This is a genomic window from Nocardia sp. CA-145437 (assembly GCF_050956485.1).
In the GTDB taxonomy this organism is placed as follows: domain Bacteria; phylum Actinomycetota; class Actinomycetes; order Mycobacteriales; family Mycobacteriaceae; genus Nocardia.
Map to the genome: position 1 here is coordinate 4,429,764 of NZ_CP191204.1, position 53,864 is coordinate 4,483,627.

60 protein-coding genes (2 of these 60 cut by a window edge) are annotated in these 53,864 nt (G+C 68.8%); 25 read left to right on the top strand and 35 right to left on the bottom strand.

Annotated elements, in window-relative coordinates; translation table 11 throughout:
* On the top strand, window positions 1-112 hold the 3' end of the coding sequence (locus ACQPYY_RS20595) for an alpha-mannosidase (RefSeq protein ID WP_433594692.1). The gene continues 2,897 nt to the left of window position 1, outside the view; the window shows 112 of its 3,009 coding nt (coding positions 2,898-3,009); the start codon falls outside the window, past its left edge; its stop codon occupies window positions 110-112.
* A gap of 21 nt (window positions 113-133) precedes the next feature.
* Here the strand turns inward: ACQPYY_RS20595 and ACQPYY_RS20600 are convergent, their stop codons facing one another.
* On the bottom strand, window positions 134-499 hold the full coding sequence (locus tag ACQPYY_RS20600; RefSeq protein WP_433590615.1) for a hypothetical protein: 366 nt from the start codon (window positions 497-499) through the stop codon (window positions 134-136).
* 326 nt (window positions 500-825) lie between these two features.
* Here ACQPYY_RS20600 and ACQPYY_RS20605 point away from each other — a divergent pair, with 326 nt between their 5' ends.
* Window positions 826-1,056, top strand: a complete 231-nt coding sequence (locus tag ACQPYY_RS20605) for a hypothetical protein (RefSeq protein WP_379104208.1) — start codon at window positions 826-828, stop codon at window positions 1,054-1,056.
* Between the two features lie 103 nt (window positions 1,057-1,159).
* Here ACQPYY_RS20605 and ACQPYY_RS20610 read toward each other — a convergent pair whose 3' ends face one another.
* A complete protein-coding gene (locus ACQPYY_RS20610) occupies window positions 1,160-1,510 on the bottom strand; it encodes a hypothetical protein (RefSeq protein WP_357084789.1) in 351 nt (116 codons plus the stop codon).
* Between the two features lie 145 nt (window positions 1,511-1,655).
* Window positions 1,656-3,023, bottom strand: coding sequence for an ABC1 kinase family protein (locus ACQPYY_RS20615; protein ID WP_433594693.1), 1,368 nt, complete (start codon window positions 3,021-3,023; stop codon window positions 1,656-1,658).
* Between the two features lie 233 nt (window positions 3,024-3,256).
* Between ACQPYY_RS20615 and ACQPYY_RS20620 the strand changes: the two genes are divergently transcribed.
* The gene (locus tag ACQPYY_RS20620; protein WP_379104211.1) at window positions 3,257-4,807 is read left to right on the top strand and encodes an acyl-CoA carboxylase subunit beta; all 1,551 of its coding nucleotides are present in this window, start codon (window positions 3,257-3,259) and stop codon (window positions 4,805-4,807) included.
* A gap of 16 nt (window positions 4,808-4,823) precedes the next feature.
* On the opposite strand, the gene ACQPYY_RS20625 is transcribed toward ACQPYY_RS20620, so the two are convergent.
* Window positions 4,824-6,173, bottom strand: coding sequence for a lipase family protein (locus ACQPYY_RS20625; RefSeq protein WP_433590616.1), 1,350 nt, complete (start codon window positions 6,171-6,173; stop codon window positions 4,824-4,826).
* 236 nt (window positions 6,174-6,409) lie between these two features.
* Complete coding sequence (locus tag ACQPYY_RS20630) at window positions 6,410-7,243, bottom strand: acyl-CoA thioesterase domain-containing protein (protein WP_379104215.1); 834 nt, start codon at window positions 7,241-7,243, stop codon at window positions 6,410-6,412.
* A gap of 191 nt (window positions 7,244-7,434) precedes the next feature.
* Between ACQPYY_RS20630 and ACQPYY_RS20635 the strand changes: the two genes are divergently transcribed.
* The 3 genes from ACQPYY_RS20635 to ACQPYY_RS20645 all read left to right on the top strand — a co-directional run bounded on the left by ACQPYY_RS20635 (window position 7,435) and on the right by ACQPYY_RS20645 (window position 9,048).
* Window positions 7,435-8,019: a hypothetical protein gene (locus ACQPYY_RS20635; RefSeq protein ID WP_433590617.1), complete on the top strand. Its 585-nt coding sequence runs from the start codon at window positions 7,435-7,437 to the stop codon at window positions 8,017-8,019.
* Window positions 8,020-8,134: 115 nt separating this feature from the next.
* Entirely contained in the window at window positions 8,135-8,488 is a 354-nt protein-coding gene (locus ACQPYY_RS20640; protein WP_433590618.1) for a hypothetical protein, read from the top strand.
* 311 nt (window positions 8,489-8,799) lie between these two features.
* Window positions 8,800-9,048: a hypothetical protein gene (locus ACQPYY_RS20645; RefSeq protein ID WP_213554958.1), complete on the top strand. Its 249-nt coding sequence runs from the start codon at window positions 8,800-8,802 to the stop codon at window positions 9,046-9,048.
* A 130-nt stretch (window positions 9,049-9,178) separates the two neighbouring features.
* Here ACQPYY_RS20645 and ACQPYY_RS20650 read toward each other — a convergent pair whose 3' ends face one another.
* Together ACQPYY_RS20650 and ACQPYY_RS20655 are read right to left on the bottom strand one after the other, a co-directional pair.
* Window positions 9,179-10,066 carry a helix-turn-helix domain-containing protein gene (locus ACQPYY_RS20650; protein ID WP_357084772.1) on the bottom strand — a complete coding sequence of 296 codons (888 nt, stop codon included), beginning with the start codon at window positions 10,064-10,066 and terminating at the stop codon, window positions 9,179-9,181.
* Window positions 10,067-10,152: 86 nt separating this feature from the next.
* Window positions 10,153-10,383, bottom strand: a complete 231-nt coding sequence (locus ACQPYY_RS20655; RefSeq protein ID WP_379104222.1) for a DUF397 domain-containing protein — start codon at window positions 10,381-10,383, stop codon at window positions 10,153-10,155.
* 386 nt (window positions 10,384-10,769) lie between these two features.
* On the opposite strand from ACQPYY_RS20655, the gene ACQPYY_RS20660 reads away from it, so the two are divergent.
* Window positions 10,770-10,961 (top strand): hypothetical protein, encoded by a 192-nt coding sequence (locus ACQPYY_RS20660; RefSeq protein ID WP_379104224.1) that lies wholly within the window; start codon window positions 10,770-10,772, stop codon window positions 10,959-10,961.
* 133 nt (window positions 10,962-11,094) lie between these two features.
* The gene (locus ACQPYY_RS20665) at window positions 11,095-11,388 is read left to right on the top strand and encodes a hypothetical protein (protein ID WP_357278156.1); all 294 of its coding nucleotides are present in this window, start codon (window positions 11,095-11,097) and stop codon (window positions 11,386-11,388) included.
* Window positions 11,389-11,469: 81 nt separating this feature from the next.
* Here ACQPYY_RS20665 and ACQPYY_RS20670 read toward each other — a convergent pair whose 3' ends face one another.
* Complete coding sequence (locus ACQPYY_RS20670) at window positions 11,470-12,246, bottom strand: GntR family transcriptional regulator (protein ID WP_433590619.1); 777 nt, start codon at window positions 12,244-12,246, stop codon at window positions 11,470-11,472.
* A gap of 174 nt (window positions 12,247-12,420) precedes the next feature.
* Between ACQPYY_RS20670 and ACQPYY_RS20675 the strand changes: the two genes are divergently transcribed.
* The gene (locus ACQPYY_RS20675; RefSeq protein ID WP_433590620.1) at window positions 12,421-14,427 is read left to right on the top strand and encodes an APC family permease; all 2,007 of its coding nucleotides are present in this window, start codon (window positions 12,421-12,423) and stop codon (window positions 14,425-14,427) included.
* 36 nt (window positions 14,428-14,463) lie between these two features.
* Here ACQPYY_RS20675 and ACQPYY_RS20680 read toward each other — a convergent pair whose 3' ends face one another.
* Window positions 14,464-14,823 (bottom strand): winged helix-turn-helix transcriptional regulator, encoded by a 360-nt coding sequence (locus ACQPYY_RS20680; protein WP_433590621.1) that lies wholly within the window; start codon window positions 14,821-14,823, stop codon window positions 14,464-14,466.
* 59 nt (window positions 14,824-14,882) lie between these two features.
* On the opposite strand from ACQPYY_RS20680, the gene ACQPYY_RS20685 reads away from it, so the two are divergent.
* Entirely contained in the window at window positions 14,883-15,653 is a 771-nt protein-coding gene (locus tag ACQPYY_RS20685) for an SDR family oxidoreductase (RefSeq protein ID WP_433590622.1), read from the top strand.
* 306 nt (window positions 15,654-15,959) lie between these two features.
* Here the strand turns inward: ACQPYY_RS20685 and ACQPYY_RS20690 are convergent, their stop codons facing one another.
* A complete protein-coding gene (locus tag ACQPYY_RS20690) occupies window positions 15,960-16,619 on the bottom strand; it encodes a LysE family translocator (RefSeq protein WP_433590623.1) in 660 nt (219 codons plus the stop codon).
* A 170-nt stretch (window positions 16,620-16,789) separates the two neighbouring features.
* On the opposite strand from ACQPYY_RS20690, the gene ACQPYY_RS20695 reads away from it, so the two are divergent.
* Window positions 16,790-17,140, top strand: a complete 351-nt coding sequence (locus ACQPYY_RS20695; protein WP_379104236.1) for a hypothetical protein — start codon at window positions 16,790-16,792, stop codon at window positions 17,138-17,140.
* Between the two features lie 4 nt (window positions 17,141-17,144).
* Here the strand turns inward: ACQPYY_RS20695 and ACQPYY_RS20700 are convergent, their stop codons facing one another.
* Window positions 17,145-18,461, bottom strand: coding sequence for an oxygenase MpaB family protein (locus ACQPYY_RS20700; RefSeq protein ID WP_433590624.1), 1,317 nt, complete (start codon window positions 18,459-18,461; stop codon window positions 17,145-17,147).
* Between the two features lie 4 nt (window positions 18,462-18,465).
* Window positions 18,466-19,497: an oxygenase MpaB family protein gene (locus tag ACQPYY_RS20705; protein WP_433590625.1), complete on the bottom strand. Its 1,032-nt coding sequence runs from the start codon at window positions 19,495-19,497 to the stop codon at window positions 18,466-18,468.
* A 66-nt stretch (window positions 19,498-19,563) separates the two neighbouring features.
* On the opposite strand from ACQPYY_RS20705, the gene ACQPYY_RS20710 reads away from it, so the two are divergent.
* Complete coding sequence (locus ACQPYY_RS20710) at window positions 19,564-20,223, top strand: TetR/AcrR family transcriptional regulator (RefSeq protein ID WP_379104242.1); 660 nt, start codon at window positions 19,564-19,566, stop codon at window positions 20,221-20,223.
* A 12-nt stretch (window positions 20,224-20,235) separates the two neighbouring features.
* Here the strand turns inward: ACQPYY_RS20710 and ACQPYY_RS20715 are convergent, their stop codons facing one another.
* The 5 genes from ACQPYY_RS20715 to ACQPYY_RS20735 all read right to left on the bottom strand — a co-directional run bounded on the left by ACQPYY_RS20715 (window position 20,236) and on the right by ACQPYY_RS20735 (window position 25,558).
* A complete protein-coding gene (locus tag ACQPYY_RS20715) occupies window positions 20,236-21,627 on the bottom strand; it encodes a hydroxysqualene dehydroxylase (RefSeq protein ID WP_433590626.1) in 1,392 nt (463 codons plus the stop codon).
* Between the two features lie 165 nt (window positions 21,628-21,792).
* A complete protein-coding gene (locus ACQPYY_RS20720; protein WP_433590627.1) occupies window positions 21,793-23,199 on the bottom strand; it encodes an amino acid permease in 1,407 nt (468 codons plus the stop codon).
* Window positions 23,200-23,452: 253 nt separating this feature from the next.
* Window positions 23,453-23,896 (bottom strand): pyridoxamine 5'-phosphate oxidase family protein, encoded by a 444-nt coding sequence (locus ACQPYY_RS20725; protein WP_379104248.1) that lies wholly within the window; start codon window positions 23,894-23,896, stop codon window positions 23,453-23,455.
* A 71-nt stretch (window positions 23,897-23,967) separates the two neighbouring features.
* Window positions 23,968-24,939 (bottom strand): non-homologous end-joining DNA ligase, encoded by a 972-nt coding sequence (ligD, locus tag ACQPYY_RS20730; RefSeq protein ID WP_433590628.1) that lies wholly within the window; start codon window positions 24,937-24,939, stop codon window positions 23,968-23,970.
* Between the two features lie 133 nt (window positions 24,940-25,072).
* Window positions 25,073-25,558: a PaaI family thioesterase gene (locus ACQPYY_RS20735; protein WP_433590629.1), complete on the bottom strand. Its 486-nt coding sequence runs from the start codon at window positions 25,556-25,558 to the stop codon at window positions 25,073-25,075.
* A gap of 63 nt (window positions 25,559-25,621) precedes the next feature.
* Here ACQPYY_RS20735 and ACQPYY_RS20740 point away from each other — a divergent pair, with 63 nt between their 5' ends.
* Window positions 25,622-26,953 carry a PLP-dependent aminotransferase family protein gene (locus ACQPYY_RS20740; RefSeq protein ID WP_433590630.1) on the top strand — a complete coding sequence of 444 codons (1,332 nt, stop codon included), beginning with the start codon at window positions 25,622-25,624 and terminating at the stop codon, window positions 26,951-26,953.
* A 202-nt stretch (window positions 26,954-27,155) separates the two neighbouring features.
* On the opposite strand, the gene ACQPYY_RS20745 is transcribed toward ACQPYY_RS20740, so the two are convergent.
* Window positions 27,156-27,737, bottom strand: a complete 582-nt coding sequence (locus ACQPYY_RS20745; RefSeq protein WP_433590631.1) for a TetR/AcrR family transcriptional regulator — start codon at window positions 27,735-27,737, stop codon at window positions 27,156-27,158.
* Between the two features lie 54 nt (window positions 27,738-27,791).
* On the opposite strand from ACQPYY_RS20745, the gene ACQPYY_RS20750 reads away from it, so the two are divergent.
* The gene (locus ACQPYY_RS20750; protein WP_433590632.1) at window positions 27,792-28,811 is read left to right on the top strand and encodes a zinc-dependent alcohol dehydrogenase; all 1,020 of its coding nucleotides are present in this window, start codon (window positions 27,792-27,794) and stop codon (window positions 28,809-28,811) included.
* 15 nt (window positions 28,812-28,826) lie between these two features.
* Here ACQPYY_RS20750 and ACQPYY_RS20755 read toward each other — a convergent pair whose 3' ends face one another.
* Window positions 28,827-29,018 (bottom strand): hypothetical protein, encoded by a 192-nt coding sequence (locus ACQPYY_RS20755; protein ID WP_379104260.1) that lies wholly within the window; start codon window positions 29,016-29,018, stop codon window positions 28,827-28,829.
* A 134-nt stretch (window positions 29,019-29,152) separates the two neighbouring features.
* On the opposite strand from ACQPYY_RS20755, the gene ACQPYY_RS20760 reads away from it, so the two are divergent.
* The 3 genes from ACQPYY_RS20760 (at window position 29,153) to ACQPYY_RS20770 (ending at window position 30,816) form a co-directional block, all read left to right on the top strand.
* Window positions 29,153-29,626, top strand: coding sequence for a hypothetical protein (locus ACQPYY_RS20760; protein ID WP_433590633.1), 474 nt, complete (start codon window positions 29,153-29,155; stop codon window positions 29,624-29,626).
* Between the two features lie 11 nt (window positions 29,627-29,637).
* The gene (locus tag ACQPYY_RS20765; RefSeq protein WP_357277651.1) at window positions 29,638-29,790 is read left to right on the top strand and encodes a hypothetical protein; all 153 of its coding nucleotides are present in this window, start codon (window positions 29,638-29,640) and stop codon (window positions 29,788-29,790) included.
* Window positions 29,791-29,898: 108 nt separating this feature from the next.
* Window positions 29,899-30,816, top strand: coding sequence for a 2-hydroxyacid dehydrogenase (locus ACQPYY_RS20770; RefSeq protein ID WP_379104264.1), 918 nt, complete (start codon window positions 29,899-29,901; stop codon window positions 30,814-30,816).
* Between the two features lie 48 nt (window positions 30,817-30,864).
* Here ACQPYY_RS20770 and ACQPYY_RS20775 read toward each other — a convergent pair whose 3' ends face one another.
* Window positions 30,865-31,533, bottom strand: coding sequence for an Rv1733c family protein (locus ACQPYY_RS20775; RefSeq protein WP_433590634.1), 669 nt, complete (start codon window positions 31,531-31,533; stop codon window positions 30,865-30,867).
* 164 nt (window positions 31,534-31,697) lie between these two features.
* On the opposite strand from ACQPYY_RS20775, the gene ACQPYY_RS20780 reads away from it, so the two are divergent.
* Window positions 31,698-32,876 (top strand): MFS transporter, encoded by a 1,179-nt coding sequence (locus ACQPYY_RS20780; RefSeq protein WP_433590635.1) that lies wholly within the window; start codon window positions 31,698-31,700, stop codon window positions 32,874-32,876.
* A 17-nt stretch (window positions 32,877-32,893) separates the two neighbouring features.
* Here ACQPYY_RS20780 and ACQPYY_RS20785 read toward each other — a convergent pair whose 3' ends face one another.
* The 9 genes from ACQPYY_RS20785 to ACQPYY_RS20825 form a co-directional block, all read right to left on the bottom strand.
* Window positions 32,894-33,187 (bottom strand): DUF1330 domain-containing protein, encoded by a 294-nt coding sequence (locus ACQPYY_RS20785; RefSeq protein WP_433590636.1) that lies wholly within the window; start codon window positions 33,185-33,187, stop codon window positions 32,894-32,896.
* A gap of 82 nt (window positions 33,188-33,269) precedes the next feature.
* The gene (locus tag ACQPYY_RS20790) at window positions 33,270-33,836 is read right to left on the bottom strand and encodes a type 1 glutamine amidotransferase domain-containing protein (protein ID WP_433590637.1); all 567 of its coding nucleotides are present in this window, start codon (window positions 33,834-33,836) and stop codon (window positions 33,270-33,272) included.
* A 113-nt stretch (window positions 33,837-33,949) separates the two neighbouring features.
* A complete protein-coding gene (locus ACQPYY_RS20795) occupies window positions 33,950-34,357 on the bottom strand; it encodes an STAS domain-containing protein (RefSeq protein ID WP_433590638.1) in 408 nt (135 codons plus the stop codon).
* A gap of 176 nt (window positions 34,358-34,533) precedes the next feature.
* Window positions 34,534-35,301 (bottom strand): thioesterase II family protein, encoded by a 768-nt coding sequence (locus ACQPYY_RS20800; protein ID WP_433590639.1) that lies wholly within the window; start codon window positions 35,299-35,301, stop codon window positions 34,534-34,536.
* On the bottom strand, window positions 35,298-39,581 hold the full coding sequence (locus ACQPYY_RS20805; protein WP_433590640.1) for a type I polyketide synthase: 4,284 nt from the start codon (window positions 39,579-39,581) through the stop codon (window positions 35,298-35,300). Before ACQPYY_RS20805 ends, ACQPYY_RS20800 begins: the two co-directional genes overlap by 4 nt.
* Window positions 39,578-39,859 carry an acyl carrier protein gene (locus ACQPYY_RS20810; protein WP_357277669.1) on the bottom strand — a complete coding sequence of 94 codons (282 nt, stop codon included), beginning with the start codon at window positions 39,857-39,859 and terminating at the stop codon, window positions 39,578-39,580. Before ACQPYY_RS20810 ends, ACQPYY_RS20805 begins: the two co-directional genes overlap by 4 nt.
* A gap of 36 nt (window positions 39,860-39,895) precedes the next feature.
* Complete coding sequence (locus ACQPYY_RS20815; protein ID WP_433590641.1) at window positions 39,896-41,635, bottom strand: fatty acyl-AMP ligase; 1,740 nt, start codon at window positions 41,633-41,635, stop codon at window positions 39,896-39,898.
* A 333-nt stretch (window positions 41,636-41,968) separates the two neighbouring features.
* Window positions 41,969-42,835, bottom strand: a complete 867-nt coding sequence (locus ACQPYY_RS20820) for a lysophospholipid acyltransferase family protein (RefSeq protein ID WP_433590642.1) — start codon at window positions 42,833-42,835, stop codon at window positions 41,969-41,971.
* Window positions 42,836-42,983: 148 nt separating this feature from the next.
* Complete coding sequence (locus ACQPYY_RS20825) at window positions 42,984-43,154, bottom strand: hypothetical protein (RefSeq protein ID WP_379104282.1); 171 nt, start codon at window positions 43,152-43,154, stop codon at window positions 42,984-42,986.
* Between the two features lie 449 nt (window positions 43,155-43,603).
* On the opposite strand from ACQPYY_RS20825, the gene ACQPYY_RS20830 reads away from it, so the two are divergent.
* Both ACQPYY_RS20830 and ACQPYY_RS20835 read left to right on the top strand, forming a co-directional pair.
* Window positions 43,604-43,936, top strand: a complete 333-nt coding sequence (locus ACQPYY_RS20830; RefSeq protein ID WP_379104284.1) for an STAS domain-containing protein — start codon at window positions 43,604-43,606, stop codon at window positions 43,934-43,936.
* 220 nt (window positions 43,937-44,156) lie between these two features.
* Complete coding sequence (locus tag ACQPYY_RS20835; protein ID WP_433590643.1) at window positions 44,157-44,597, top strand: flavin reductase family protein; 441 nt, start codon at window positions 44,157-44,159, stop codon at window positions 44,595-44,597.
* Here the strand turns inward: ACQPYY_RS20835 and ACQPYY_RS20840 are convergent.
* Genes ACQPYY_RS20840 through ACQPYY_RS20855 form a run of 4 tightly spaced genes read right to left on the bottom strand, consistent with a single transcriptional unit; the run spans window position 44,594 to window position 47,075 of the window.
* Entirely contained in the window at window positions 44,594-44,803 is a 210-nt protein-coding gene (locus ACQPYY_RS20840; RefSeq protein WP_433590644.1) for a CDGSH iron-sulfur domain-containing protein, read from the bottom strand. The two genes, ACQPYY_RS20835 and ACQPYY_RS20840, sit on opposite strands and share 4 nt — an antisense overlap.
* Window positions 44,781-45,434 carry a HemK2/MTQ2 family protein methyltransferase gene (locus ACQPYY_RS20845; protein WP_433590645.1) on the bottom strand — a complete coding sequence of 218 codons (654 nt, stop codon included), beginning with the start codon at window positions 45,432-45,434 and terminating at the stop codon, window positions 44,781-44,783. The genes ACQPYY_RS20840 and ACQPYY_RS20845 overlap by 23 nt, the downstream gene beginning before the upstream one ends.
* Before the next feature lie 21 nt (window positions 45,435-45,455).
* A complete protein-coding gene (locus ACQPYY_RS20850) occupies window positions 45,456-46,478 on the bottom strand; it encodes an iron-containing redox enzyme family protein (RefSeq protein ID WP_433590646.1) in 1,023 nt (340 codons plus the stop codon).
* A gap of 45 nt (window positions 46,479-46,523) precedes the next feature.
* Window positions 46,524-47,075 (bottom strand): hemerythrin domain-containing protein, encoded by a 552-nt coding sequence (locus ACQPYY_RS20855; RefSeq protein ID WP_433590647.1) that lies wholly within the window; start codon window positions 47,073-47,075, stop codon window positions 46,524-46,526.
* 104 nt (window positions 47,076-47,179) lie between these two features.
* On the opposite strand from ACQPYY_RS20855, the gene ACQPYY_RS20860 reads away from it, so the two are divergent.
* Window positions 47,180-48,376, top strand: a complete 1,197-nt coding sequence (locus ACQPYY_RS20860; RefSeq protein WP_433590648.1) for an AI-2E family transporter — start codon at window positions 47,180-47,182, stop codon at window positions 48,374-48,376.
* A gap of 30 nt (window positions 48,377-48,406) precedes the next feature.
* On the opposite strand, the gene ACQPYY_RS20865 is transcribed toward ACQPYY_RS20860, so the two are convergent.
* Window positions 48,407-48,793 (bottom strand): DJ-1/PfpI family protein, encoded by a 387-nt coding sequence (locus ACQPYY_RS20865; RefSeq protein ID WP_433590649.1) that lies wholly within the window; start codon window positions 48,791-48,793, stop codon window positions 48,407-48,409.
* 161 nt (window positions 48,794-48,954) lie between these two features.
* On the opposite strand from ACQPYY_RS20865, the gene ACQPYY_RS20870 reads away from it, so the two are divergent.
* The 4 genes from ACQPYY_RS20870 (at window position 48,955) to ACQPYY_RS20885 (ending at window position 52,263) form a co-directional block, all read left to right on the top strand.
* On the top strand, window positions 48,955-49,935 hold the full coding sequence (locus ACQPYY_RS20870; RefSeq protein WP_433590650.1) for a TIGR03557 family F420-dependent LLM class oxidoreductase: 981 nt from the start codon (window positions 48,955-48,957) through the stop codon (window positions 49,933-49,935).
* A gap of 39 nt (window positions 49,936-49,974) precedes the next feature.
* Entirely contained in the window at window positions 49,975-51,441 is a 1,467-nt protein-coding gene (locus ACQPYY_RS20875; protein WP_433590651.1) for an aminotransferase class I/II-fold pyridoxal phosphate-dependent enzyme, read from the top strand.
* Window positions 51,442-51,574: 133 nt separating this feature from the next.
* Window positions 51,575-51,730, top strand: a complete 156-nt coding sequence (locus ACQPYY_RS20880) for a hypothetical protein (RefSeq protein ID WP_357277705.1) — start codon at window positions 51,575-51,577, stop codon at window positions 51,728-51,730.
* Window positions 51,731-51,939: 209 nt separating this feature from the next.
* The gene (locus ACQPYY_RS20885; protein ID WP_433590652.1) at window positions 51,940-52,263 is read left to right on the top strand and encodes a hypothetical protein; all 324 of its coding nucleotides are present in this window, start codon (window positions 51,940-51,942) and stop codon (window positions 52,261-52,263) included.
* Window positions 52,264-52,287: 24 nt separating this feature from the next.
* Here the strand turns inward: ACQPYY_RS20885 and ACQPYY_RS20890 are convergent, their stop codons facing one another.
* On the bottom strand, window positions 52,288-53,864 hold the 3' portion of the coding sequence (locus ACQPYY_RS20890) for a catalase (protein WP_433590653.1). 520 nt of this gene lie beyond the right edge of the window; the window shows 1,577 of its 2,097 coding nt (coding positions 521-2,097); its start codon lies beyond the right edge, outside the window; its stop codon occupies window positions 52,288-52,290.

The following is a 53,864-nucleotide window of genomic DNA, read 5'->3' on the forward strand; positions in this document are numbered from 1 at the left end:
CGACCTGCTGGAGCGTCCATTACCCGAAGAAAACGTCACGGAATCCGCCGATGAGGGAATTCGACTGCGCCTGCGGCCTTTCCAGCTCGTCACGCTCCGATTCACTCGGTAAACCATTGCCGCTACCGGCTTTTCAGGCCGACCTCACATAATCGAACCGGCGGCTGCTCTGATCCAGTGAGCGGAAATTCCCGACCTGCGTTCCCTGGGTCGGGCAGAGGAGGGTCGTGCTCTTGACCATCGAGGTCGCATTCTCCGGCCGCGCCGCGTCTTCACCGCTGTCGGCCATGCGCAGGGTGGCGGTGAATCCGCCCGACGAAATGACGGCGTACAGGCCCTCGCCGTTCCCGAGCCGGGCGCTGCGAAAAGTGAGGCCGCCCGCTCCGTCGAAGCTCAGCACGGTCCCGGGTTCACCCTCGACGGCGAATTCCCCGCGGTAATCCCCCAGGCTCGATCCGCACGCGCCCGCGGCCGCGCTGATCGGCGCGTTCGCGGTCATCGCGGCGGAAACCGCCAGCGTGAGCGCCGCCGCGACGGCGATCCTCGAACCAGGTCCAGCAGCCATTGCGCGTCCCTCCCGGTCGGGTCTTTCCGGCAGTCCACAATAGAAGCGGACGAAACACCCCCGGACACGCCGGTTCGTAACCGAAACGTGGTCTGGCACAGTCCATAACACAATAGTCCGAAAACACGCCGTTTCGACCGATTAGTTTGTCTGTGCCACAGTGGAATTCACCCAACCGTGTACACGATCAGCAGGTCGCGACATTCCGGCGATCCGGCAATACCACGAATTTTGTTGAGCTGGTTGTAGCGTCGTACGACATGACGCAAAAGAAAGCGATCGGCCTGCTCGTCAGTGCGTTCGTTTGTGCGGCCGTATTCACCATGAACCCGTCCGCGGCATGGGGATCCGGCGATGTCGGGACGCCCGGGTCGGCGCCCGGAGCGGTGGCGCCCAACGTCCCGGCCGGCAATGGACCCGCCGCGGTCGCGCCGGAGCGGATCGTCCCCGCCCCGCCGCCCGCCGGTGCCTTCCTCTGCCCGACCCCCTGAATTTCCATCCACCACTACCCCCGAAAAGTCCACCCCGACCAGCTCGTGCCGCGCCCGCCGGAAATTGGGTCCGCGGCACGAGCGATTCGGTTTTGACGGGAATTCAGGCCGCCAGGGCCGACGACAGCCGCCGCAACTCCGCAACCGGCTCGGCGACATCCACCACCAGGCGCGTGAAATCCGCGCCCGCCAGTTCGATCAGCACGCCCTGACCGTCGAAACGGGTATCCCAGAACTCCTTGCGGCCCTTCCCGCGGAAGATACCCGCGGCGATCACGCCCGGGAAGAACGTGCCCGGCGTCCGCAGCCACGGCGGGCGCAGATCCACGGGGGCGGGCGCGACGGCGGTGACCTGGGCCAGGTCGAAGCTCACGTGGTCGCGCAGCGCGAGCAGTTTGTGCGCGCCGGTGACCCGCGCCGTCACAGTGGTTCCGGTGACCTCGAATTCGACCATTCCGCACCTCGCACGCTCGCCCGACACTGTCTGCCATCCACAGTGCCGGGCGAATCTGGTCGTAGCCTGAGGGTTTCCTGACGCTTCTCTCAGGCTTGCGCGAGCCGCCGCGGTCAGGCCGCCGACAGCCCGAGCGGGTCCGCTGTCAGTCGGTCGGCAGGGTGATGTTCTCCACGGCGGCCTTGGCGGCCACCTCGGCGGGGAAGATATTGCGGAACAGGTACAGGTCGCGGCCGAGCTTCCAGCCGGGCGCGAGCGCCACCGCGTACCGCTCGAAGTAGCCGAGCTGCTTGCCCATCAGCACCAGCTGCTGCGGGCCGGACGCGCCGCGGCGCTTGCCGAACTCCAGCAGGCGCGCCGAGACCAGGCCCAGATCCAGCTTGTCCAGGCTGCCCGAGAGCACCGGGCCCAGCGCTGTCGCGAGCTGCCGGCCGATGGTGGCGTCGTCGCCGCTGTCGTCGGCGACCAGGTCCAGGGCGCGCAGCGCGCGAGCCACGGGCCGGAAGTCATTGTCGATGGAGCTGGCGTAGAACAGCGCGCGCACGAACTCGCGCCATTCGACCTCCATCCGGCCCACGATGCCGAAGTCGAGCATGGCCACCCGGCCGTCGTCGAGCAGCCACAGATTGCCCGCGTGCACGTCGCCGTGGAAGACCCCGTGCACCGCAACCGATTCCATCCACGCCTTCACCAGGCGGCGGATCAGCAGTTCGGGCTCAGGGTGGGCCTCGCGGATGTCGTCGAAGCGGTCCAACGGCATGCCGCGCATGCGCTCCATGCACAGCACCCGGGGCGCGCAGAAGTCCCAATACACCTCGGGCACGGCCACCTTGGTGTTGTCGCCGAAGGCCGACAGCTGCTCGCGGGCGCGAGCCTGGTTCTCGGCCTCGATCAGGAAGTTCAGTTCCGCGACCGTGGCCTCGTACAGATCCCGCACCACCGCTTGGGTATTGGCGACGCGGGCGTTCTCCGACCGCTTCTCCAGGGTGCGCGCCAGCCGCATGGCCGCGCGCAGGTCCACGATCATGCGCCGGGCGATCTCGGGCCGCTGCACCTTCACCACCGCGGGACGGCCGTCGGGCAGCACGCACGCGTGCACCTGGGCGATGGAGGCGGCCGAGAGCGGTTCGTCGTCGAACTCGAGGAACAGCTCCGAGATCGGCTTGCCCAGATCGGCCTCGATGATGGCGCGCGCGTCCGCGGCCGCGAAGGGCGGGACGTCGTCGAGGCAGCGCAGGCAGGCGTCGGCCAGCTCGCGCGGGAAGGCGCCGGGCGAGGACGCGATGAGCTGGCCCAGCTTCACGAACATCGGGCCGAGCGTCTCGAAACCGTTCACCACGCCCTCGGCCGCGGCGCGCTTGCGCTTGGCCGGGCGCAGGCCCCCGCGCAGCACGCTCGACACCACCGAGCCGCCCAGCACCGCGCCGACGACCGCGGTCCGCCGCCACTCCGAGAATCCGAAGGTGTCCAGGTCGGGCCGGATCACCTCGGGCGTTCCCGATCGCACAGTCATAGGTGAGCTCACGGGCGGCAGTGTATCGCTGACGGCGGCGGACTTCGCGCCACGGGCGGGGCCCGGCGCGGGATGAGACCGAAGCTCGACCGGCGCGAGACCGGGCACATAGCCCGGCGTTCACTGGTTAGGAAGGGGACGCGCACGGTATCGTGGGCGGTCGAGTCGCGATCCGGCTCGACGCGGGCCCCGATCGAGCCCGGCCATTGACGGTGAAAGGCAAGACCTACGTAATGACGGGTACAGCGGAAAAGCTGGCGGAACTGCGCAAGCTTCTGGAGATCGCCGAGGAACCGACCGGTGAGAAGGGTATCCAGAAACGACTTGCCAAAGGCGTCGCCAGCGCCCGAGAACGGGTGAACATACTGCTGGACCCGGGCAGCTTCGTCGAAATGGGCTCGCTCATGCGCTCGCCCGGCCAGCCGCACGCGCTCTACGGCGACGGCGTGGTCACCGGTCGCGGCCTGATCGACGGCCGCCCGGTCGTGGTCATCTCCCACGACTCGATGGTGCAGGGCGGTTCGGTCGGCGAGACCTTCGGCCGCCGCGTCCGCCTGGTCATGGAGTTCGCGTACAAGAACGCCTGCCCGGTCGTGGTGATCAACGACTCCGGCGGCGCCCGCATCCAGGAGGGCGTGACCGCTCTGGCCTGGTACGCCACCATGTGCCGCCTGCAGGAGGACCTGTCGGGCTTCGTGCCGATGGTCGCCGTCATGTTCGGCAAGTGCGCGGCCGGCTCGGTGTACGGCCCGGTCAATATGGACGTGCTGGTCGCCACCGACGACTCGTACATGTTCGTCACCGGCCCCGAGGTCATCAAGGGCATCACCGGCGAGGACATCAGCGCGGAGGAGCTGGGCGGCGCGGCCGTGCAGGCCCGCAACGGCCTGCTGCACCACGTGGCCCGCACCGAGGTCGACGCGCTCAACTGGGCCCGCGAGTACCTCAGCTACCTGCCCAGCAGCTGCATCGAGGAGCCGCCGGTCATCAACCCGGGCCTGGAGCCGGAGATCACCGACTCCGATCGCGAACTGGACCGGATCATCCCGGACTCCGATCGCCAGGGCTACGACATGCACGAGGTGCTGCTGCGCATCTTCGACGACGGCGCCTTCCTCGAGGTCGGCGAGGCGGCCGCGCAGAACCTGATCACCGGATTCGCCCGCGTGGACGGCCGCCCGGTCGGCGTCATCGCCAACCAGCCCATGGTGCTGGGCGGCGCGCTCGACGCGGCCTGCTCGGACAAGGGCGCGTACTTCATCCGCCTGTGCGACGCGTTCAACATTCCGCTCGTCTACGTCGTCGACACCCCGGGCGTGCTGCCCGGTGTCGAGGAGGAGCGCAACGGCGTCATCAAGCGCGGTGGCCGCATGTTCCGCGCGCTGATCGAGGCGACGGTCCCGATCGTCACCATCGTGACCCGCAAGGCGTACGGCGGCGGTTACGCGGTCATGGGCTGCAAGCAGCTCGGCGTGGACGTCAACCTGGCGTGGCCGACCGCCCGCATCGCGGTCATCGGCGCCGACGGCATGGTGACCGTCACCGGCAAGAAGACCCTCGCGGCCACCCCGCCCGAGCAGCGCGAGACCGTCCGCCGGCAGATGGTCGACTTCTACAACGCGCTCATCGACAACCCGTGGGTGGCGGCCGAGCGCGGCTACATCGACGCGGTCATCGAGCCCTCGGCCACCCGCCTCGAGATCCGCAAGGCCCTGCGTCTGCTGCGTGACAAGAACGCGGTCCGCAAGCCCAACCCGCGCAAGCACAACCTCTTCCCGATGTAGAAAGCGCTGCCCGCGTTCAACACTCGTTGGGCGCGGGTATGCCTTGCAATCGCTGGTCGAGCCAGGTGAGGGATTCGGGGTAGCCGGTGGCGGCGGCAATGAAGTGTTCGCCGAGGACGCTGCGGTAGACGGCGGGCACGCCCAGGTCGCATTGCTCGCGGTAGAGGTTCTTCGCGCCTTCGGCGGGGACCCAGAATTCCTGTTCGCCGTTGAAGATGAACAGCGGCACGGGCGACTTCTTGCCGTCCATGCGGGTGACGGCGTAGATCTCGTGCGCCAGATCGCTGTCGAGCGGATCGGGGATATTGGCGGCGACGTCGATGGGCAGCTGCAGCACGCCCGGGAGCGCGAACACCTCGCTGCACTGACTGTTGATCAGCGGCGAAGTCGCCACCCACTGCGCCAGGTGGTTCATCCGGGCCAGGATCTCGGGCCGCTCCCGGCCGATGCCGAACACCGCGCCCAGGAACACCCCCGAGGCGAGGTTGGCGTTCATCGAGCGCGCCAGGATGCTGAAGTCCGCGGGCACCCCGCCCAGCGCCGCGCCGACCACCACCTCCGACAGTTCGGGGGCGTACTCGGCCATCACCTTCACCGCGCCGTTGGTGGCGATGGCCCCGCCGGAGTACCCGATCATCCCGAACTTGCTCTCGCCCAACTCATCCGGCAGGTAGCCGCGGGTCGCGCGGATGGCGTCGAGGATGGCGTGCCCGGCCACGGTCGGCTCGGCGTAGGCCATGCGCGGGCCCTCGTGGTCGGTGATGAGCACGGCGTAGCCGCGCAGCAGCGCCAGCTGGGTGGTGGGGAGGACGTAGCCGGTCAAGTTGGCGGCCCGGGTGAACCCGTGCGCGAGCGTGTATCCCGGGTTGCAGTCGCGGCCCAGCGCGTCGATGGGCAGATTGTTGACCACCACCGGCCGCTGTCCCGGCCCGGTCCACTGCCCGATCGGCAGCACCAGACTGGCGATCCCGTAGGACGGCTCGTTGTGAGAGTCGTTGGTGCGGTACTTGAACTGGAGCACCTGCCGCACCGGCACGATCAGAGTCGGTGCGGCCGTAGCGGTTACGTCGCGCACCGCGACCATGCCCCCCGGATCCAGGGTGTCGAGCCCGGCGGGCCAGTCGTCGATGAACGGATCGCCGATCGGCGCGGGCATGGTGGCGGCCCGCAGCGCCGCCAGATCCGGTGCCAGCTCCGGTGTGTCGACCAACGGGGACTCGGCGGGGGCCGGGGCGAGGGCGGGCGCCGGGAGCAGCTGGTCGATCCAGTGCTGGATATCGGGCAGGGAGAGGCCGGGCGGGTTCGGCGCGGCTCCGGGCTCGGGTGGCTGCGCGAAACCCGGTGCGGCGCAGTACGTGAGGATCACGCAGCAGCCGATCGTCAAGGCACCGGCCAGTCTTCGCAAGCGACTCAGCACAACTCCCCCACGAATCGGTCGGTCGGTGGTCCGCGAAGCCTACGGGGACACACGACTGCGACACTCGGGAGTGGTCTGTTCGACGCCAGTTCGAGACCGGTCCGTGCCCTGACCGGACCGCGTGTCACGCCCATCCCGTCATCGATTCGCGATCTCGCGGACCGATTGCCGAGAGCGCCGGCGGATTACAGCCGCTTGCGCATCACCATGTCGAGCTGGGCGTTGCTGATCTGGCGGCCCGCGTTGGACACCGAGGTCACCATGCAGCTGCCGAAGGACCCGATCCGGTCGAACAGCGTGGCCACACCCACCGCCAGGCCGTGCTCGCTGAAGTGGCTGTCGGCCTCCACGCCGATCTCGGTGCCCTCGGGCTGCCGCGAAAGGCCCAGCGTCATATCGGTATTGATGAACCCGATGCCCTTGTCGCCCCAGTTGGTCATCATGCTGGTCGCCTCGGCCACCACCGCGACCCGTACGAACGGGCTCAGCTCCTCACCGGTCACCACGCGGATCGGGTTCTGCCAGGTGCGCTTGCGGTCGGCGTTCTCGTGGTCGGTGGGCACCGAGTTCCACACCGGCGAGCCCTCACCGCTGTTGAACAGCGGCGTCTGCGGCAGCGCCGAGGGCGGGGCGATCTCGAGCGAGGGCGGCTGCGGTTCCCGCTCCCGCCGCCACAGCTCCCCTGGCGGCTGTTCGGACGGCTGCAGCAGCACGGCGGTGGCGCGCGCGGCGACGGTGCCGCCCTGCACCACGCTCACGTCGGCGACCCGGATCCGTTTGCCGTCGCGCACCCGCACCACCGGGGTGGTGGTGTGCTCGAAGCGGGCGGCGCTGAACAGGTCCACGGTCAGCCGCACCGGCACGAAACCCTCGGTGGCCTGGGTCCGTTCGAGCTCGCGCGCCAGCAGGCCGGTCAGGGCCGGCCCGACCACCTGCGCCGAGGACCACTGGCTGGCCGCGAACGACGTCGGGAAGAACCCGCCGTCCACCTCGTCGAAATACGCGGGCACATCCACCACGGCACCGGCTCCCGTCCACTCGAATCGATCAATCCACTGTTCCCAGAGCTAACACAGGCGTGAAACCCGTTTCAATCCGGGGCCCGCTGGGTGGGTGATCGAGTCCCCCGCCGAGCGGGTGATCGAGTCCCCCGCTGGGCGGGTGATCGAGTGACGGATTCAGCGGGCCGGGGCACGGGTACGCCATCGACATGGTCCGCGCCATCGACCGGCTGCTCGGCACCCTGACCCTCGCCGTACAGACCCTGCAGGACAACGACATTCCCTGCGCCCTCACCGGGGAGTGCGCGGTGTACGCCCGCGGCGGTCCGGTGACCGAGACGCCTCCGGAGGTCGACGTGCTGCTGCGCCCGTCGGACCTGCCGCGCGGGGTGCTGCTGCTGTCCGCCGCGGGCCTGCGGCCGCCACGGGGGACCGAGTCCGAGCGGGCCACGCTCTACGACGGCGGGGTGCGGCTGGATCTGGTGTTCGGCACCGATCGCCGCCCCGTCACCGACGCGCTGCTGGCACGCGCCGAGCGGCTGCCCATCGGGCCGATCGCGGCGCCCGTGGTGACGGTGGCCGACTTCCTGGTGGACGAACTGACCGTGGCCGATCCGCAGCGGCTGGATTTCACCCGGCTGCTGCACATCGCACGGGAATTGCGCGCACAGGTCGACTGGGAGCTCGTCAGGACCGGAACCGCGGCCGCACCCTACGCACGCGCGTTTCTCGGCCTGCTGGACGATCTGGGCATCACTGACGGCCACGACGGTGCGCGGGCGGGCCCGTTGTGATCCACCGCGCGGCCGGGGTGATTGTGTACAGGGGGCGACACCGCGTGATTCGGCCGACCCTGGTCGGGTATCCGCTTGTTATCGGTTCTGCATTACCTCCGGAGAAAGGACAGTGATGTTGCCTGTCACTCCGTACGCCTACCCCGTCGCCCACATTCCGCCGGACGGCGCCCACATTCCGCGCGGCGGCACCCCCAATCGGCCGGGCGGCGCCGGCCGGCCGCCGGACGAGACCGCCAATCGGCCGACGGCCATCCAGAATCTGCCGGGCCCGATTCTGACCGCCGCCGGAATCGTGTCGATCGCATTGACTTTGACCACCGCCGGGTACGGTGAGCTCGCCTGGAGCGCGCTGTGCGGGCTCACCGGGGTGCTCTGCCTGCGTTTCGGAATCGGCCTGATGGTCCTCGAACAAGATCGGATCAAAGCTGCGAAGGTCCAGGACAGGGCACATCACGGCGATATTTGATCTTCAGCGAATTCCTGGATAAAGCGGAACAGTCGTTTCCCTCCAGAACTTTCGATCGGAAGTACTGGGAAAGCCCTGTTCGGGGCGCATTACAACCTTTCGCCAACCATCGTTTCGCAAACTCATAGCATCCCGAAAAGCACTCTGACACTGCGAATTCGATGTTGCAGATGTACTTGCATCTGCGCAACGCACGGTCATAGACTCGTCGTTGCAAGGCACCAATAGGGGACAACCAGAGAGCCGAGCGGTGAATCACCGGCGATTCTTCGCCCACGGTCAGCCGTCGGCCTGGCGTCAGGGGCGTTCGAATGAACCAGCCAATCAACCTCAGCCGACTCGGGTTTGCCGACAGAAGTCAGCCGGAGCAAACCTATTCACGTGAGACGGCAACCGCTTTCGTCATCCGCCAGGTCGAATCCACCGGAGCGGCCACTCGGTATGATTTTGACATCGAGCGGATCGTCACCACGGCACACGCCATGGTGAACGACTGGGATCTGCACCATATGCAGCCGGAGGCGTTCTGGCGGATCGCTTCCAGCTTCATCAGGCAGTAACCGAATCCGGCCGTGTCGCAGACCCGCCCGGTCCGCGGCACGCTGATAGGGGCCCCGTGAGGGGCCCCTTATCCGTCTGCGGGGTATCCGCAGGGCAGCAGGCGCGGGTCCTCACGGCCCCGCGCGGCGCTCAGTCGAGCTTCTCGGCAATCTTCGCCAGCTCTTTGCGTGAACGCTCCGGCGGCTCCGCCTGCACGCTCAGCTGATCCATCACCTGCCGGTACAGCTCGAGGTCCTCCCGGCGATCCAGATACAGCGCGCTGGTGAGCTGCTCCAGATACACGATGTCGGGCAGTTCGGCCTCGGCGAAGCGGAGCATGGTGAACGAGCTTCCCGCAGCCGCGTGGCCACCCGCCCCGTACGGCAGGAACTGGATGGTGACGTTCGGGCGCTTGGAGATCTCGATGAGGTACTCGATCTGACCGCGCAGGACGCCCGGCCCGCCCACGGGACGGTGCAGGACCGCCTCGTCGAGCACGGCCCAGAAGCTGGGCGCGCCATCGCGGGTGAGTAGCTCCTGCCGACGCCGGCGCAGCGAGACGCGGCGCTCCCCATCCACATCGTGCCCGAGGGCAACGACCGAGCGAGCGTAGTCGGGGGTCTGCAGCAGACCCGGAACCAGCTGTCCCTCGTAGGTGCGAATGGATTTCGCCGCGTGCTCGAGCCCCAGATAGGTTTCGAACCAGGAAGGCAGCAGATCGCTGTAGCGGTGCCACCAGCCCGGTTGATTCGCCTTGCGCACCAGATCCAGGAACTGCTCGCGCTCACCGGGATCGTCAACGCCGTACAGCGTCAACAGATCCCGGATATCGCGCTCCTTGAATCCGGTGCGCCCGAGTTCCAGGCGACTGATCTTGGCGTGGGACCCGCGGATGTGTTCACCCGCGGCCTCCCGCGTGATTTTGTTGAACTCCCGCAGCTTTCGTAGCTGGCTGCCCACCGCGATTCGCAGTGCGGTCGGGCCGCGTTCGGCGACAGCGGAATCCGCCTGCAGGTGGGCAAGGGGTTCTGCGATCATGAGGTCCACTCCGATGCTCGGGTTTGCCGGCAGTGGACTCACAACGGCTAGTCGCGAACCACCGCGCCGATTGCCAATGCTACCGCTCAGCGCGCGAGGTCGTCGAACTCTCCACTCTTCGCGCCTTGCAGGAAGGCATCGATCTCCGGGCGCGTGTACACGATCAGCGAGCCTTCGGGGTCGCGCGAGTTGCGCACCGCGACCTGCCCGTCGGCGAGCGGGGCGAGTTCCACGCAGTTTCCACTGGGATTGCTGAAGGTGCTCTTGCGCCACAAGAGATTCGAGCGATCGATCGAGGTTGCCGAGATGTCCGTCATTTCAGACTCCTTGCCAGTACCGCCCGCAGACGGTGGTCCCAGTACTTGCAATTGTTCGATCAGATGTACTTACAGTTGCAACCGCAAGCACGACGATAGCACGCAGGTAGCCCATGATCGATGGCCTCGAGGCGGCACATCCTTTGCAACGCAACAGATTTGATCTTGGAAACCCATGTCCAAGAGCGAAGTTGCGAAGAGGGGCAGGAGAATTCGGGTCAGTTCGTCCCGTTCGCCCGATTGCTCCGGGACCCTTTGCCCGAAAGGTCACGTGACGCCGGAATCTCTCCTCGACACCCGTGACGAGCGTGCAGATGTGCTTGCATCTGCATGATCCGAACTTCTAAACTCGGTGCACCAATCCCCCACTCGGCCAGAGGCATCCCATGACGCAGATGCTCGTCCGTCCCACCGATACCGCCGCCCGCGGCGACCAATCCGGTGACTGCGAGGCGGAACCACGCACCCTCACCTACCGCCAGGCCCGCGCCCTGCTCCGCGCGCACGACCAGCACTTCGCCTGCCGGCAGTATCTGGCGGCCATAGCGTACCTGTCCGCCGACAACGACGTGGACTGACCGTACCGGGCGCGCGCACTATTGCGTTCGCGTCGATGCCCGATGACGAACAAGAGCGCGACTTTCCTTGCGTGACAGTGGGTCCGGCGAGTACCCCGGAGGGTGAATTGCCCCCACGTGGAAGAGCGCCGAGATGTTTCTTATTGCCGCCCACGAGCTGCTGACCCAGATTCAGCACGCGCAGATCGTCGATCCCACCCCCGAGACCCCGCCCGCGGCCGACAAGCTGATGCGGCTGGTCCGGTATTTCACCTGGTTCGTGCTGCTTTCCGGAGTCCTCGCCATCACCTACGCGGGCGGTCGCTTCGCGTGGGAAAAGTGGAGCGGCAGCGGTTTACAGTCGCCCAAACAGGTGGCCGGGGCGCTCGTCGGCGGCATTGTGGCGACGAGCGCGGGCACCATCATGAACGCGGTAATCGGTCAATAGCTCCCAATTCGGGCGCTGGAAATCGCCGAAAATTCTGCCAAGAGGGGTTGTCTGGGACGAGACCGACCCGTCGGCTGGAACTCACGCGGTCGCGGCCACCACACCGGCGGCGCCGGAGCCGGCCGCACCGACCAGTTCCTCGAAGCGCACCACCACTTTCCGGTGGTACATGCCGAACAGATCCTCGAACAGCGCGAGCTGCGCCTGACTCGGACCGGCGTCGGATTCCCACACCGCCACCAGCGCCCGCCACACCAGCACGTGCAGATCCGGGGAGACCGCGAAGTACGCCTCGACCGCCGCCGGCACCTCGAGCACCATCTCGCCGATCGAGTTGAGCACCGCGCGCTGTACCGAGAGCCCGAGTGCGGTGAGCATCCGGCGCAGCAGCCCGAGTTCGATGCTCAGCATCCGATACGGGTCCGGGTCCGCGCCGCGCGCAAGGGTTTCCAGCTCATCGATCGCGGCCTTGAGTTCGGCCGGATCGAGCGGGCGCTCGCTGCCGGTGTAGGCGAGCAGCGCCTCGAGTGCGATCCCGCGTTCCTCGTCGACGATATTGCCGAACATCTCCGCGGCGATCTCCGGTTCCGGCATGGACAGCCGGAACAGCCGCCCGTACACGTCCACGCCGCCCTCGGCGCGCACATCGCGGATCACGAATCCCTTGCCGCGGTGGGCGTCCACGAAGCCGTAGGATTCCAGCCGGCCCAGAATCAATTGCGCTGTCGCACGATTGAGGTCGAACTCCTCGGCGACCTGGCGGACGGACGGCATCAGACCACCGGGCTCGTACTCCCCGGATGCCACGCGGCGCGCCAATTCGTCGGCAACGTCGGCGACGACCGTCCGGTCTCCCATCGTGTCACCTCTCCAAAACCCTCGATTACGTCCCAGACAGTCTAGGTGGTTGTTCGATCAACCGCACAAGTCTTCGAATCCGCAGGCAGCGGGGCCGGGCAGTCCGGTATCTTTACGAATTCTCTACGGCATGGGGCTCCGATTATCCCGGTTTTCAGACCTAGGCTGCGGAGCGTGGTTTCACCGATCGACGTAGCCAAACGACTCGTGCTCGGACGGCCGTTTCGCAGTGATCGGCTCGGCGAGACCCTGCTGCCCAAGCGGCTCGCGCTGCCGATCTTCGCCAGCGACCCGCTGTCCTCGGTCGCCTACGCCACCCAGGAGATCCTGCTCATCCTGACCCTGGGCGGGCTGGCCTACCTGCACTTGACACCGGTGGTCGCGGCGGGCGTGGTGGTGCTGCTGGCCGTCGTGGCGCTGTCGTATCGGCAGGTGGTGCAGGCATATCCTTCCGGTGGCGGCTCCTATGAGGTGGTGGCCGAGAACCTCGGCGCGCTGCCCGGCCTGGTGGTGGCGGCCGCGCTGCTGGTCGACTACGTGATGACCGTGGCGGTGTCGGTGTCGGCCGGCGTGGACAACATCATCTCGGCGGTGCCCGACCTGAACGCCTACCGGGTGATCATCGACCTGGGGTTCATCGTCTTCCTGACCGCCATGAACCTGCGCGGTGTGCGAGAGTCCGGCCGCGCCTTCGCGATTCCCACCTACGGGTTCGTCCTCGGGGTGTTCGCGCTCATCGTGGTCGGGCTGGGGCAGACCCTGCTCGGGCACACCCCGGTCGCCGAGAGCGCCCACTACGAGATCCACGCCGAGCAGGTGGGCCTGTCCACCGCCGGGGTCGCCTTCCTGCTGCTGCGGGCCTTCTCCTCCGGCTGCACCGCGCTCACCGGCGCGGAGGCCATCTCCAATGGAGTGCCCGCCTTCCGCAAGCCCAAGGCGCTCAATGCCGCGCGCACCATGACCGCCATGGGCGTCATCGCCATAGCCATGTTCTCCGGGGTGACCGCGCTGGCCATGATCACCAAGACCCGGGTCACCGAGAACACCTGCGACATCATCGGATTCGCCGGGGACTGTCACAACGACGCGCAGAAGACCGTCATCGCGCAGATCTCGGCGGCCGTGTTCGGCGGCCACTCGCTCGCCTTCTACTACCTGATGGTCACCACGGCGCTGATCCTGATCCTCGCCGCCAACACCGCCTACAACGGCTTCCCGCTGCTGAATTCGATTCTCGCGCAACACCGCTACATGCCGCGCCAGCTGCACACCCGCGGCGACCGGCTGGCCTTCTCCAACGGCATCATCCTGCTGGCGGTGGCGGCGGGGACGCTCATCTACGCCTTCGACGGGTCCACCACCCGGCTCATCCAGCTCTACATCATGGGCGTGTTCACCTCGTTCACGCTGTGCCAGACCGGCATGGTGCGGCACTGGAACCGGGAGCTGCGGACCGCGCAGAGCTCGGGCGAGCGGCTGCGAATCCACCGGGCGCGCTTCATCAATGCCTTCGGCGCCTGCTTCACCGGTGTGGTGCTGCTGGTCGTGATGATCACCAAGTTCACCCACGGCGCGTATCTGGTGGTCATCGCCATGCCGATCCTGGTGGCCATCATGTGGCTGATCCACCGGCACTACACGTCGGTGCGGGGCGAACTGGCCATCGATCCGGCCGAGCTGGAGATGCTGCCGGGGCGGGTGCACGCGCTGGTGCTGGTGTCGGGCTGGCACAAGGCGACCCAGCGGGCGGTGCAGTTCGCGCGCGCCACCCGGCCGGACACGCTGATGGCGGTGACGGTCAATGTGGACGACAGCGATACCCGCGACCTGGCCCGGGATTGGGAGAGCTTCGGGGTCGGCATCCCGCTCAAGGTCATCGAATCGCCGTACCGGGAGATCACCCGGCCGGTGCTCGACGAGATCAAGCGGCAGCGCAAATCCCGCCCCCGAGACGTGGTGAGCGTGTTCATCCCCGAGTACGTGGTGGGCCGCTGGTGGGAGAACCTGCTGCACAACCAGAGTTCACTGCGGCTCAAGGCACGGCTGCTGTTCGAGCCGGGGGTGATGGTGACGAGCGTGCCCTGGCAGCTGCATTCGTCGCGCTTCCGCGCCACCCCGCGCGAGGAGCACACACCGGGTGAGATCCGGCGCGGCATCACAAGGTCGGGCGACCGGGCCTGATCGTCCGGCGCCACCGGCCCCCTGTGTGCGGCGCCCCTATCCGCCGTCGGTGTCGCGAGCGCCCTCGAGGTTGCCGGCCCACCGCTCCGACCACTCCCACACGCCTTCCAGCGCGCGGCCCAACTCCGTACCGGCGGTGGTCAACTCGTAGGACTTGTCGGGGCGCTTGAGCACGACCCCGGCGTCGGCGAGCCGCTGCAGGCGCACCGACAGCATGCTCGACGAGCAATTGCCCATGCGGCGGCGCAGTTCCAGAAAGCCCAGTGCGCCCGGCTCCAGTTCCCAGATCACGCGCAGGATCCAGCGCTGGCCGAGCAGGTCCATGGCGGCCAGGAGCGGGGCGGCCGAGTCGTCGGCGCGGCTGTTGGCGGGCGGTGGCTGACTTGCGCTTCTCATTTCGAAGTACCAATGTAGTGCTTCTGAATTAGAAGCACTCTGGTGGATGGAGGTCGCGCATGACTACGACGACAGGGACCGGACGGCGCATCGTGCTGGTCACCGGGTCCTCCCGCGGGATCGGCGCGGAGACCGCGCGGGTGCTGGCGGGCCGGGGCGACCACGTGGTCGTGAACTACCGGGAGAAGCGCAAGCGCGCCGAGACGCTGGCCGCCGAGATCGCCGCCGCGGGTGGCAGCGCCTCGGTGGCGGGCGCGGATATCGCGGATCCCGAGAGCGCGCGGGCGCTCGTCGAGGGCGTGGTCGCGGAGTTCGGCCGCCTGGATGTGCTGGTGCTCAACGCCTCCGGCGGCCTGGAGCGCGATGCCGCGCCCGACTACGCCATGCTGCTCAACCGCGACGCCCAGACCGGGCTGGCCGCGCTCGCGCTGCCGCATCTGCCCGCGGGCGGCCGGATCGTGTTCGTCACCAGCCACCAGGCCCACTTCTCCCCCACCCGCCAGGCCCCGCCCGGCTACGAGCAGATCGCCGCGAGCAAGCGGGCCGGTGAGGACGCGCTGCGTGCCATGGCCGGCGAATTCGCCGACCGCGGAATCGGTTTCACCGTGGTGTCCGGCGACATGATCGACGGCACCATCATCGTGCGCCTGCTCGAACGCCGCGACCCCGACGCGGTCACCGAACGCCGCGACCAGGGCGATCTGCCGACGGTCGAGGAATTCGCCACCGCGGTCGCCGACGCCACCACCCTCGACGCGCCACTGGGCCACACGGTCTACGTCGGCGGCCGGGACTTCCTGTCGACCGCACCCGCCGCCTCCCACGGCTGACCCGCGCGCAGCGGCCACGGCCACAATCGCGGCGCACCATCGATACTCCGGGTGGCCGCGTGCCGCGCCCACCTCAACGGCCCGCCGGTCGCACGATGGTGCGAGTCCGGGAGGCATGCGTCCCGACAGCCTGCGCCTGTTCGCCCAACGCCCCGCCATCCACGACGAACACATCCTCACCGCCATCATCGACGCCACCGCCACCCACGACCTCGCCCGGGGCCGGAAACGCGCGCGGGGCACGGGGGTTTGCCGGGACGCGGGCCCGTCCAGGCGCGAGCCGGGTCGGGGGTGGGCAGGGTCAGCTCAGCGGGCGTCAGCGGCCAGGCCGAGTCCGAGCGCGACGAGGATCGCGGCCAGGGTGCGTTCGATGCGGTGGCGAATGCCGGTGCGGCGCAGCCAGGTTCCGGCGCGGTCGGCGGCCAGGACGACGCCGACGCACCACGAGGTGTCGATGACCAGTTGGATGGCGGCCAGGATGAACACCGTCGGCAGCACCGGGCCGCTGCCGGGCAGGAACTGCGGCAGGATCGTCAGGCCGAAGACCGCGGCCTTGGGGTTGGCCGCGATGGAGATCAGCGAGGCGCGGAAGGCGGCCGCGGGCGTGCGGCCGCCCGGGAGCGCCGCGGTCAATGCCGCGCCGAAGGCGTCGTCGGCGCGGGCCCCGCGGTCGCCGCGGGTGCCGCGCCAGGCCTGGATGCCCAGCCAGATCAGCACGAGCGCGCCGATCAGATGGATGCCCATGTTCAGGACCTGGTTGGCCACCAGCAGTGCCGACAGTCCCGCGCCGCCGGCGACCGTCCACCCGAAGATGCCGATCTCGTTGCCCACCACGGCCGCCAGCCCCGCGGCGCGGCCGTCGCGCACCGACCGCTGCAGGAACAGCGCGGTGGCCGGTCCGGGCAGCGCGGCCAGGATGAGCGAGGCGAGGGCGAAGGCGGGCAGCACCTGAATCCAGTGGGGCATGCCTCGATGCTGACATACCACCCCATGGCGTCGGCCAGCGGTTTTCGCCAGTCGGTCCGGAATCCGTGGTAGCGAAATCGACTGGTCGGGCGTGCCGGGCTGCGGTCGCGGGGACGATCATGGTGGTATCCAGCGCGGAACGGGTAACGCCGGGGTGAGGAGGTGCGGCGATGGTCAACGATGTGGAGAAGCGGTGGAACGATCCGGAGATGCTGCGGCACGCGACCCGCTACGTGGTGAGCGTGCTGGGGATCGCCGTGACGGGCGGCGTGATCGTGCTGGTGTGGGCCTCGGCCCGGGATCGGTGCCTGAACGCGGGGTCGGTGCTGTGCGACGGCACCTCGAAGGTGGTCGTGGGCCTGGTGCCGGGCGGGGTTCTGCTCGCCGGCGGCATTCTCGCGCTGGTGCTCGCGTACCGGGCGTGGCGGGCCGGGCGGGCGTGGCCGATCTGGCAGGGCGTGGGCTGGTTCCTGTTCACGCTGATGGTCGTCTATCTGGGCATCGTCGGCTCCCAGGGCTGACCGATCAGACCGGGCAGCGCGCGGTGTCGGCGGTGCTGTCGTGGTGGTCGAACGGGGTGCCGTGGATTCCGGCACGGGCGGCGAGGTAGCGCGCGACTCTGGTGTTGCGGTCCCACATGGGGTCGATGTGGCGGGCGCGGCGGATCATGCGGGCGCGGGCGCCCGGCAGCCGGTCGTCGAGGGCACGAAGTCGAACCTGCGTGGTGGCGGCGAAGGCGGTGAGCTGCGAGAACGGTTGCAGCGGGACCGAATTCAACGGTGTGTCCGCGAGCAGGGCCCGGACCAGGGGCGCGCCGCTGTAGTAGGCCAGAGCACCCAGCAGCGGTGCGGTGGCGGCGATTTGGAGGCGACCGGTCGGTGTGGCGGTGGTGAAGCGCCGGGTCGCGGCACCGGCCATTTCGGCGGTCCATTGCGGAGCCACGCCCGCGGTGGCGACCATGAAGTCGGCCTGTTCCATCCCTTCGGCCGCCGTGCGCGGGATGAGTTCGTCGGCCACGCCGAAGACATGCGCGATATAGGCCCAGTAATGCATGACCGCGTCGAGCTGCCGGGTGGTGCTGCGCCGCCCGTGCGCATGGTCGAAGCAGATCGGTGACAGGCCGAAGGTGACGGCCGCGCCCATGGTGGTGGCGTTGGAGATGGGATTGCCGTGTTCGGCGAAATGCTCATCGCCCCAGGCTCGCCGGAGCATGGCTCGCACCTGGGCGTGCATGAGCCGGACCCGCACGGTGTCGTGGAAGATCGGGTTGCGACGATCCAGGGCTCCGGGTGCGGTGACGCTGCGAAACCAGACCGAGGATTCCAGGCCCCGCCGGTACGGGTCCCGGACGAACCGTCCCGTCCGACCGACGGCAGAGGCGACTTCCGCGCCGACGAAGGTTCCCATGAAGTCCTGGACGCCCATGGCCATCTTGCCCGCGAGCGACACGTTGATCCACAGCCGGCGGCCGTATTCCCACAGATCGGGGTCGTACCAGCCGGGCGGATCGTCCAACAGCGCGAACAGATTCACGAGTTCCGGCAGCGGGTCGTCGAGGCTGTCGATCCCATGTGTGAGGGCCTGGTTCAGCATGCGGCGACCGCCCGCGGATCCGAGGCGGCCGAACGCGGCGACGAGCGCGTCCATCGGTTCGTCGCCCTGCCACAGGTGATCGGCCATGAGCCGGGTGCGTGGCGTCTCGACGGGTTCGCGGCGCACGTCGATCCACGCGCCCAGCATGGCTTTCCGCGGTTCGAACCACAGGTCCGACGGCACGGCCCGCGGCGGCGCCGGGCGCAGCGGCATCCCCGGCCGGTAGGGGTAGTCGTACGGGTGTGCCATGGCGTCACAACCCTGTCAGCTGACGGAATCTGGTGATCGGGTCCGAGCCGCGATCGGCGTGGACCGGGCAGTAGTGCTTGCCCTCGGCGCGGTGTCCGGCGGCGGGCCACAGCGTTTCGGGTGCTTCGGGAGGTGCCAGCGAGGCCGGGCGTCTCCCGGCGGCTCGGCGGCGGGCGGCGTGGATGCGAGGGAAGCAGTACTTGACCCCGTCGGGTGTCACCCGGTTCATGGCCGACAGCGTCCGGCAGAGCCGGTCGAACCGCCGCTGGTCGCGGTCGGTCCAGGTGAAGCCCATGGTGCGGCGGATCTCCGGATCGCACAGCCCGATCGTCACGAACCGATAGAAGTGCCCGCCCGCGGGCCGGACGAGGCGTTCCCACACTGGCTTCGGCAGCCGCCCCACCAGCGGGAACGGCGGTACGGGCACGGTGTCGACGAGGTGGAAGACATCGCGAGCGGCCTTGGTCGGTTCCAGGGTGTCGCGGCACAAGTCGGCCCAATAGCGTTGGAAGTCGGGCCAGCTCGTCGGCACCACCCGCATGCTCATGCCGTACAGCTCGTACCAGCGATAGTGCTCGCGCCAGAGTTGCTCCCGCTCGGCCCCGCTCAGCCCGCCCATGAAAAGGTCGGCGGCCCGCAGGTTCTGGACGAAGAACACCGCGTGCGCCCAATAGAAGGTGCCCGGGTCCAGCGCGTGGTACCGGCGGCCCTGTCCGTCGACGCCTTTGATGTCACGGTGATAGCCGACGATCTCCCGCGCGGTCCGCTCGGCGCGCTCGCCGTCGAACACCACCCCGTAGATCGGGTACAACGACCGCAGAATCCGTTGATAGAACTCGTCGTGGATCTCCGAATGGAATTCGACCCCCGCCCCGAGTCCCGGGTGCATGTTCTGCACCATCCCGACGAACAGCGCACTGGGCAGGAAGTACAGCGACCCGAAGGTCTTCCAGGTCAGCGAGTCCGGTCCGAGCGGCCCCGCGGGCTCGCGGATCTCCCGCGGACCTTGGTCCGGCACCGCGTTCTGTGACACCATGTCCCCACGCTGACACGACTTTTCGCTCGTCTTCAATTCGCATTTCCGGATCTCGCCCGAATCGCCATGACATCGAAACGCCGCACCCCGAAATCCCCGGTGCCGCCGCCGCGCCGGACCCCGCAACAGGATCGTTCGCGCGCCATGGTGGCCCGCATCGTCGACGCGGGCCAGCGGGTGCTGATCACCCACGGCTACGACGGCGCGTCGACCAATCGCATTGCGGCGGCGGCGGATATCAGTCCGGGCTCGCTGTATCAGTACTTCCCGAACAAGGACGCGATCGTGGCCGCGGTCATCGAGCGCTACACCGCCGAGGTGGCCGAGCGGGTCCGCGCGCGGGTGCTGTCGAATATCGGCCGTCCACCGGAAGTGTCGGTGCCGGAGACGATCTCGTACCTCATGGATGCCCTCGGCAATGACCGGGAACTGTTGCGGGCCGTGGTGGAGCAGACGCCGCGGCTGTCGGCCGCGGGCCCGGTGGTGGCGTTCGAGCAGCAGATCGGCGAGCTGGCCCGGGTCGCGCTGTCCATGCGGCAGTATCCGATTCCGGCCGAGGTGGATGCCGACGCGGCGGCCTGGATGCTGGTGCGCACGGTCGAGCATCTGACCATCCGCTATCTGCTGGACGGCCCGCCCATCCCGCGCGAGCGCTTTCTCGCCGACATCACCCGGCTGATCCTCAACTACTTCCGCGAGCCCGTGTCGCGAGCCGAACGCGAGTGATGGTTCGCCGCCTCAGCGGCGCATGACCTTCCGCCGGTTCTGGGTGCGGACGGCGGGGAGGGTCAGCAGCAGGTCGACGGCCCTGGCCGCGCTCTGCGCCGCGCTCTCCATCGTGGCCGACCAGTCGGTTCGGGTCCAATCCCCCGCCAGCACCAGCGTGGGCACCGAGGTGGCCTGGTCCGGCCGCAGCCCGTCGGTGCCGACCACCTGCGAGAAGGTGGCCCGCGGCATCGGAACCACCTGCGCGTGCAGCACTTCGGCTTCTTCGGCGGCCGGGTAGTAGCGCCGCAGCAGCGCCATCTGCTCGTCGACCACCTCATGGTGCGGTTTGTGAATCTGCTCGTACGCGCCGCTGGTGGTCAGGCAGTACAGCCAGCCGTTCAGCGTCCCGCGCCCGTGCATGCGCTGCCGGTCGAAGACCTCGTCGATGACGCCGGTCCCGCCGATGAGGGCCTCCATGGCGGCCTTGGTGCCGAGCGGGCGGTCCAGGTACAGGTTGGTGCTGACGATCGGGGTGTAGCCGAGTTTGTCGGCGGCCGAATAGATGCGGTCGTGCTCGGGCAGCTCGTCGAGCAGTCCGCCGATGTAGGAGTTGGGGACCGCGCACACCACCGCGTCAGCGGGTTGCACCTGGCCCCCGGCCAATTCGACGCCGGTGACCGCGCCGTCGGTGATGTGGATGCGGCGCGCCACGGCCCGGTATTTCACGTCCACCCCGTGCCGGTCGAAGACCCGCTGCGCGCCGGAGACCAACAGGGTGTCCAGGTCGGTGGTCGGGTAGCCGATGGTGACCGGCCGCATCCGCTTGACGCCCACGCGGATTCCGGTGGCCAGCACGTCGGCGAACACCTTGGCCGATTCCTGCCGCACCGGTTCGGCGGCGATGCCGAGGGCCAGCCAGTCCCACAGCGCCTCGCGGGCGGTGTCGGGCATGCCGAGGCGGCGGAACCACTGGTCGGTGGTGAGGTCGGCCAGATCCCCGGGCTGGCGCAGACTCTGCCAGCCCATCTTGACGGTGGCGGCGGCCGCGCGCACCCGGTCGGCGGCGCTCGCGTCGGGGTGGGCGCCGAGCAGGGCGCGCACGGCGGGGAATCCGGTGGTGCCCATGATCGCGGTGCGCCCGCCGGGCCAGCGCAGCACGCCCTGCTGCGGGAAGCTCACGTACTGCCGGGTGCCGACGCTGGTCAGGTACCGGAACAGATGCTCGTACCCGCTGGCGATCACGTGCTGGCCGTTGTCGGGAATGTCGCGCAGCGGGGCGACTTCCAGCGAGTGCGTGCGCCCGCCGAGCCGTCCGCGGCGTTCCAGGAGCGTGACCTGTTTCCCGGCTTCGGCGAGCCAGACCGCGGAGGCCAGTCCGGCCAGCCCCCCGCCGATGACAACGTAGCGTCGCGGATCGTTCATGTTCACCCCTGGAACTAGCCTGCACCAAGCAAGCTACGCCCGCCGTGCGCTGCGCATGCCCGGATTTCGTTACCTCGCACGGGGAATGAGCCCCGGGGCGAAACGACGCCGCCCGCCCGGCCACCGGTGGGTGGCGGGGGGGCGGCGTCTCGGACCGGTCCGGAGTTAATGGTGGACAGCGTTTTCCGCGGATTTGCGGGACATGAACGGGTAGGCCGCGCACACCAGCAGACCCCACACCGCGCCGACCACGAGCGCGCTGCGGCCGTCCTCGGTGAAGAACAGCAGCACCACGACCAGCGCGAGGAACGCCAGCGCCAGCGCCGTGGTGATCGGGGCTCCCGGCAGCCGGTAGTCACTGCCCGGCAGCACGCCCCGCTGGACGCGGACCCGGTAGATCAGGTGGCAGACCAGGATGATGCCCCAGACGAAGATGATGCCCATGGTGGACACCGAGGTGATGTAGCCGAACGCCTTGTCCGGCGAGAAGTAGTTCACCGCGACACCGATCACCATGACCGCCGCCGAGACCGCGATTCCCGCCGCGGGGACCGACCGGCCGCTCAGGTTCGCCAGCGCGGGCGGCGCTTCCTGACGCTGCGACAGGCTGCGCAGCATGCGCCCGGTCGAGTAGATGCCCGAGTTGCACGACGACAGCGCCGCGGTGAGCAGCACGAAGTTGATGATCCCGGCCGCGCCCGGGATGCCGATCTGCTCGAAGACCTCCACGAACGGGCTGCGGCCCGCGTGGAAGGTGCGCCAGCTCGACACCGACATGATGACCACGAGCGCGCCGACGTAGAACAGGCCGATCCGCAACGGCAGCGAGTTGATGGCCTTGCGCAGGGTCCGCTTGGGGTCGCGCGCCTCACCGGCGGTCACGCCCACCAGCTCCACGCCGACATAGGCGAAGACCACGATCTGCAGGGCCAGCAGCGCCTGCCCGAAACCGTTGGGGAATACGCCGCCGTCGTTCCACAGGTTGGTGACGGTCGGGTTGGTGGCGTGGCCGAAGTGGAAGATCAGCACGCCCAGGCCGAGCACGATCATGGTGACGATGGCGGTCACCTTGATGGTGGAGAACCAGAACTCTCCCTCGCCGAACAGTCGCACCGACACCAGGTTGGCGACGAACATGATGCCCAGCACGACCAGCGCGGTCACCCACTGCGGGATGTCGAACCAGTACTGCACGTATTTGCCGGCCACCGTGATCTCGGCCATACAGGTGGCCACCCAGACCGCCCAGTAGGTCCAGCCGGTGGCGAATCCCGCGAAGCGGCCCAGGAATTCGTGCGCGTACTCGGCGAAACTGCCCGCGACCGGGCGGTAGGTGAGCAGTTCGCCCAGCGCCCGCATGATCACGAAGATGGCCAGACCGGCGGCCAGGTAGCAGAGGATGAGCGCCGGACCGGCCTTCTGGATCGCGCCACCCGCGCCGTAGAACAGGCCGGTGCCGATCGCGCCGCCGATGGCGATCATCTGGATGGTGCGCGGTGAGAGGCCGCGCGAATATCCCTCGTCCGTGGGTGCGGCGCCGGTGTCCGGTAGCTGCCGTTCCGAGGCTGTCAAATGGTGTTCCTTCCGCGTGCCGGCGGCCGGAACCCCCCTGTTCGCACCTGCGAGACACCGGCCGCGTCGAGCGTGCCGACGAATTGCGGCGCTCGATCCAACGGCGTGTCACGCTACCGGAGTGGTCCGCGGCTCACAGTCACCACGGCGCGCGGTGTCGGGTCGGCGCGGTGCGCGGTGTCGGGTCGGCGCGGTGCGCGGTGTCGGGTCGGCGCGGTGCGCGGTGGTCCAGAGTGACGCGTGGTGTCTCGGGTCAGCGCGGCGAGGGGCGCTGGGTCTGGGTCCAGTCGCCCTCGTCGATCAGCTCCAGACCGGTGACGATCTCGGCCTCGATGCGGATGACGTGGTCCATCGGCATATTGATCCACGGGTCCAGCAGCGTCTCGTAGCGCTGCACCTGTTCGGGATCCATGACCACCCGCGCCACCCCGGTGACGATCACGCTCCAGCCCTGCCGGGTGTGCTCGTCGAACGAGTCGGCCTCGTACGCCACCACCTGGCCGTCACCGCGCAGCAGGCTGGCGCCCAGGTGCGCGCGCACCACGACGACATCCTCCTCGACGATGTGGTTGACCGGCCGGATGATCGGAAGTCCCCGGCGCGAGTAGACGATTCGCCCGTATTGCGCGCCCGCCAGTCGTTTCAGTGAATCGGCAGCCGAAAGCTCGCGTAGCTTCCGTGCCCCTACGCCGCCCATCCCTCCGATTGTGGTCGATCGGCACCGATAACGCCAATTGCCTTGCCCCATCGCGAGGTTCGCACGCGGCCTCAGCGCACTGGCGGGACCGAGACCAGGGCGGGCGGTTTGTCGGTGCGCAACCCCTTCCAGCTGGGCATGCGCAGGCGCTCGCCGGAGTATTCGCGATATTCGACGTCGGCGACGAGGATCGGATCCACCCAGTGCCAGCCCGCCCCTGCCGCTTCCGGTGGCGGCGGGTCGAAAGGGGCTGCGGAGACGGTGATCCCGTCGAGTGCGCCGCGCAGGACGCGGCGGGCGGCCTGGGTGAAGCCGGTGCCGACATTGCCGAGGTAGACGAGCCGACCGGTCTCGTCGTGCGCGCCCATGATCAGCGACCCGAACGTGGTCCCGAACGCGCCCGCGCCCGGCGTCCACCCGGCCACCACGACCTCGGTGTTCTGCCGCAACGGCGTCTTGATCCAGGCCGGGGACCGGCGGCCGGGCAGGTACACCGAGTCGGTCCGTTTGGACACCACACCCTCGATCCGATGTTCCCGCGCCACCTCCAGCAACTGTGCCGCATCCACGTCCAGCCAGTGCGGCGGCGCCGACAGCGGTTCGTTCAGCGGCAGCCCGGCCAGCCGCTCACGGCGCTGGAGGTAGGTCTCGCCGGTGACGTCGAGGTCGTCCACACGAAGTACGTCGAAGACGAAGAACCGCACCGGGACCTCGCCGATCAGCTGCTCTCCCGGCCGCACCACGTGCATCCGCCGCTGCAACCGCCCGAACGAGGGCGCTCCATCGCGGTCCGGCGCCACGATCTCGCCGTCCAAGATCAGAGATCCCTTGCCGGGCAACTCTTTCAGCGCAGTGATGATCTCCGGATAGGCCGCGCTGACGTCATTGCCGTTGCGGCTGAGCAGGGTGCATTCCCCGGCCTCGCGGATCGCGATGGTGCGGACTCCGTCCCACTTCATCTCCACCGCCCACCCGGGCCCGCCCGGCGGCGGCCCCCCGGTCGCCAGCATGGGCGACGGGCCGCGGCGGACCGAGGCGGCCACGCGGGCGCTATCCGCGCCGATATCCGGGCGAACGGGACATGCCCGGGAGTTTGCTATCGAGTTGCCTTCCCGCCGCCGTGGCACGCCGGGGACGCCCGGTTCGTTACCCGCCCACTCGGCCACCCTGATTCCGTCACCGCCCCCGCGAGCGCTCACCGGAGAGGGTCGTCACGATGCTGGTGACGGTGGCGACCGGTTTGCCGTCACCGCGGGTGATATCGCACCGGTAGTGCGTGATGGTGCGGCCCGAATGCGTCGGGTATGCGTGTGCGCGAAGGGTGTCGCGCCAGACCGGGCGCAGGAAGACCGCCCGCAGATCGACGCTCGTGAACGATTCGCCGGGACCGACCACCGTGGAGTGCGCGGTGCCGATGGCCGCGTCGGCCAGTTCGGTGAGCAGCCCGCCGTGCACCGTGCCCTGCTGGTTGCCGTGCACCGCGGGATCGGTATCGATCTCGACGACCGCCCGGCCCAGGACGACCGCGGCCAGGCGGATCCCCAGGGTGCGGGAAATCGCTGTCGGATACCGGAACTGGCAGGTCTGGCCCTCCGCCAGGGTTCCGGCCAGCTGGGCGTGCAGGTAGTCCAGGACCGGCAGTTCGGTCGGCGAGATCGTCATGGACGTGACGGTAGGACCGGTCATGTAGGACGATCAAGAAATTGTCCTAGGTACAGTCGGGTGATGCGCACGTATCAGGAGGTCGCGGCCGAACTCGCGGCGCAGATCCGCGCGGGACGCTGGGCCCCGGGGCAACGGCTGCCGACACATCGGGAGCTCGCGGCCGGGCACGGTATCGCGGTGGCCACCGCGACCCGGGTATTCGCCGAGCTCAAGCGTGTCGGCCTGGTCGTCGGCGAGCCAGGCCGGGGCAGTTTCGTGCGGGACCGATCGGTGCGGCTGGCGTCGGCCGAATACGGGGCGGGCGCGGACACGGTGTGGGCGGATCTGGCCTTCACGCAACCGATGTCGCCGCGCCGCGCGGAACTGCTGCGCACCGCACTGCGCGACCTCGCCGGCGGCGGCGACCTGGACGCTCTGCTGCGCCAACAGCCGCCGGGCGGGCGGCCACACGACCGCGCGATAGTCAGCGAGTTCCTGGATCGACGCGGAATCGCCGCCGACCCCGCGCGCGTCGTGCTCACCCACGGGGCGCAGCACGGATTGGATCTCGTTGTCCGCGCGCTGTTCTCACCCGGAGACGTGGTCGCGGCGGACGAGCTCACCTATCCCGGGTTCAAGCTGCTCGCCCATGCCCACGGAGTCGATGTCGCGCCGATCCCGGCCGCCGCCGACGGCCCGGACCTGGACGCCCTCGACCGGCTGTGCGCGCGACGACCGGTGCGCGCCGTCTACGCCATGCCGACCCTGCACAATCCGCTCGGGTGGGTCCTCGACCGCGCGCGGCGCGAGCGCCTCGTTTCGATTGCGCGGCACCACGATCTGTTCCTGATCGAGGATGCGGCCTACGCCTTCCTCGCCGACCCCGCACCCGCGCCACTGGTCACCCTGGCTCCCGAGCGCACGTTCTGGATCTCGAGTCTGTCCAAGAGCGCCGCGGCCGGTCTGCGGTTCGGCATACTGGTCATCCCGCCGCGCGCCGAACCCGCGCTCGGACGATTGCTCCGCGCGACCATGGCGAGCCCGCCGGGCCTGGTAACGGCCGTGGCGGTGCGCTGGATCGGCGACGGCACGGTCGACGCCCTGGAACACGCGAGCCGCCGCGCGGCCGGAGACCACCAGCAGGTGCTGCGCCGGGAACTGGGCGACCTCCGGCCGATCGCCCATCCATGCTCGTTCTTCGCCTGGCTCCCCATCGACCCCGACCAGCGCATGGACCGCATCGCGGCCGAACTGTCGCGCCGCGGCGTCCGGGTCTGCACCGGCGACGTCTTCGCCGTCACCCAGCACGTCCCGCACGGTCTGCGCATCGCCCTGGGATCGCCCGCGCTGGAAGACCTTCCGCTCGTTCTCGCCGAATTGCGGGATGTCCTCGACTCGGTGCCACCCGGCTGAGGGTGCGCCGGGCATCGATCGGCAAGCGAGGCTCTCGATCCGGCTCGCGGTGTGGTCCGCCGCCACTCCCCGACGCCGAATGAAGATGAGCCGGTCCGGTCGCGCTGGAATGCGCAGCCGGGCACACGCTTCTCCCGCCGTCCACCGCTCCCCGGGCCCGGCACCAGTTTTGCGGTATCCCGGTGAGTCCGCGCGCAGGTCGTCAGCCCCCGCCGATTCCGGCCTCCCGCAGCGAAGCACGGATCAGCCGGGCCAACTGTGCCGCGACGATATCGAGAGGTTCGTCCGATCGGCGCACCCGGGCCAGCAGGGTCGCGCCCTCGTAGGCCGCGACCACCGTCACCGCCAAACCCGCCGCGTCCGCCTCGGGCAATCCCAGATCCGCCAGAAGTGAGGCGAATCCGCGTTCCATGGCGTCGAAGGCCGACGCGCAGGCGGCGCGGACGGTATCCACGTCGCCGCCCCCGTCCAGCGCCGGGGTGCCGACCGGGCAGCCATCAGTCCAGTCCGAGTCGGCGAGTTTCGCGGCCATGAAACCGAACAGCGTTGTGGTCGTAACGAATACGTCGTCCGGCGCCTGCCGGATCATCCGACCGACGAGGTTCCCGGTCCCCGCGATCGCCGCGACCGCGATCTCCTCCTTCCCACCGGGAAAATGGTGATAGATCGAGCCGTAGGGCAGACCGGCGGCGCCACTGAGCGCCTTGAGCCCGAATCCGTGATACCCGTGCCGGGCCAGCAACTCCGCCGCGGCCACCACGATCCGCCGCTTGGAATCCGACATCCTGCCCTCCGCACACCCTTGACTAGAAAGAACGTTCTAGCGAAACTCTAGTCCATGCGGAGATTGATGCTGGACGGTCCCGGACGCCTGCGCTGGGAAGACTGCCCCGAACCGACGCTCGACCATCCGGATCAGGCACTGGTCCGGCCGGTGGCGCTGGCGACCTGCGACCTCGATCCGGCCGTGCTGCGCGGTGGATTCCCGCTGCCCGGTCCGTTCCCTTTCGGCCACGAAGGTGTCGCCGAGGTCGTGGCGGTCGGAGAGGACGTCCGCACGGTCGCGGTCGGCGACCGGGTCGTGGTGCCGTTCCAAATTTCCTGTGGCACTTGCGAACCGTGCCGACGCGGGCGGACCGGCAACTGCGCGAGCCACCCGATGATGTCGACCTTCGGTCTCGGCGCGATGGGTGGGTTGAACTGGGGCGGCCTCTGGGCGGACCTCGCCGTGGTTCCGCATGCCGACGCCATGCTCGTTCCGCTCCCCGACGGCATCGACCCGGCCGCGGTGGCCAGCGCCAGCGACAATATTCCCGACGCGTATCGCACTGTGGGACCGCGGCTCTCGGCCGAGCCGGGGGCGGAGGTGCTGGTGCTCGGCGGCCCCGCGGCGGCGTCGATCGGCCTCTACGCAGCCGGATTGGCGGTCGCGTTGGGCTCGTCGCGGGTCGTCTATGTCGACACCGAACCCGAACGGCTGGAGATCGCAACGCGATTCGGCGCCGAAGCCGTCGAGGCCGGCCCCGACGCGCGAGTCGGGCGATTCCCCGTCACCGTAGAGGCGTGTGGCGGCGCCACCGCGCTGCGCGCCGCGATCAACGCCACCGCCCCGGACGGCACCTGCACCAGCGTCAGCGTGCAACGCGAAGACGTCGAGCTGCCGCTGCTCGCGATGTACTCGCGCTGCTGCACCTTCCACACCGGCCGCGCCCACGCCCGCCCGGCCATTCCGGCCGTTCTCGACCTGGTCGTCACCGGCAGGTTCGATCCCTCGATCGTCACCACTCGCAGTGCGGAGTGGGAGGAGTCCATCGACGCGCTGCTCGAGACACCGATGAAACTGGTGGTCACCCGCTGACGGCGGGGCCGGGCGCTATTTGGCCGAGAAGCCCTGGCCTCGGATGGTGTCGAGGACCTCGCCGTAGGTGAGTGAGGAGGTGACCGTGATGGTCTCGGCCGCGCGATCGACGGTGACCGCGCTGGTGGAGTCCATGCCGCGCAGGGCGCGTTCGGCGAGGGTCGCCTCGGAGGCGAAGTGCGGCATTTCGTAGGTGTAGGTCGACATCGGTTCGCTCCCGTTCATAGTGCGTGAGTTCGCATTCCGGGCATAGCCACGAATTCGGCGGACAAACAGGGGGACTCGCCGGACAACCTGCCGAATCGGGGTTTGGCCTGCGCGGCAGCGGGCATTGCCCCGATATGTTCACAATCATCGGGCTCATCGCTCTGCTGGGTGCTGTGACCGTGGGTGTGGCCGGGGTCGCGGCCAACAGCGGTGACTCACACGCACTTCCCAACGGCTTCACTGTATTCGATCACACCTATCACGGCTCGAGCGGACTGTTGTTCGCGTACGGGATGGTGATCGGCGCGGCCGGCGCGGCCGGAACGATCCTGCTGCTGGCCGGAATCTGGACCACCTCGCGGCGCGGCCAGGTGGCGCGGCGCGAGCTGCGTCAGTCGCGACGGGAAATGGCCGCCGCGCGAAAGGAACTCACGAAACCGGTACCCACCTCCAAGCCCGCGGGTAACGTGGAGCCACCTCGGAAGCCGGTGGTTCCCCTGGCCAAGATGGCGCCGAAACGTGCCCTCTCGAAGCCGAACTGGTCGGTCAACCGTTTCCTCGGTCGCCCGAGCGGGTCCCCCGCCCCGAAAGAATCCGCCGCCCAATAGGAACCCTCCGAATGTTCGTCGTGCTCGGCCTGGCGCTGCTCGACGCCGGCTGGCTGCTCGCCACCCCGGCCCTGTCCTCGCTCGGAATCATCGCCATGGCCGTCGCCCTGATCCAGTGGCTGATGGGTGCGCCCGCCCGCTGGCTCGCGCACCCGCGCTATTGACTCGCGCACCCGGGTCATCGACTCGCGCACCTGTGTCATCGACCGGACACCGAGGTCCGGTGCCACCACGCCGACCGGGATCCCACCCGGTCGGCTAGCGTCGGTTTCATGACGGTGACGGTGCTGGTGCCCGACGAACACGGCTTCGCGGCGGTTTCCCGGCTGCCCGGGGCGCGGCCGCTGCGCTACACGCTCGGCGAGCCGCTCCCCGCCGGGGCGGACGAGGCGGAGGTGTTCGTGCCCGCGTTCCTGGCCAGCCGCCCCGAGAATCTCGAACTGGCCCAGGCGCTGCCCAAACTGCGCTTGGTGCAACTGCTCACGGCGGGCGCGGAAACCTGGGTCGGACGGCTGCCCGAGCATGTCATGATCTCCACCGGTCGCGGCGCGCACGGGGCCAGCACGGCGGAGTGGGCGATCACCGGATTGCTCACCGTCTACCGGGAATTCACCGAATTCGCGCTCGCCCAGCGTGAACACCGCTGGACCCAGCACCGCACGGATACCTTGCACGGCAAGCGCGTCCTGATCGTCGGCGCGGGCGACCTCGGCACCGAGATGCAGCGCATGCTGCTGCCTTTCGGCACAACGGTCGAACTGGTCGGTACCCGAGCCCGCGCCGGCGTCCACGGCGTCGACGAACTTCCCGCCCTGCTCCCGCATTTCGACGCGGTCATCCTCATGGTTCCGGTCACCACCGACACCATCGGTATGGTCGACGCCGCCTTCCTGTCCCGGATGGCCGACCGCGCCATCCTGGTCAATGCCGCCCGCGGCCCCGTGGTCCGCACCGACGACCTGCTCGCCGAACTGCAATCCGGCCGCCTGCGCGCCATTCTCGACGTCACCGATCCCGAACCGCTGCCCGCCGACCACCCGCTGTGGGACGCACCGGGCCTGCTGCTCACCCCGCACGTCGGCGGCAGCAGCACAGGAAATCTGGAGCGCGGCTGGACCATCGCGACCGCCGAAATCGCGCGCTACCTCGCGGGTGAGCCGCCGGAGAATCTCGTCAGCGGCGAATACTGAAGCAGCGAATACCGTACTGGCGCAACACGAACCCGAGAGCTGTGCGGGCTACAGCGTGTCCTTGCCGATCGGCCGATTGATTCCGCGCCACTCCCGTTCCCAGCGCGCGTACCGCCGGGCATCGAGCACCGTCCCGGTGAACCACACGGTCGCCGCGGCGGCACACCAGGTTTCGACGAGTATCGCCAGCCCGGTCCCGATCCCCTCCGCGGCGGCGGACCCGGGCCGCGACGGCGCGATAGTCGGCTGCCCGTTCTTGGTCCACAATGTCACCGTGGCCCCCGCGACCTGTGGTCCCGGCACGTCCACCGTCGCGGTCGCGATCTTCCCGCCACTGTCCCACTGCACCGCCGCCTGATACCGCACCTGATGCGTCGCGTACCGATCCGAATCCGGCACCCGCACCGCGTCCGCGGTCTCCGTGGCCACCACCCGGACCTTCCCCGAGTCCTGCGCCACGATCCGGGCCTGCGCCCCCGTATAACTGACGGTCCCCACCGCCCCCGCCACCGGCACCGCCGCGGCCACCACCACCACGGCCAACGCCCGCAACACCACCTCCGCCCGATCCGACACACGCATCAACGGACTGGAGTTCCACGGGCGCACTCGCCACAGCCGCGTCGACCACGAAGGACGCATCGACACCTGGACCACCTCTCCCCACGCGCCGGCATACCGCTTACATCGGTAGCTGTACCCAGAGGGATACGCCATGAACCAACGAACGTCAAGGTCAACGCGTCGTCGTGTTCGCTGTGGCCGCGGAGAACGACGACCTGCGGTTCTCGCTGGGCGGATCGGCCTCCGGACGGGTCGCGGCAGCTATGGGGTCCGATTTCCGCCGGAAGCGTGATCGTGGTGTTTCTAGCGTCGGAGAGATGGAACTCGATGTCATTCCGTCCTCGCGGGAATGGGTGCTGCGGACACCCACGGTGTGGTTCATGGCCTTCGCGGCCGCGCTCGGGACCGCGAGCATGTATCCGCTGCACCCGGCGATAGCCGAGTTGGGCGAGTCACTGCATGCTTCGACGGCCGCCGTGGGCACGGCTTTGGCGTGCGGGCCGATCGGATATCTGGTGGGGCTGGCTGTGCTGGTGCCGCTGGTCGATCGGTACGCGGCGCGCGCGGTGGTCTCGGTTCAATTCGCCGTGCTGGCCGCGGTTCTGGCTGCCACGGCGGCAGTCGGATCGCCGTGGCTGCTGGGCTTCGCGGTGGGACTCGTCGGGGCGGGATCCTCGATCGGCGCGCAATTGAGTTCGGTCGCGGGAAGATTCGCGGCCTCGCACACGCGGGCGACCGTGCTCGGGATCGTGACGGCCGGCATTTCGGCGGGCATCCTCGCGGGCCGGATCGTCGGTGGCTGGCTGACCGATGTCATGGGGTGGCGGGGAATGCTGCTCGTGTTCGCCGCGGCGTGTGTCGGCTGTGCCATCGCCGCCCGCGTCGCCCTGCCCGCGGCGGCGGGCACCGCCACCGCAGGCTATCTCGCGACCCTGCGCGGAATGCCCGCGCTGTTCACCCGGCATCCGGCGCTGCGCCTGGCGGCGATCCGAGGCTCCCTCTGGTTCTTCGCCTTCTGCGCGATCTGGGCCGGACTCGCGGTCGCCCTGTCCCAGCCGCCGTTCTCGTATTCCCCCGAACGGATCGGCCTGTACGCCTTCGCCGGGCTGCTCGGCATCATCGCCACCCGAATCGCGGGAACCTGGACCGATCGGATCGGCGCACGCCAGGTGATTCTGCTCGGCCTGCCGCCGGCGATCGCCGGTACGGCGGTCCTCGCCGTCACCGTGTCGAACACGGCGCTGACCCTGCTGTGCCTCGGCCTGTTCGATGCCGGACTGTTCGCCGCCCAGGTTGCCAATCAGAGCACGGTCCTGGCCATCGATCCCACCAGCCCTGCCCGATTCAACAGCGCCTACATGGTCGTCTACTTCATCGGCGGCAGCCTCGGCACCGCGTTCGGCGCCGCAGCGGTCGGCTGGTTCGGCTGGACCGCCACCGCCCTGGTCGCCGCCACGGCGACCATCCTGGCCGCGATCATCACCGCCCTGACCTGACGATCAACACACGGTTGTCATCCCCGGATGGACTTCACCAGCACCACCGCCGTCTCGGCGCCCGCGCGGCGGTCTTCCGAGATCCGTTGATAGTCATCCGATTCCGCCCAGTCCCGGAACGACGCCTCATCGGGAAAGCTCATCAACACGACCTTGTCCCGATCCCACTCCCCTTCGACGACCCGCGGCGCCTCATCGGCCACCAGCAGCGTTCCCGAATAGCGTTGGAACACATCCATGAAAGCCGCCTGGTACCGGTTGTAGGCGTCGCGGTCGGTGAACTTCAACTGAGCGATGGCATAGACGGTCACCCGGCCACCGTAGCCATCCCGCCGCGCGTGGCAAAGGGGCGCGCCGGTCGCAGACCGCGGCCGCGCGCCCCGGACGCCCGGTTCAGGATGTGCGCACGCTGAATTCCGCGGCGATGGCGTCGATGAAATCGGGGAGATCACCGGGATTGCGGGAGGTGATCAGTGTCCAGCCCGCGGCGTCGCTGCGGACGACGGGCTCGTCGACCCAGGACGCGCCCGCGTTGATCAGATCGGTGCGCAGCGAGGGATACGAGGTCACCGTCTTGCCCGCCACCACCGCGGCCTCGACCAGCAGCCACGGGCCGTGGCAGATGGCCGCGATCGGGCGGCCCGCGTCGATAGCGGACCGGACGAGTTCTCGTGCCTTGGCGTCGGTTCGGAGCTTGTCGGCGTTGACGGTGCCGCCCGGGATCACCATGACGTCGAACGCGCCGGGATCCATCTCGCCGATCGACGTGTCGGGCCGCACCGGTTCGGATGGAATGAGGTCGTGCCGAAATGTCTGGACGTCGATGTTCTCGGTGGCCGCGTGGGTCACGTGTGCGCCGCGAGCGCGCAACCGATCGCGGGGAACCACCAGTTCGTCCCGCTCCACGCCGGTATTGGAGGTGACGATCAGGACGCGAACGCCTCCGAGTTCTACTGACATCGGGTTCTCCTCTCGTCGTCCGGGATTCGTACGCTGCCACGCCAACCGGCCTGGACACGATTCGCAGTACCCGCTGACGACGGCCTCAACCCTGTGCCGCAGCGGAATTCACGTTACCCAGGCCATCGTGTACACGCGGCGTCGATCGTCCGCGCGATCTCCAGCTCGGCGTCCGGGCAACAGACCTCCAGCAGCCGGTCCACGCACCGCGTTCCGGTGACCACCCGAAGGACGCGCCGGCGGCTGCGGGCGTGGTCGTCGGCATCCAGAATGGCCTGCAGCCCGGAGATGCTCAGGAAGGTCAGTCGCGACAGGTCGACCACCACGAGCCGAGTACTCGTGGAGATCGCGTAGCCGAGGTGTTCGCGGAAGTCTCCGACGTTGTAGTAGTCGATCTCGCCCGTAGCGGTCACTACCGTCGTGGTCGGTGATGGTGCGCTGTGAGTGACTCCCAGCAGCGAGTGCTGTCCACGCCGCTCGACGATCGCCGGTCCACCAGCGACGATGAATGAAGTCGGCATCAGGATCAGATCCTTGTCCGTTTCATGTGACGTGCCCCGCCCGAGGCCGTCGCATCATGAAGCACCCATGCCGCAGGGCACGGGCTGGGCTGCTGGTTTTCAACCGTGACCATGGGGTACCCGCTCCGGTCGCGAGATACACCTGTGATCTGTCCGCCGCTTCGGCGCAATCGGGTCTATGCGTGCGGCGGCACGAGACCGGGCGCCGCGTAGTGCCGCAGGAGTGGTCGTAACCGATCGAACAGCGGGTCGGTGCGGTCGAACTGGGAGAAGTGGTCGCCCGGCAGGACGCGTACCTCGCTGTGGACCGTGGTGTGCTCACGCCAGGCGGTCAGGTCGAGTTCACCGACCAGCGGATCGGCCTCGCCGCCGAAGGCGTGGATCGGGCACGGCAGCGGAGGGCGGGCGTCGTTTCGAGCGTCCGCGCAGACGCGGAGATCGTCTCGGATCACCGGCAGCGCGGCCGTGAGCAGCGCCGGGACCTCGAGGATCGGTGCGGGCAGCCCGCCCAGGTCGGTCAGCAATCGGATCAGCGCCGCGTCGTCGAGCGCCTCGACCGGGGGCAGCGGCCACGGCAGGTGCGGGGCCGCGCACCCGGAAATGATCAGTGCGGCAGGCAATGTCGCGCCCCGGTCGCGGCGGCGGCAGGCGAGCCGGTACGCGATGAGCGCACCCATGCTGTGCCCGAAGAAGACGTGCGGCGCGGCCAGGTGTTCGTCCAGCCGAGCGTCCAGGTCGGCGAGCAATGGCTCGATCTCGCTGAATCGCGGCTCCGCGCCGCGCCGTTCGCGTCCCGGCAACAGCACCGGTCGCACCGCGATGTGCGGGCCCAGGGCGCGCTGCCAGCCCCGGTAGGGCGAGGACCCGCCGCCCGCGTGGTGGAAGCAGAACAGCCGCAAGGACTCCGGATCCGCCGCGGCGACGGGGTCGAGGTACCCGCTCACCCCGCCGCCCGCAGGGTCTCCAGCTCCTCGGCGAGGATCTTCACCGTGGAGGTGATCTGTTCCTCGGTGTGGCAGGCGGTGATGAAGAACCGCAGCCGGGCCTTGTCCTCCGGCACGGCGGGATACAGGATCGGGTTGGCGTTGATGCCCCTGCGCAGCAACGCATTCGACAAGGCGAGCGCCCGCATCGAGTCGCCGATGATGCACGGCACCACCGGGGTGTCATGACTGTCGCCGGTATCGATGCCCGCTTCCTGGGCGAGGGTCAGGAACAGCCGGGACAGTTCGCGCAGTCGCCGCGGCAGCTCGGGTTCGGCCCGCAACTGGCGGATCGCCGCCAGTGAGGCCGCGGCATTGGCCGGGGTGATGCCGACGCTGTAGATGAACCCGGGGGTCGTGTATTTCAGGAATCGGACCAGTTCGGCGCTGCCCGCGACATAACCGCCGCAGCCCGCGAGCGCCTTCGACATGGTGCCGGACCACAGCTCCACGTCGGCGCGGTCGATGTCGAAGTGCTCGCCGATGCCGCCGCCGGTCGCGCCGAGCACGCCGATGCTGTGCGCTTCGTCGATCATCAACAGCGCCTTGTGTTTCCGCTTCACCTCGATGATCGCGGGCAGGTCGGGGATGTCGCCGTCCTGGCTGTACACGCCCTCGATGACGATCAGGACCCGCCGGTAACGGTCGCGGATGTCGGTGAGTACACGGTCGAGCGCGGCGTGGTCGTTGTGCGGAAACGGCCGCCGGGTGGCTCCGGAGAGCTTGCAGCCCTGCAGGATGCTGTCGTGCGCCAGGCTGTCGTGGAGGATCAGGTCACCGGGGCCGACGATGTGCCCGATCACGGTGACATTGGTGGCGTGTCCGCTGGTGAAGGTGATCGCGTCCTCGGCGCCGAGCAGGGCGGCGAGCTCGCGTTCGAGTTCGGCATGGATCGTCTTCTCGCCGGAGAGCAGGCGGCTGGCGGAGACGGAGCTGCCGTATCGGGTCACCGCGTCGCACACGGCGGTGGTGACGGCGGGGTGGCCGGACATGCCGAGGTAGTTGTAGCTCGAGAAGTTCAGGACGTCCTGTCCCCCGATCACCGAGGTGTCGCGGGTGACTCCGTCGTTGATCAGGAAGTACGGATTGCTGACGCCGAGCTGCTCGGCCAGCCCGATCCGGTCGAAGATCTCCCGCACCTCCGGGAAATCCGCGATGCGGTACTGCGGTTCGACGCCCGGGGCGGGCTCCGGCACGAGCGGTTCGGCGGGCTCCGCCGGCGACGGCGCGGCCACCAGCCCGATCACGTCCGCGATCGTCGTCGCCGGGGTGAACCACTCGGGGGTGATGGCGAATCCCGGTATGCGGCGGGCGATTCCACCGAACAGGTCGGCGATCATGATCGAGTCGAATCCCAGGTCGCCGCTGATGGTCTGATCGCCGGCGAGTCCGGCTACCGGGAATCCGCTCACCCGCGCGAACTCGGCGCGGACCACGGCCGCGGCATCGGGGCTCGCGCCGGTGTGGGCGGGCACGGTGAGGGCGGGGGGCTGGGCCGGGTGCGCCGGGGCTGCGACGGACCCTCCGGCGGCGGCCGACAGCAGGGCGTTCTGTTCCCGGAACAGCGCGATGAGTTGGTCCATGGTGGTGTCCTCGATCGGGGGTGCCGCAGGTGTCGGTGACGGGGCGGGCGTGGAGTCGATCCGGGTCCAATAGCGGTGGGTGGTGTCGAAGTCGTAGCCGCCGACGCGCCGCCGGATCCGATCGCCGGGTTCGTACAGCGCGTCCCAATCCGGGTCGAGCCCATCGTGATACAGCGCCGCGATGGTCTCGGCCAGCTCGTCGCCCGAGGCTCGCGGTCCGGCGCACGGCGCGAGCACCGGGATCGCCGGACCGTCGGCCGAGCGGCCGAGCAGGGTCGCGAGCGTGCGCCGCGGGCCCACCTCGATCAGGTGGGTCGGTTCGGTGGCCAGCGCGGCGGCCGCGGCGTCGGCGAAGCGCACGGTGGCCTCGAGCTGCGCGGTCCAGTAGGCGGCGTCCATCGGCTCCCCGGCCTCGAGCAGGCGGCCGCGCAGCGTCGAGTAGATCGGGATTTCGGGCGGCCGGTAGGCGCATTCCCCTGCGACCGTGGCGAACTCGTCCCGCATGCCCGCCATCAGCGGCGAGTGGAAGGCGTGCGAGACGGTGAGCCGCCGGACGCCGACGCCGCGGCCGGTCAGCACCGCGCCGAGGCGCTCGATCGCGTCGCCCGCACCCGAAACCACCACGTCCTGAGGGCCGTTGATCGCCGCCAGCGCCACATCGGGCTCGTGCGCGATCGATGCGGCGGCCGTCTCGGGCGTCGCGCGCACCGCCAGCATCGCGCCGTCGCCCGGCAGATTCTGCATGAGCCGCCCGCGGGCGGTGATGAGCCGGCACGCGTCGTCGAGGGAGAACACCCCGGCGATCGCGGCCGCGGCGAACTCGCCGACACTGTGCCCGAGCAGCCAGGCGGGTTCGGCCCCCAGCTCGAGCAGCGTCCGAGACAGGGCGTACTCGACCGCGAACAGCGCCGGCTGCGCGAACTCGGTGCGATGCACGCCGCCATCATCGTCGCCGAGCAGCAGATCGGCGATCGAGCGGTGCAGGTGAACCGCCATGCGCTCGTCCACCTCGGTGAGCGCGCGCCGGTACACCGCGGAAGCCCGGTACAGCGCGCGCGACATCCCGGGATACTGGGAGCCCTGCCCGGTGAACATCCAGCCGATCGACAACCGCTGGGCGGCACCGGAGTTCATGTCGAGGACGACCGGGTCCGCGGCGCATTCACGCAGCGCGGCCACCGCGCTCTCCCGGTCCCGCACCACCAGCGCCAGCCGGTGGCGCCCCGACGACTTCACCTGATTCGTCGACCAGCACAGCTCACTCAGCCGACCGGACTCCCCAGCGATCCGATCGGCGAGGCGAACAGCGTTACGCCGCAATCCTTCCCGATCGTTCGACGACAGGGTGAGCACGCCGCCGCCATCGGTCGCGGACGCCGGTGTGACCGGCGGAGCGCTCGTCAGCAGCATGTGCGCATTGGTGCCGCCCATGCCGAAGCTCGAGACGGCGCCGTGAATCCGCCCCTCCGGCAGGGCCATCGGCGCGTCGAGCAAGCGCAGCCCGTGCTCGGCCAGCCGCAGTCCCGGGTTCGCCTCGGCCGCGTACCGGGTGGGCGGGACGGTGCCGTGGTGCAGGCTCAACGCCGCCTTGATCACTCCCGCGATACCGGCGGCTCCCTCGGTGTGGCCGAGGTTGCCCTTGATCGAGCCGATCGCGCACGGACTCGCGGCCCGTGCCGCGTGCACCGCGCCGAGCGCCTTGATCTCGATCATGTCGCCGAGCACGGTCCCGGTGCCGTGCGCCTCGAGGAACGCGACCTGATCGGCGTCCACCCCGGCCCGCCGGTAGGCCTCGGCGACGACCTGCTGCTGGGCCCACCGATTCGGCGCGGTGATCCCATTGCTGCGGCCGTCGTTGTTCACCGCGCTGCCGGTGATCAGCGCGTAGATCGGCAAGCCCGCGGCCTGGGCGTCGGCGAGCCTGCGCAGTACCAGCACCGCGACGCCCTCGCCGCGGCCGATGCCGTCGGCGTGGCCGCTGAACGGCTTGCAGCGCCCGTCCGGCGCGGACAGGCCCGCCTGGGTGTAGAAGACGTTGAGCGCGGGCGTCACCGCGATATTGACGCCCCCGGCCAGCGCTTGATCGCATTCACCGGCGCGCAACGCGACGCAGGCCTGGTGGATCGCGACCAGCGACGACGAGCAGGCGGTGTCCACCGCCATGCTCGGCCCCTTCAGATCCAGCTGATAGCTGAGCCGGTTCGCCGTCATGAAATACCCGTTGCCCGAGCCGATCTGCGGGGTGATGCGGTCGTAGTCGCGCATCCGCACCGTGGCCCATTCGTTGGCCATGACCCCGACGAACACCCCGGTGTTCGAGCCGGCCTGCCCGCGCGGGTCCAGGGTGGCGTCCTCGAACGCCCGCCACGCCGCCTGCAGCAGCAGCCGCTGTTGCGGATCCATCGCCTCGGCCTCGCGCGGCGTGATGCCGAAGAACTCGTCGTCGAATGCGTCCGCGTCGGTGAGGAATCCGCCGGTGCGGTTGTTGACCCGGCCCGGGCCGCCCGCGGGATCGTGGAAGTCGGCCGCGGGCCAGCGGTGCGCCGGGACCTCGGTGATCGCGTCCGCGCCCGCCATCAGCAACGCCCAGAGCGCTTCGGGGTCCGGCGCTTGCGGGAAGCGGCAGTCGATTCCGACGATGGCGATCGGGTCGTTCATGCCTGCGGCCCGGGTAATTCGGCGACTCGGCCGGTGATGTAGCCGCCGAGTTCGAGGATGGTCGGGTAGTCGAACACGATCGTCGGATCCACCGCGAGGTCCCATTCGACTTCGATCTCACCGCACAGGCTCACCGCGGACACCGAGTCCATGCCCAGTTCGGCGAGCGGCAGGGTGGGGTCGATATCGCGCGGGGATCGGCCGAGGTACCCGGCGACCCGGGCGGTGAGCCAGTCCACGACGACGGCGTCCTGGCGAGCGGGCGCGAAGGGTCTCATCGGTGGTGCCTCCTGAGGTGTCGATTGTGGGTCGGGTCAGCGGGCGAGAACGTTGGCGCGCAGCAGTTGGACCGACGGTTCGATCTCCTCGTGCAGTACGCCGTCGACGGTGTTGTCCAGGAACGCGGATCGCATCGAATTGCGTTGCACCTTGCCGCTGGTGGTGCGGTGGACCGCCCGGTGCTCGACGAGCACCACGTTCGGCGCGGGCAGCTCGAAGCCGCGCGCCACCGCCGCCTTGATGCGGGACGACAACTCGGCGACGGGCAGTTCACCCAGCTGGGCGGTGCGCACGCCCTGGACGACCAGCAGACGCTCCTGGCTGTCGGTGTCGATCGACAGCACCACCCCGGGCGCGTCGGCCACCGCCGGATGGGTGTCGCGTACGGCCTCCTCGATATCGTGCGGATACAGGTTGCGGCCGTTGACGATGATCAGGTCCTTGAGCCGTCCGGTGATGAACAGCTCGCCGTCGCGGAGCGCGCCCAGGTCGCCGGTCCGCAGATAGGGCCCCGCGCCGTCGGTGCGGGCGGCGAAGCGGTCCCGGGTCTCGTCGGGCCGATTCCAATAGCCTTGTGCCACACTGGGTCCGCCGAGCCAGATCTCGCCGATCTGCCCGTCGGGCAGGGTCTTCAGGGTGACCGGGTCGACGATCCGGACGTCGAGGCCGGTGACCGCCGCGCCACACCCCACCAGGCGGGTGCCGTGCGGGGCGGGCACGAGCCGATTGCGTTCCAGCTCCGCGGAATCCACGTCGAGGTACACCGGCGGCGTGCCGGGCCGCGCCGCGGTCGCCATCAGCGTCACCTCGGCCATGCCGTACGCCGGGAGGAACGCGGTCGCGGCGAGACCCGCCGGGGCCAGGTGTTCGATCACCGCGTCCATGGTGCGGGCCCGGATCGGTTCGGCGCCGTTGAGCGCCACCCGCAGCGACGAGAGATCCAGTCCCGCGCGCTGAGCGTCGGTCACCCGGCGCGCGAGCAGTTCGTAGGCGAAGTTCGGGGCCGCCATGAAGTTCGCGCGGTAGCGGTCGACGGCTTCGAGCAGCCGGACCGGATGCTTGAGGAACGTCACCGGCGACATGAAGACCAGGTTCGCGCCCGCGTAGAGCGGTTGCAGCAGCATCCCGATCAGGCCCATGTCGTGGAAGTGCGGCAGCCATCCGACGACGACGTCGGTGTCGGCGACGGCGGCCCGTTCGGTGATGGCCGCCTCGTTGTGCATGAGGTTGGCGTGCGACACCGCCACGCCCTTCGGCTCGCTCGTCGAGCCCGAGGTGTACTGCAGGAAAGCGATCGTCTCGCCGGTGATGCCCGGCATCTCCCAGGCCTCCGGATCACCGAGGGACTCCGCGTCGGTGGCCACGACGGCGACCGATCCGTTCTGGGCGTGCAGCCATCCGGCCACGGGTTCGCGCAGGGCGGTGGCGGTGAGGACGAGCCCGGCGCCGGCATCGGTGAGCATGCCCGCCACCCGCCGCATGCTGCGCGCGTCGGTGGGGACCGGCGCGGGCACCGCGATCACCCCCGCGTACAGGCAGCCGAGGAAGGCGCGCAGGAACTCCGGACCCGGCGGGTACAGCAGCAGGACCGGCCGGTCGGCCTCCGCGCGCGACGTCAGCCAGTCGGCCAGGGCCCTGGCATCGCGGTCCAGCTCGCGGTAGGTCGTGACGTCCTCGACCAGCTCGCGACCGGCCTCACGCAAGTAGATGTAGGTCCGGGTATCGCCGAGGGCCTCGGCTCGGCCTCGGAGATGGGCGACGAAGGTGGAATGCATCCGGTGAACTCCTGGCTGGCGGATTCTGTCGTCGGGGGGGACGGTTCGGACCGTGCCCTGCCAGCAATGATGTGCGCGCAAATCGCCGGCAAATAGCCACCCAGGGAGTGGGACGAACCCACCCTCCGGGGTTCGCGCCGAGTCCGAGGGTGTGCGTCACCAGCGGGCAGAGCGGTGGCCACGCCTCAGGGGATCTCCCCGGGCATGGCGAGGCCGATATCGACAGACACTAGGACACAACACAATTCAGGAGAAACAGAGATTTCGGGGCAATTCACAACCTGCACATGTCAAAGCCCCGCACCGATACCGGGCGGCTCGTCGACCCTATCGCTACCCCGTGAACGGGTTGTGGCGCACGGTCAGCTGCTTGTACAACATCCGCTGAATGGTCTCGCGAACCTGATCGGCGACCTCGAACATGGTCATCGGATCGTCGGCCGCCTGCGGGCCGTACCCGGCGGTGGGGATGGGGTGGCCGAACTCGATGTACCACTTCGACGGCAGCGGTACGCACCCGAGCAGACCCAGCTGCGGGAACAGCGGCGTCACCGGGAAATACGGGAGCCCGAGCAGCCGGGCCAGCGGCGCGAGGTCGGCCAGTTTCGGATAGATCTCCTCCGATCCGACGATCGAGCAGGGAATCAGCGGGACACCGGTTTTCAGGGCCAGCGAGGCGAAGCCGCCCCGCCCGAAACGCTGGAGCTTGTATCGCGCGCTGTACGGCTTTCCGACACCCTTGAAGCCCTCGGGGAACACTCCCGCCAGCTCGCCGGTGCGCAACAGCTGCTCGGCGCCTTCGGGGCAGGCCGGCGTGTGCCCCGCCCGGCGGGCCAGCCCGCTCACGATCGGCAGCTCGAAGACGAGATCGGCGGCCAGCAGGCGCAGCGCCCGATGCTCGGGGTGACGATCGTGGACGGCCAGTTGCAGCATCAGCGCGTCCAGCGGCAGCACCCCGGCATGGTTGGCCACGATCAGCGCGCCCTCGGCGTCCGGGAGATTCTCGATGCCGGAGACCTCGACCCGGAACCACCGCTGCGACAGCGGCCGCAGCACCGGCAGAATCAGCGACTCCAGGAGATGCTCGTCGAGGCCGAACTCGTCGCGCTGGAAGTCGCCGGTGAGGCGGCGACGCGCGAAATCGGCAGCGCCACGGACACCCGCGACGAGACTACCCGGCACCAGCTCACCGAGTGTCACGCGAGGACCGCGGCAAGGGCGGGCTTCCGACTCCGCATAGTGTGAACCACCGTTCGATTAGTCGCGGGAACTGCAAACGTGGGGTGTGGAGCACGGGAAAAGCGGGATCAGCTCGATCCTATGGGAATTCGGCCGAATTGCTTCGTAGTCACCATCGGAACCAGTGTCTGTGCGCCTCCGCCTCATCGGCTCGGGGGAAGCCGAACGCGAAGATCCACACCACCAGGAGCGCCGCGGCGACCCACCACAAGGCATTCAGTGCGAAACCGGCCGCAAAGATAATCCCTGCGAGCAGGAGCACCAGTAGCGGAATAATCATTCTTTCGCACCTCCTACCGGCCGCGTACCCGGATTCACCTTCCGCTAACAACCGGTCCGCGGCGCGCGGCCCGCGTCGCCGGGCCGATACGGGATCGCCCCACGTGCACGGGTTTCCGGTGGACGAGGGCCTCGCCCCAGCGTCCCTGTAGTACACGTGGGGCGCGACCCTCGTATCGGCTCAACCGTCGGGGGTTGTGTGTAGCGCCGACATCTCAGCGCATACCAAGAGGTCCGTCTTCTCAACCGGTCGGTGCCGATCGCGGCGAATAGGTGACCGGGTCGTTACCGGATCACCCACCATCCCCTGGGAGTACTATTTGTTCAGGGTTTATGAAAAAGCCTGGTCACTCGCGGCCATGCAGGGTGCTGACCGCGAACGGCGTTCTTCCGATGCGCCCCCCAAAAAACCAGGTGATGGTAATGAACCGTCCAACGACCCCTGTTCTCATGACCACCTCGGCCACGATCACGGACCATACGAACGTTTGCACCGTCGGTGGCGAGATCGATGCCCTGACCGCCCCCGCCTTCGAGCAAGCGCTGCTCGACAGTGTCGACATCGGCGGATCGACCGTCATCGACATGACCGCGGTGACTTTCTTCGGCATAGCCGGGATCGGCGCCTTGATCGCGGCCCGTGATTTCGCCGACCGGCGGCACTGCGCGCTATGCCTCGAAGGCTCCTACTGCGTCACACGAGTACTGGAAGTAGTCGGTCTGGCATCGGAATTCGATGTCTGCCGGTCGTCCCTCCGGCTCGGCATCCCACCCGGCGAGTGACCTCCGGGGCGATCTCCTTCCCCCGTCTGCGATGATCGAATCCGACGATCTCGACCCGTACCCAGGCAGGCGAAGAATCACACCGAACAGCATGGACCAGCGCCGGACCGTTCAGACCCCGCTCACCCGCTGACCGGCCCGCCGCGGAAAGGTCGCCATGTCGAGCCCTCGTGCGACAGCTCTCGCCTTCGACCGCGTGATCGCCCGGGCGGATCAATCGATGTGGATAGTCACGACCATCGCGGACGGTCATCGCGCGGGCTGTCTGGTGGGATTCGGGACGCAGGTCGGTATCGAACCGCGGCGGTTTCTCACCTGCTTGTCCAAGGCCAATCACACCTACGGCGTGGCGTCTGGCGCGCGCTACCTCGCCGTTCATCTCCTCCCGGCGGGCGCTCGCGCACTCGCCCAGCTCTTCGGCGCCGAAACCGGTTCGGATATCGACAAATTCGAGCACTGTGAGTGGCACGAGGGCCCGCATTCCCTGCCGATCCTCGATGCCGCCGCCGGGTGCTTCGCCGGCGAGATCCTGCGGCACGACGACTTCGGCGATCATGTCGGCTTCCTGGTAGCTCCGACCTGGGCTGAGGCGGGCAGGGGCGAGCCACCGTCCATGCGCTACGACGAGGTCGAGGACCTCGTGCCGGGGCACCCGGCCTAGTCGGCGGTACGTCGGTGCTTGCGATGACTGGTGTCGCACAGTGGATAGATTTCCGACCGACGGCACAGGCACAACGCCACCACACAGCGGTCGCAGCGCATGGTGCGGCCGTCGGCGGTCACCAGTTCCACCGGGCCCTCGACGAGTGCGGGCCCGTCGGCGGTGAAGGTGATCGTCCGCCGGTCATTGTCTGGGTCGGTCGGCACGGATGACCACCAGCTCCTCGTCTCGTTGTCCCGGCCGGATCCGCGCGGTGCGGGTGAGCCAGGCGGCTCGGCTGCGCAGGACCGGGCCGAACGGGATCGTCGTCCGGGCGATCGTGGCCGCTTTCAAACCCGCGTCGCGCAGCAGGGCGAGAGTGCTGTCGACACCGGACAGCGCGGATTGCACCATCAGCAAAGTGCCGGTGTCGGAGAGCAACTCGGGAGCGAGTCGGCACAGCGAGTCGATGACCGACCGCCCGTCGGCCCCCGCGTCCCACGAGCGTGCCGCACCGCGGGGTGGATCGCGATGCGGGCACGGGACATACGGCGGGTTGCACACCACGACATCGAAAGTCCTGCCCGGCAACACTGTCCGGAAGTCGCCGTGGAGCAGTTCGACATCGATGCCCAGGCGGCGGCAGTTGAACCAGGCCGAGGTGAGAGCGGTGCGTGAGATATCCACCGCGGTAACCGACCCGGCGCATCGGGCGGCCGCGATGGCCAGGGCGCCGGTTCCGGTGCACACGTCGACGACCCGGCGGCGTGGTGGGATGTGCGCATCGGCGTACGCGCGAACCAACAGCCGGGTGTCGGCTTGGGGGCGATAGACGCCGGGCGCGCGAATCAACATCATGAACGAGGGATAGCCCTGAATTCACTGTTCATTCGCGAACGGGCGATCGAACTCGTTTCCTACGCCCGCCGGCTCCGCCGAGAGCAGCGAGGTGCGGCCGTCACGCCAGCGGGTGAGCACATACTCGGCGAAGCGATCCTCCAGCAGGCCGGTGGCATGAATTCCGAAGGCGATGGACGCGCGGAGTTCGGGTTCGGCCGCCCGCAGATCGCCGATCACCTCCCGCCGCATCAGCTGTTCGTGCACGGCGTCGGCCTCCACGTGTTCGCGGTAGAACCGGATGCAGGCTGGATCGGCGTGCAGCCGTTCCAAGGCGCGGACCAAGCGTCGCGACGCGGGCGAGGACGTGATCTCGACGGCGGCGAAATGGCCGACACCGGCGCCGCGCAGACCACGATGCAGTCCGAACAACGACATCATGTTCACGATCGCGAGCATGTGGGCCGGTACGGCATCGAGATAGAACAGGTACGCGGAATCCATGCCCGCGCCGGCCAGGAGATCCGCGTAGAGCCGCTGATGGATCCGATCCGCGCGCCCGCCCCCGAACTCGTCGAATTCGACGGCGACCAGCGCGGCCTTGGCCCGGCCCCGCAGGCGCGGAATCAGCCACGCGTACGGGTCGGCCTCCTGGTGGTGCAGGATCGACCGGTGCGCGAAATACTCTCGCACCTGCCAGGGCTCACCGCGTTCCTCGAGGAACGCCGCGATACCGGTGTCTTCGTCGGGGACGGTCAGCAGGGCATCGAGCTCGCCGTCGAGATCGAGCGCCGACCCGGCGTCGCTCCGCAGCATGGTCAGGAACCGGCGCTCCAATTCGGAACGCAGACACAGCAACTGGGGATCCCACTCCCAGTCCTCGTCGACACCGTCGAAACCCGCGTAGTGCAGCGCGTAGCAGGTATGCAGCGCCATGTGCAGATCGCGGCTGTCGGCGGTCGCCCGGTCGGGCACCGTCGGCACCGCCGATCCCGCCCTGCCGCCCAAGGCCGCGAGCACGCCCGCGGACAGTTCGCCGCACGGCTGCGGCAACACCCTCCGCACGATGAACACCTCCTGCTGACGACAGCTCGGGAAATCGCGGTCCGGCTAGCTTTGTGTTCGCCAGTCGCGCACCGCGTCTCGTACTCGGTCGAATACGGCCAGCGGCGGTCCGGCGATCAGGTTCGCCGCGGCCGAGGAGCCCGTATGCGGATGCGGCCGGGTGGGGGCCACCGCCTCGGCGGCACGCACGGATCCGGCCATGTGCTGGAGCTGGGTAGCCGAATACTGGCGTCGCAACAGGACGAATTCCTCCGCCTCCTCGTGCGCCGCGTGATCGGCGACCGCGGCGGCGAAATCGGCGAGTTCGGCCTGGAAATTCGGATGATGGACGCCGAGATCGTAGAGCTGCGCGAGCGCGCGTTTGGCGTGACTCTCCTCGTCCAGCCGGGCGTCGACGATCTCCTCGGCGCCGAACCTGGCCCGCTTGGCGATCGGATGCACCACTTCTTCCTCGGCGCTTTCGTGAACCGCGAGCAGACGGACCAATTCGGTGAACAGTTCCTCCTGATCCTCCCGCTCGGACTTCAGTTGTTCGAGCAAGGTGGCGATCTGCTCGTGTTGTGCGGTCAAGAGGTCGACCACGTCCTGTTCGGCCATGACTGTGCCCTTCTTTCGCTCGATTTCGATCTCACGAGTAGGCGATACCCCGGCCGCTGCGGGCTATTACTGCGATAACCAGTTTTCCCACGGGATCGAGCATCATGAACGACGAAACAGCGCACCATGAACAGGTCGGACAGCCGCACTCCGACAGCGAACCGGCCCCGATCCAGGCTGCCGAGGAACGTGCGGCGGAACTCTCCAGCGATCGGCATCCGCTCGGCAGGCCCGGGCGCAGATTCGACCGGAACTCACCGTTCATGGTGGGGCTGACCGGTGCCGCCGGGGTGCTGGTGACGGTCGGCGCGGTGCGGGTCGTCCTCGCGGCGCACGAGGCGTTGCTCCTGGTGGCGGCCGGGTTGTTTCTCGCCATCGGCATGGAGCCCGCGGTGTCCTGGCTGATTCGACACCATGTCCGGCGCGGTTTCGCCGTCGCCCTGGTGTTCCTGATCGTCGCGGGCGGTCTGGCCGGGTTCCTGTGGGCCGCCATCTCGCCATTGATCGATCAAGGCCAGGGTCTGCTCCATCACGCACCTGACGCGCTGCGCGGCCTCGAGGACCGCTATCCCCTGGTCCGGGAGGCCGCCGAGCGATTCCACCTCGACCAGCGGCTGAGGGAGACCTCCGACGCCGATTTCGGCAAGGTCTCGCACGGCCTGGTCGGCGCGGGGAAGGTGATCTTCGGCGGCGTCACCGCCACCGTGCTGGTCGCGGTGCTCACCGCGTACTTCTCGGCGAACTTCCCGGCCTTGCGCGCCAACCTGTATCGGCTGGTTCCGCGCGATCGGCGGCCGCGCGCGATCCTGCTCGGGGATGCGATCTTCGCCAAGGTCGGCGGTTACGTGCTGGGTAATCTGTTGATCTCCTTGATCACCGGAGTGGTCACCTTCATCTGGCTGGCGGCGTTCGGCGTCCCGTTCCCGCTGGTGCTGGCCGTGCTCGCGGCGGTGCTGGACCTCATCCCGTTGATCGGCTCCACACTGGCGGGCATCGCCATCACGCTTGTCGCACTGACGGTTTCACTGCCGGTCTGCGTGGCGACCGTCGTCTTCTTCATCGCGATGCGCATGATCGAGGACTATCTGCTGGTGCCGCGCATCATCGGGCGCACGGTGCAGGTTCCGGCGGTGGTGACGGTGGTCGCGGTGCTCATCGGCGGTTCGATCCTCGGCGTGCTGGGCGCGCTGCTCGCCATTCCCGTCGCCGCCAGTCTGCTCCTGCTGGTCCGGGAGCTGCTCTACCCGAGGCTGGACCATCCCGCGAAATCCGGTCCGACTACCCCGCGATCGCGGGGGTGACTCCCGCGCGCAGTGGCGAATCGACCACCGTCAGGAGGTGCGCACCAAGAATTCCGCGGCGATCGCGTCGACGAAGTCGGGGAGATCGTCGGGTCTGCGAGAGGTGATCAGCGTCCAGCCCTCGGCGTCGCTGCGGACGACCGGCTGGTCGACCCAGGTCGCCCCGGCGTTGACCAGATCGGTGCGCAACGAGTGGTACGAGGTCAGTGTCTTACCCGCGACCACCGCGGCCTCCACGAGCAGCCAGGGGCCATGGCAGATGGCCGCGATCGGGCGGTCCGCCGCGATCAGCGATCGAACGAGTTCCCTTGCCGTGGCGTTGGTTCGGAGCTTGTCGGCGTTGACCGTGCCGCCGGGGATCACCACGCCGTCGAACGAGCCGGGATCCACCTCGCTCAGCGCCAGGTCGGGCCGCACGGGTTCGGATGGGATGAGGTCGTGCGTGCAGTCTGCTCAACCCGTCCGGCGGGCCCGGCATTTGCGGATTCCCCGATCAGTCGCAGGGGGCCGTCGGTGATTCCGGGCCGGCAGTGGGTAGCCGACGGGTATCCCATCGCACCGAACGGAAGGACACCGCCGTGACCCGGTTCGGATACACCCTGATGACCGAGCAGAGCGGCCCGCGCGAGCTCGTCCGCTACGCGGTCGCGGCCGAACAGGCCGGATTCGACTTCCTGGTCAGCTCCGATCACTACTCGCCCTGGCTCGAGTCCCAGGGCCACGCACCCCACGCCTGGACCATGCTCGGCGCGGTCGCACAGGCCACCGACCGCATTCCGCTGATGACCTATGTGTGCTGCCCGACCATGCGCTACCACCCGGCGGTCGTCGCGCAGCAAGCGGCGACCCTGCAGATCCTCGCCGAGGGCCGGTTCACCCTCGGACTCGGCAGCGGCGAAAGCCTCAACGAGCACGTGATCGGCGCGGGCTGGCCCGGTCTCGACGAACGCCAGGACCGGCTCGCCGAGGCCATCGGCCTCATCCGGGACCTGCTGACCGGGGACACGATCAGCCGCCATGGGCGGTGGTATCGGGTCCACGCCGCCAAGATCTGGGATCTGCCCGCCCAACCCGTGCCGATCGCCGTCGCGGTCTCCGGGCCCCGGTCGGTCCGGCGCTTCGCGCCGCTGGCCGACGAGATGATCACCACCGATCCGGACCCCGAGCTCGTCGACGCCTGGCAGCGCATTCGAATCGCCGAGCACGACGACGAACCCTCGCGCGTCACCGGACAGGTTCCCGTCAGCTGGGACACCGACCGGGACAAGGCGATTCACCGCGCACACGACGAGTTCCGTTGGTCCACCGGCGGCTGGGACGTCAACGCCAACCTGCCCACCCCGGCGGGATTCGCCGACGCCACGCAGTGCGTCCGCCCCGACGACATCGCCGAGCAGATCGTCTGCGGCCCCGACCTCGACGCCATGGCCGAATCCGTGCACCCCTACCTGGCGGCGGGCTTCACCGATGTCGCGCTGGTCCAGATCGGTGACGAACAACAGGATCGATTCCTGGCCGAGGCCGCCCAGCCGCTGCTGGACAAGCTCCGCGGTACCTGAGGTGGCCCGGCCCCACCGCCCAACCACAGAGGAGGGATCGTGAATCATTCCGCCGCACCGATACTCGATGCCTTGGCCGACTATCAGCGCCAGGGCCGCTACGGCTTCACCCCGCCCGGCCACCGGCAGTCACGCGGAGCCGATCCGCGCGTGAACGAGATCCTCGGCCCGGCCCTGCGCGCGGACATCCTCGCCGGATCGGGCATGGACGATCGCCTGTCCCGCGGCCACCATCTCACCGACGCCGAGGAACTCATGGCCGACGCGGTGGGGGCCGACTACGCCTTCTTCTCCACCTGTGGCAGTTCGCTGTCGGTGAAGGCGGCCATGATGGCCGTCGCGGGCGGGGACGGCGGGCTCATCCTGGGCCGCGACAGCCACAAATCGATCGTCGCCGGACTGATCTTCGCCGGCGTGCGGCCCTACTGGGTGCCACCCAGATGGGATGCGGCTCGGCACCTCTCGCACGCGCCGTCGCCGGAACAGGTGCACCGGGCCTGGGAGCGATATCCGCAAGCGGCCGGTGCGCTGATCGTCAGTCCCACCCCGTACGGCACCTGCGCCGACATCGCCGCAATCGCCGAGGTCTGCCACAGCCACGGCAAACCCCTCATCATCGACGAGGCGTGGGGTGCCCATCTGCCGTTCCACGAGGACCTGCCGACCTGGGCCATGGACGCGGGCGCGGACATCTGCCTGGTCAGTGTGCACAAGATGGGCGCGGGATTCGAGCAAGGGTCGGTGTTCCATCTCCAGGGCGATCTCGTCGACCGGAATCGGTTGCGCGAGTGCGCGGATCTGCTCATGACGACCAGTCCGAACGTACTGCTGTACGCCGCCATGGACGGCTGGCGGCGGCAGATGGTCGAGCACGGCCACGACCTGCTCGACGCGGCACTGGAGACCGCCGGGTACGCGCGCCGCGAACTCGATGCCATCCCGGGCATATCGGTGATGGAGGACGAGTTGCTCGGCGTCGAAGCCTCCCACGACCTGGATCGGCTCCAGGTACTGATGGATGTCTCCGCCACCGGCGCATCAGGGTATGAGATCACCGACTGGATGCGCGAGCACCGGCGCATCGATCTCGGCCTGTGCGACCACCGCCGTATCCTCGCGACCCTGTCCATGGCCGACAGTCCGGAAACCGTCGACGCCCTGGTCGCCGGTCTCATCGCCTGGCGCACCCAGCTGCGCGACCCCGCGCCCCCTGACATCCACCTGCCCAGTCCTCGTGACCTGCAACTGGATTCGATCATGCTGCCGCGCGACGCCTTCTTCGCGCCCTGCGAATCGGTTCCGATCGACCGCGCTCCCGGACGGATCGCCGCCGAACAGGTCACGCCCTATCCGCCCGGCATCCCCGTCATCGTGCCCGGCGAACTGATCGACGTCGCCGTGATCGACTACCTCCGCTCGGGCATCGCCGCCGGAATGAACGTCCCCGACCCCGCGGACCCGTCACTGGACACCCTGCGTGTCGTCGCCCGGGACGCCCTCCGGTAAACGCCCACGCGGAACGCCGCCCCCTGGCTATCGGCGACTGTTTCCGGTGATACCCGTGGGCTGATCAGCGTTTGAGGTTCGATACGCCGGGAACTGCGTGAGGGCCATAGCCGCTTTCCACGAAGGAACAGTCATGATCATCCTGGGCCTCATTCTGCTGATCTTGGGGTTGGTTCTCGGGATCGGCATCCTCACGACCATCGGTGTCATTCTGCTGCTCATCGGCGCAGTCCTGTGGCTGCTCGGGGCGGCCGGACGGCCGATCGGCGGCCGCGCGCACTACTGGTGATCGGACGATCCCCGAAGCGCGTCGCTGAACCCGGAACTCCCCGGCCCACACTGTCACGGGCCGGGGAATCGGTAGGTTCGCGCGCTGCGGTCGCGGTACGGAAACGAACTGCCGGACAGTTCGTTTCGACGAAGCGGAGTGGTTGTTTCGGGTGCACGGGACCGGGCAATCGGCACAGGGGGTGACCGAAATACGAGGAAGTGTTCCCCATGACCGGACACACCGTTCGCATCGTGACCATCCTGGCCGCGGCACTGCTGATTCCCCTCACGGGGGCATGCGATCAGGCCAAGGAAGTCGTGAACAAGGGCGGCAGCACACCGTGCAGCGAATTCACCCAGCAGGACAAGGCGAAGCAGCGGATCACCGTTCGCAAGTATCTCGAACAGGACACGAAGGTGACCCCGACGGCCGCGCCGGACACTGTCGACGCGTCCATCGCGGCCATCACCGTGATGTGCGAGGCGCAACGCAACCCGGACACCCCGATCCGGGAAGCGGACCTCACCGGAATCCTCGTCCCGAAGAAGTAGCGACCGAGTTCCGTGATCGGAGGGTCACGCGGGGACGGCGTGCGTGATGCGTCGCCAGACCCGGTGCCGCGCAAGGACTTCCGCGAAGGCATCGGCGAATCGCGCCGGGATGTCCCGTCCGGATGCCGTGGTGACCACGACGCCGTCGACAGTGCCGAGCCCATCCTCGGGCGGTATCGGACTCAGTCCGATGGTCCGCAGCAGCGACGCGCCCGCCCCGAATCCGCCGATCGGTTTGGCGTGCTTGTAGGCCTCGAGCACGAAGTGGACCGCGGGACCGTCACCGCCCAGCGATTCGACCGCGTCCGGACCACCCGCGACCAGGACACCGTCGTACAACACCGACGACACGGTCGCCAGCGAACGGTCCACCGGCACGGTCCCGCCGCCCTCGGCGCCGACCTCGCCGCCGTGGGCCGCCAGGGTTTCCAGCACCGCGCCGCGTCCTCGTAGCGCGGAACTCACCCGTTCCAGCCCGTCGGCGTCGACGCCGTCCGCGATCAGCACGGCGATCTTGCGGGTGGCGATGCCCTCCCCGGGCAGGCTCGACTGCGACAGCGCCGGCGACGCGGTCACCTCCCCGTTGTACGACACACCCGGGACCCGCATGCCGAGTTCGGCGGCCACCCGGACCGCCAGCTCGGCGTCGATGCGCGCGAGGTGTTCGAGGACGCGTTCGCGGATCTCCGGCCTGGTCAGCTTGCCGAGTTCGAAGGCGAAGGCGGCCACGATGTGATCGGCTTCGGGTTCGGACATACTGCGCCAGAACATGCGTGGCTGCGTGTAGTACTCGCGGAACTTCGCACCGCGCCCCCGGGCCGTGGCGCCGTACAGCGACTCGGAATGGTGCTGGAACGCACCGTCCCCGGCCAGGGCCGGGCAGCCGCCCCCGATCGTGTTCTCGGTGTAGGCCGCCTCGCCCTGCGGGATGGCGTGCTGTCCGTAGCCGTCCTGCTGGTGGTTGGCCACGTCCGCCACCGGCCGATTGATCGGCAGCTGCGCGAAATTCGGCCCGCCCAGCCGGATCAGCTGCGTGTCCAGGTAGGAGAAGTTGCGCAGTTGCAGCAGCGGATCGTCGGTGAAATCGATGCCGCGCACCAGGTTCGCGGTGTGGAAGGCGACCTGTTCGGTCTCGGCGAAGAAGTTGTCCGGATTGCGATCGAGCACCATGGTCCCGACCGGTCGCACCGGAACATATTCCTCCGGAATCAGTTTCGTCGCGTCCAGCAGATCGAAGTCGAAATCGAATTCCCGATGCTCCGGGATCAGCTGCACCCCGAGCTCCCATTCCGGGTACTGCCCGGCGGCGATGCAGTCCCACAGATCGCGCCGATTGAAGTCCGGGTCGCGCCCGGCGATCTGCTGGCATTCGTCCCACAGCAGCGAGTGCACGCCGAGTTTGGGTTTCCAGTGGAATTTCACGAATGTCGACTGCCCGTCGGCGTCGACGAGCCGGAAGGTGTGCACGCCGAAGCCCTGCATCATCCGATAGCTGCGCGGCAGGGCCCGGTCCGACATGAGCCACAGGATCGCGTGCAGGGTCTCCGGTTGCAGCGCCACGAAGTCCCAGAGGGTGTCGTGGGCCGAGGCGGCCTGCGGGA

Excerpts from the sequence above, each read along its gene's own strand:
- ACQPYY_RS20600 (WP_433590615.1), bottom strand. The coding sequence starts at position 499 with ATGACCGCGAACGCGCCGATCAGCGCGGCCGCGGGCGCGTGCGGATCG.
- ACQPYY_RS20605 (WP_379104208.1), top strand. The coding sequence starts at position 826 with ATGACGCAAAAGAAAGCGATCGGCCTGCTCGTCAGTGCGTTCGTTTGT.
- ACQPYY_RS20610 (WP_357084789.1), bottom strand. The coding sequence starts at position 1,510 with ATGGTCGAATTCGAGGTCACCGGAACCACTGTGACGGCGCGGGTCACC.
- ACQPYY_RS20615 (WP_433594693.1), bottom strand. The coding sequence starts at position 3,023 with ATGACTGTGCGATCGGGAACGCCCGAGGTGATCCGGCCCGACCTGGAC.
- ACQPYY_RS20620 (WP_379104211.1), top strand. The coding sequence starts at position 3,257 with ATGACGGGTACAGCGGAAAAGCTGGCGGAACTGCGCAAGCTTCTGGAG.
- ACQPYY_RS20635 (WP_433590617.1), top strand. The coding sequence starts at position 7,435 with ATGGTCCGCGCCATCGACCGGCTGCTCGGCACCCTGACCCTCGCCGTA.
- ACQPYY_RS20640 (WP_433590618.1), top strand. The coding sequence starts at position 8,135 with ATGTTGCCTGTCACTCCGTACGCCTACCCCGTCGCCCACATTCCGCCG.
- ACQPYY_RS20645 (WP_213554958.1), top strand. The coding sequence starts at position 8,800 with ATGAACCAGCCAATCAACCTCAGCCGACTCGGGTTTGCCGACAGAAGT.
- ACQPYY_RS20650 (WP_357084772.1), bottom strand. The coding sequence starts at position 10,066 with ATGATCGCAGAACCCCTTGCCCACCTGCAGGCGGATTCCGCTGTCGCC.
- ACQPYY_RS20655 (WP_379104222.1), bottom strand. The coding sequence starts at position 10,383 with ATGACGGACATCTCGGCAACCTCGATCGATCGCTCGAATCTCTTGTGG.
- ACQPYY_RS20660 (WP_379104224.1), top strand. The coding sequence starts at position 10,770 with ATGACGCAGATGCTCGTCCGTCCCACCGATACCGCCGCCCGCGGCGAC.
- ACQPYY_RS20665 (WP_357278156.1), top strand. The coding sequence starts at position 11,095 with ATGTTTCTTATTGCCGCCCACGAGCTGCTGACCCAGATTCAGCACGCG.
- ACQPYY_RS20670 (WP_433590619.1), bottom strand. The coding sequence starts at position 12,246 with ATGGGAGACCGGACGGTCGTCGCCGACGTTGCCGACGAATTGGCGCGC.
- ACQPYY_RS20680 (WP_433590621.1), bottom strand. The coding sequence starts at position 14,823 with ATGAGAAGCGCAAGTCAGCCACCGCCCGCCAACAGCCGCGCCGACGAC.
- ACQPYY_RS20685 (WP_433590622.1), top strand. The coding sequence starts at position 14,883 with ATGACTACGACGACAGGGACCGGACGGCGCATCGTGCTGGTCACCGGG.
- ACQPYY_RS20690 (WP_433590623.1), bottom strand. The coding sequence starts at position 16,619 with ATGCCCCACTGGATTCAGGTGCTGCCCGCCTTCGCCCTCGCCTCGCTC.
- ACQPYY_RS20695 (WP_379104236.1), top strand. The coding sequence starts at position 16,790 with ATGGTCAACGATGTGGAGAAGCGGTGGAACGATCCGGAGATGCTGCGG.
- ACQPYY_RS20700 (WP_433590624.1), bottom strand. The coding sequence starts at position 18,461 with ATGGCACACCCGTACGACTACCCCTACCGGCCGGGGATGCCGCTGCGC.
- ACQPYY_RS20705 (WP_433590625.1), bottom strand. The coding sequence starts at position 19,497 with ATGGTGTCACAGAACGCGGTGCCGGACCAAGGTCCGCGGGAGATCCGC.
- ACQPYY_RS20710 (WP_379104242.1), top strand. The coding sequence starts at position 19,564 with ATGACATCGAAACGCCGCACCCCGAAATCCCCGGTGCCGCCGCCGCGC.
- ACQPYY_RS20715 (WP_433590626.1), bottom strand. The coding sequence starts at position 21,627 with ATGAACGATCCGCGACGCTACGTTGTCATCGGCGGGGGGCTGGCCGGA.
- ACQPYY_RS20725 (WP_379104248.1), bottom strand. The coding sequence starts at position 23,896 with ATGGGCGGCGTAGGGGCACGGAAGCTACGCGAGCTTTCGGCTGCCGAT.
- ACQPYY_RS20735 (WP_433590629.1), bottom strand. The coding sequence starts at position 25,558 with ATGACGATCTCGCCGACCGAACTGCCGGTCCTGGACTACCTGCACGCC.
- ACQPYY_RS20740 (WP_433590630.1), top strand. The coding sequence starts at position 25,622 with ATGCGCACGTATCAGGAGGTCGCGGCCGAACTCGCGGCGCAGATCCGC.
- ACQPYY_RS20745 (WP_433590631.1), bottom strand. The coding sequence starts at position 27,737 with ATGTCGGATTCCAAGCGGCGGATCGTGGTGGCCGCGGCGGAGTTGCTG.
- ACQPYY_RS20750 (WP_433590632.1), top strand. The coding sequence starts at position 27,792 with ATGCGGAGATTGATGCTGGACGGTCCCGGACGCCTGCGCTGGGAAGAC.
- ACQPYY_RS20755 (WP_379104260.1), bottom strand. The coding sequence starts at position 29,018 with ATGTCGACCTACACCTACGAAATGCCGCACTTCGCCTCCGAGGCGACC.
- ACQPYY_RS20760 (WP_433590633.1), top strand. The coding sequence starts at position 29,153 with ATGTTCACAATCATCGGGCTCATCGCTCTGCTGGGTGCTGTGACCGTG.
- ACQPYY_RS20765 (WP_357277651.1), top strand. The coding sequence starts at position 29,638 with ATGTTCGTCGTGCTCGGCCTGGCGCTGCTCGACGCCGGCTGGCTGCTC.
- ACQPYY_RS20770 (WP_379104264.1), top strand. The coding sequence starts at position 29,899 with ATGACGGTGACGGTGCTGGTGCCCGACGAACACGGCTTCGCGGCGGTT.
- ACQPYY_RS20775 (WP_433590634.1), bottom strand. The coding sequence starts at position 31,533 with ATGGCGTATCCCTCTGGGTACAGCTACCGATGTAAGCGGTATGCCGGC.
- ACQPYY_RS20780 (WP_433590635.1), top strand. The coding sequence starts at position 31,698 with ATGGAACTCGATGTCATTCCGTCCTCGCGGGAATGGGTGCTGCGGACA.
- ACQPYY_RS20790 (WP_433590637.1), bottom strand. The coding sequence starts at position 33,836 with ATGTCAGTAGAACTCGGAGGCGTTCGCGTCCTGATCGTCACCTCCAAT.
- ACQPYY_RS20795 (WP_433590638.1), bottom strand. The coding sequence starts at position 34,357 with ATGCCGACTTCATTCATCGTCGCTGGTGGACCGGCGATCGTCGAGCGG.
- ACQPYY_RS20805 (WP_433590640.1), bottom strand. The coding sequence starts at position 39,581 with ATGAACGACCCGATCGCCATCGTCGGAATCGACTGCCGCTTCCCGCAA.
- ACQPYY_RS20810 (WP_357277669.1), bottom strand. The coding sequence starts at position 39,859 with ATGAGACCCTTCGCGCCCGCTCGCCAGGACGCCGTCGTCGTGGACTGG.
- ACQPYY_RS20815 (WP_433590641.1), bottom strand. The coding sequence starts at position 41,635 with ATGCATTCCACCTTCGTCGCCCATCTCCGAGGCCGAGCCGAGGCCCTC.
- ACQPYY_RS20825 (WP_379104282.1), bottom strand. The coding sequence starts at position 43,154 with ATGATTATTCCGCTACTGGTGCTCCTGCTCGCAGGGATTATCTTTGCG.
- ACQPYY_RS20830 (WP_379104284.1), top strand. The coding sequence starts at position 43,604 with ATGACCACCTCGGCCACGATCACGGACCATACGAACGTTTGCACCGTC.
- ACQPYY_RS20835 (WP_433590643.1), top strand. The coding sequence starts at position 44,157 with ATGTGGATAGTCACGACCATCGCGGACGGTCATCGCGCGGGCTGTCTG.
- ACQPYY_RS20845 (WP_433590645.1), bottom strand. The coding sequence starts at position 45,434 with ATGATGTTGATTCGCGCGCCCGGCGTCTATCGCCCCCAAGCCGACACC.
- ACQPYY_RS20855 (WP_433590647.1), bottom strand. The coding sequence starts at position 47,075 with ATGGCCGAACAGGACGTGGTCGACCTCTTGACCGCACAACACGAGCAG.
- ACQPYY_RS20860 (WP_433590648.1), top strand. The coding sequence starts at position 47,180 with ATGAACGACGAAACAGCGCACCATGAACAGGTCGGACAGCCGCACTCC.
- ACQPYY_RS20880 (WP_357277705.1), top strand. The coding sequence starts at position 51,575 with ATGATCATCCTGGGCCTCATTCTGCTGATCTTGGGGTTGGTTCTCGGG.
- ACQPYY_RS20885 (WP_433590652.1), top strand. The coding sequence starts at position 51,940 with ATGACCGGACACACCGTTCGCATCGTGACCATCCTGGCCGCGGCACTG.